Annotated in this window: 45 protein-coding genes, 1 pseudogene and 1 riboswitch; of the genes and pseudogenes, 19 read left to right on the top strand and 27 right to left on the bottom strand. The window is 71.4% G+C overall.

The genetic code is table 11. From position 1 onward, the window contains the following. The 4 genes from AB0C46_RS27425 to AB0C46_RS27410 all read right to left on the bottom strand — a co-directional run. The coding region (locus AB0C46_RS27425; RefSeq protein WP_362830992.1) for a hypothetical protein at positions 1-196 on the bottom strand (196 nt) is incomplete at its 3' end. Between the two features lie 9 nt (positions 197-205). After that, positions 206-1585: an NADP-specific glutamate dehydrogenase gene (gene gdhA / locus AB0C46_RS27420; RefSeq protein ID WP_362830990.1), complete on the bottom strand. Its 1380-nt coding sequence runs from the start codon at positions 1583-1585 to the stop codon at positions 206-208. A 469-nt stretch (positions 1586-2054) separates the two neighbouring features. Beyond that, a complete protein-coding gene (locus AB0C46_RS27415; protein WP_362830989.1) occupies positions 2055-2912 on the bottom strand; it encodes a VC0807 family protein in 858 nt (285 codons plus the stop codon). Between the two features lie 84 nt (positions 2913-2996). After that, complete coding sequence (locus tag AB0C46_RS27410) at positions 2997-3320, bottom strand: hypothetical protein (protein WP_362830987.1); 324 nt, start codon at positions 3318-3320, stop codon at positions 2997-2999. Between the two features lie 87 nt (positions 3321-3407). Here AB0C46_RS27410 and AB0C46_RS27405 point away from each other — a divergent pair, with 87 nt between their 5' ends. The 6 genes from AB0C46_RS27405 (at position 3408) to AB0C46_RS27380 (ending at position 7133) form a co-directional block, all read left to right on the top strand. After that, on the top strand, positions 3408-4223 hold the full coding sequence (locus AB0C46_RS27405) for a helix-turn-helix transcriptional regulator (protein WP_362830986.1): 816 nt from the start codon (positions 3408-3410) through the stop codon (positions 4221-4223). Further along, positions 4220-4474 (top strand): DUF397 domain-containing protein, encoded by a 255-nt coding sequence (locus AB0C46_RS27400; protein WP_362830984.1) that lies wholly within the window; start codon positions 4220-4222, stop codon positions 4472-4474. Before AB0C46_RS27405 ends, AB0C46_RS27400 begins: the two co-directional genes overlap by 4 nt. 304 nt (positions 4475-4778) lie before the next feature. Then, entirely contained in the window at positions 4779-5588 is an 810-nt protein-coding gene (locus AB0C46_RS27395; protein WP_362830983.1) for a hypothetical protein, read from the top strand. Positions 5589-5687: 99 nt separating this feature from the next. Further along, positions 5688-5969 carry a hypothetical protein gene (locus AB0C46_RS27390; RefSeq protein ID WP_362830982.1) on the top strand — a complete coding sequence of 94 codons (282 nt, stop codon included), beginning with the start codon at positions 5688-5690 and terminating at the stop codon, positions 5967-5969. Continuing rightward, positions 5966-6394 (top strand): type II toxin-antitoxin system VapC family toxin, encoded by a 429-nt coding sequence (locus AB0C46_RS27385; protein ID WP_362830981.1) that lies wholly within the window; start codon positions 5966-5968, stop codon positions 6392-6394. Before AB0C46_RS27390 ends, AB0C46_RS27385 begins: the two co-directional genes overlap by 4 nt. Before the next feature lie 202 nt (positions 6395-6596). Further along, a complete protein-coding gene (locus AB0C46_RS27380; protein ID WP_362830980.1) occupies positions 6597-7133 on the top strand; it encodes a Uma2 family endonuclease in 537 nt (178 codons plus the stop codon). 11 nt (positions 7134-7144) lie between these two features. Here AB0C46_RS27380 and mnmA read toward each other — a convergent pair whose 3' ends face one another. Beyond that, the gene (mnmA, locus tag AB0C46_RS27375; protein ID WP_362830979.1) at positions 7145-8275 is read right to left on the bottom strand and encodes a tRNA 2-thiouridine(34) synthase MnmA; all 1131 of its coding nucleotides are present in this window, start codon (positions 8273-8275) and stop codon (positions 7145-7147) included. 54 nt (positions 8276-8329) lie between these two features. On the opposite strand from mnmA, the gene AB0C46_RS27370 reads away from it, so the two are divergent. Then, entirely contained in the window at positions 8330-9037 is a 708-nt protein-coding gene (locus AB0C46_RS27370; protein ID WP_362830978.1) for an N-acetylmuramoyl-L-alanine amidase, read from the top strand. Between the two features lie 32 nt (positions 9038-9069). Here the strand turns inward: AB0C46_RS27370 and AB0C46_RS27365 are convergent, their stop codons facing one another. Beyond that, positions 9070-10239: a cysteine desulfurase family protein gene (locus AB0C46_RS27365; protein WP_362831003.1), complete on the bottom strand. Its 1170-nt coding sequence runs from the start codon at positions 10237-10239 to the stop codon at positions 9070-9072. 278 nt (positions 10240-10517) lie between these two features. Between AB0C46_RS27365 and AB0C46_RS27360 the strand changes: the two genes are divergently transcribed. Continuing rightward, positions 10518-11375 (top strand): alpha/beta hydrolase, encoded by an 858-nt coding sequence (locus AB0C46_RS27360; protein ID WP_362830977.1) that lies wholly within the window; start codon positions 10518-10520, stop codon positions 11373-11375. A gap of 27 nt (positions 11376-11402) precedes the next feature. Here AB0C46_RS27360 and AB0C46_RS27355 read toward each other — a convergent pair whose 3' ends face one another. The 7 genes from AB0C46_RS27355 to AB0C46_RS27325 form a co-directional block, all read right to left on the bottom strand. Beyond that, positions 11403-12740: an MFS transporter gene (locus AB0C46_RS27355; protein ID WP_362830976.1), complete on the bottom strand. Its 1338-nt coding sequence runs from the start codon at positions 12738-12740 to the stop codon at positions 11403-11405. After that, on the bottom strand, positions 12737-13411 hold the full coding sequence (locus AB0C46_RS27350; protein ID WP_362830975.1) for a winged helix-turn-helix domain-containing protein: 675 nt from the start codon (positions 13409-13411) through the stop codon (positions 12737-12739). Before AB0C46_RS27350 ends, AB0C46_RS27355 begins: the two co-directional genes overlap by 4 nt. A 178-nt stretch (positions 13412-13589) precedes the next feature. Next, a complete protein-coding gene (locus AB0C46_RS27345; protein ID WP_362830973.1) occupies positions 13590-18593 on the bottom strand; it encodes an SAV_2336 N-terminal domain-related protein in 5004 nt (1667 codons plus the stop codon). Beyond that, on the bottom strand, positions 18590-19603 hold the full coding sequence (locus AB0C46_RS27340; protein ID WP_362830971.1) for a MoxR family ATPase: 1014 nt from the start codon (positions 19601-19603) through the stop codon (positions 18590-18592). Before AB0C46_RS27340 ends, AB0C46_RS27345 begins: the two co-directional genes overlap by 4 nt. 41 nt (positions 19604-19644) lie before the next feature. Beyond that, positions 19645-21822 carry a trypsin-like peptidase domain-containing protein gene (locus AB0C46_RS27335; protein ID WP_362830969.1) on the bottom strand — a complete coding sequence of 726 codons (2178 nt, stop codon included), beginning with the start codon at positions 21820-21822 and terminating at the stop codon, positions 19645-19647. Continuing rightward, entirely contained in the window at positions 21819-22283 is a 465-nt protein-coding gene (locus tag AB0C46_RS27330; protein WP_362830968.1) for a CU044_2847 family protein, read from the bottom strand. Before AB0C46_RS27330 ends, AB0C46_RS27335 begins: the two co-directional genes overlap by 4 nt. A gap of 117 nt (positions 22284-22400) precedes the next feature. After that, positions 22401-23249, bottom strand: coding sequence for a thioesterase family protein (locus AB0C46_RS27325; RefSeq protein ID WP_362830967.1), 849 nt, complete (start codon positions 23247-23249; stop codon positions 22401-22403). 96 nt (positions 23250-23345) lie between these two features. Here AB0C46_RS27325 and AB0C46_RS27320 point away from each other — a divergent pair, with 96 nt between their 5' ends. After that, complete coding sequence (locus tag AB0C46_RS27320; RefSeq protein WP_362830966.1) at positions 23346-23981, top strand: trimeric intracellular cation channel family protein; 636 nt, start codon at positions 23346-23348, stop codon at positions 23979-23981. A gap of 17 nt (positions 23982-23998) precedes the next feature. On the opposite strand, the gene AB0C46_RS27315 is transcribed toward AB0C46_RS27320, so the two are convergent. From AB0C46_RS27315 to AB0C46_RS27275, 9 genes are all read right to left on the bottom strand, one after another. Then, positions 23999-25408: a M1 family metallopeptidase gene (locus tag AB0C46_RS27315; protein ID WP_362830965.1), complete on the bottom strand. Its 1410-nt coding sequence runs from the start codon at positions 25406-25408 to the stop codon at positions 23999-24001. Between the two features lie 109 nt (positions 25409-25517). Then, positions 25518-26609: a dipeptide ABC transporter ATP-binding protein gene (locus AB0C46_RS27310; RefSeq protein WP_362831001.1), complete on the bottom strand. Its 1092-nt coding sequence runs from the start codon at positions 26607-26609 to the stop codon at positions 25518-25520. A gap of 29 nt (positions 26610-26638) precedes the next feature. Next, a complete protein-coding gene (locus tag AB0C46_RS27305; RefSeq protein ID WP_362830964.1) occupies positions 26639-27757 on the bottom strand; it encodes an ABC transporter ATP-binding protein in 1119 nt (372 codons plus the stop codon). Beyond that, entirely contained in the window at positions 27754-28764 is a 1011-nt protein-coding gene (locus AB0C46_RS27300) for an ABC transporter permease (protein ID WP_362830963.1), read from the bottom strand. The genes AB0C46_RS27305 and AB0C46_RS27300 overlap by 4 nt, the downstream gene beginning before the upstream one ends. A 78-nt stretch (positions 28765-28842) precedes the next feature. Continuing rightward, positions 28843-30597 carry an ABC transporter substrate-binding protein gene (locus AB0C46_RS27295; RefSeq protein WP_362830961.1) on the bottom strand — a complete coding sequence of 585 codons (1755 nt, stop codon included), beginning with the start codon at positions 30595-30597 and terminating at the stop codon, positions 28843-28845. Positions 30598-30708: 111 nt separating this feature from the next. Then, positions 30709-31707, bottom strand: coding sequence for an ABC transporter permease (locus AB0C46_RS27290; RefSeq protein ID WP_362830959.1), 999 nt, complete (start codon positions 31705-31707; stop codon positions 30709-30711). 383 nt (positions 31708-32090) lie between these two features. Beyond that, the gene (locus AB0C46_RS27285; RefSeq protein ID WP_362830957.1) at positions 32091-32882 is read right to left on the bottom strand and encodes an enhanced serine sensitivity protein SseB C-terminal domain-containing protein; all 792 of its coding nucleotides are present in this window, start codon (positions 32880-32882) and stop codon (positions 32091-32093) included. A gap of 62 nt (positions 32883-32944) precedes the next feature. Then, the gene (locus AB0C46_RS27280) at positions 32945-33751 is read right to left on the bottom strand and encodes an enhanced serine sensitivity protein SseB (protein ID WP_362830955.1); all 807 of its coding nucleotides are present in this window, start codon (positions 33749-33751) and stop codon (positions 32945-32947) included. 121 nt (positions 33752-33872) lie between these two features. Further along, a complete protein-coding gene (locus AB0C46_RS27275; protein ID WP_362831000.1) occupies positions 33873-34520 on the bottom strand; it encodes an AAA family ATPase in 648 nt (215 codons plus the stop codon). 298 nt (positions 34521-34818) lie between these two features. Next, positions 34819-34914: riboswitch (glycine riboswitch) on the top strand. A gap of 152 nt (positions 34915-35066) precedes the next feature. On the opposite strand from AB0C46_RS27275, the gene gcvT reads away from it, so the two are divergent. The 5 genes from gcvT to AB0C46_RS27250 all read left to right on the top strand — a co-directional run bounded on the left by gcvT (position 35067) and on the right by AB0C46_RS27250 (position 41511). Continuing rightward, on the top strand, positions 35067-36194 hold the full coding sequence (gcvT, locus tag AB0C46_RS27270; protein WP_362830953.1) for a glycine cleavage system aminomethyltransferase GcvT: 1128 nt from the start codon (positions 35067-35069) through the stop codon (positions 36192-36194). A 129-nt stretch (positions 36195-36323) separates the two neighbouring features. Then, positions 36324-36701 carry a glycine cleavage system protein GcvH gene (gene gcvH / locus AB0C46_RS27265; RefSeq protein WP_362830951.1) on the top strand — a complete coding sequence of 126 codons (378 nt, stop codon included), beginning with the start codon at positions 36324-36326 and terminating at the stop codon, positions 36699-36701. 127 nt (positions 36702-36828) lie between these two features. After that, positions 36829-38088: a serine hydroxymethyltransferase gene (gene glyA, locus AB0C46_RS27260; RefSeq protein ID WP_362830949.1), complete on the top strand. Its 1260-nt coding sequence runs from the start codon at positions 36829-36831 to the stop codon at positions 38086-38088. 238 nt (positions 38089-38326) lie between these two features. After that, positions 38327-40021, top strand: coding sequence for an APC family permease (locus AB0C46_RS27255; RefSeq protein WP_362830947.1), 1695 nt, complete (start codon positions 38327-38329; stop codon positions 40019-40021). A gap of 104 nt (positions 40022-40125) precedes the next feature. After that, positions 40126-41511, top strand: coding sequence for an L-serine ammonia-lyase (locus AB0C46_RS27250; protein WP_362830946.1), 1386 nt, complete (start codon positions 40126-40128; stop codon positions 41509-41511). A gap of 131 nt (positions 41512-41642) precedes the next feature. Here AB0C46_RS27250 and AB0C46_RS27245 read toward each other — a convergent pair whose 3' ends face one another. The 3 genes from AB0C46_RS27245 to AB0C46_RS27235 all read right to left on the bottom strand — a co-directional run bounded on the left by AB0C46_RS27245 (position 41643) and on the right by AB0C46_RS27235 (position 43209). Then, positions 41643-41951, bottom strand: coding sequence for a hypothetical protein (locus AB0C46_RS27245; RefSeq protein WP_362830944.1), 309 nt, complete (start codon positions 41949-41951; stop codon positions 41643-41645). A 188-nt stretch (positions 41952-42139) separates the two neighbouring features. Beyond that, positions 42140-42865, bottom strand: coding sequence for a phosphatase PAP2 family protein (locus AB0C46_RS27240; RefSeq protein ID WP_362830943.1), 726 nt, complete (start codon positions 42863-42865; stop codon positions 42140-42142). Next, positions 42862-43209, bottom strand: coding sequence for a hypothetical protein (locus AB0C46_RS27235; protein WP_362830942.1), 348 nt, complete (start codon positions 43207-43209; stop codon positions 42862-42864). Before AB0C46_RS27235 ends, AB0C46_RS27240 begins: the two co-directional genes overlap by 4 nt. Before the next feature lie 141 nt (positions 43210-43350). Between AB0C46_RS27235 and AB0C46_RS27230 the strand changes: the two are divergent. Next, positions 43351-43728: pseudogene (locus tag AB0C46_RS27230) on the top strand (BlaI/MecI/CopY family transcriptional regulator); the annotation flags it as partial. A 134-nt stretch (positions 43729-43862) separates the two neighbouring features. Further along, positions 43863-44822, top strand: a complete 960-nt coding sequence (locus tag AB0C46_RS27225; RefSeq protein ID WP_362830941.1) for a M56 family metallopeptidase — start codon at positions 43863-43865, stop codon at positions 44820-44822. Positions 44823-45122: 300 nt separating this feature from the next. Here AB0C46_RS27225 and AB0C46_RS27220 read toward each other — a convergent pair whose 3' ends face one another. Together AB0C46_RS27220 and AB0C46_RS27215 are read right to left on the bottom strand one after the other, a co-directional pair. Further along, positions 45123-46598 carry a HAMP domain-containing sensor histidine kinase gene (locus AB0C46_RS27220; protein WP_362830999.1) on the bottom strand — a complete coding sequence of 492 codons (1476 nt, stop codon included), beginning with the start codon at positions 46596-46598 and terminating at the stop codon, positions 45123-45125. A 97-nt stretch (positions 46599-46695) separates the two neighbouring features. Then, the gene (locus tag AB0C46_RS27215) at positions 46696-47472 is read right to left on the bottom strand and encodes a response regulator transcription factor (RefSeq protein WP_362830940.1); all 777 of its coding nucleotides are present in this window, start codon (positions 47470-47472) and stop codon (positions 46696-46698) included. Positions 47473-47706: 234 nt separating this feature from the next. Here AB0C46_RS27215 and AB0C46_RS27210 point away from each other — a divergent pair, with 234 nt between their 5' ends. From AB0C46_RS27210 to nadE, 3 genes are all read left to right on the top strand, one after another. Further along, positions 47707-48927, top strand: coding sequence for a glycosyltransferase family 4 protein (locus tag AB0C46_RS27210; RefSeq protein WP_362830939.1), 1221 nt, complete (start codon positions 47707-47709; stop codon positions 48925-48927). Between the two features lie 283 nt (positions 48928-49210). Beyond that, positions 49211-49765, top strand: coding sequence for a GH25 family lysozyme (locus tag AB0C46_RS27205; protein ID WP_362830937.1), 555 nt, complete (start codon positions 49211-49213; stop codon positions 49763-49765). Positions 49766-49897: 132 nt separating this feature from the next. After that, positions 49898-50728: an ammonia-dependent NAD(+) synthetase gene (gene nadE / locus AB0C46_RS27200; protein WP_362830936.1), complete on the top strand. Its 831-nt coding sequence runs from the start codon at positions 49898-49900 to the stop codon at positions 50726-50728. Positions 50729-50843 lie beyond the last annotated feature (115 nt).

Raw genomic sequence — 50843 nt, 5'->3', positions numbered from 1 at the left:
GCCGTGTGCGTTCTGGAAGAAGAACGGCAGCGAACCCGCCACCACGATCGACAACAAGGTCAAGGTACTCACCCTGCAGAACGAGTGGAGCCACGGCCTCAGGCTCGGCCTCGGGCTCGGCCTCAGGCTCGGCCACGGCCACGGCCACGGGCTCGGGCTCGGGCTCGGGCTCGGGCTCGGCCACGGCCTCGGCCACGGCCTCGGGCTAGATCAACCCCTGGTCCAGCATCGCGTCCGCCACCCGCTCGAAGCCGGCGATGTTGGCGCCCGCGACATAGTCGCCGGGCAGCCCGAACCGCTCCGCGGTCTCGTAGCAGCGGTGGTGGATCCCGCGCATGATCGCCGCGAGCTCGCCCTCCGTGCGCTCGAAGGCCCATGCCTCGCGCGCGGAGTTCTGCCGCATCTCCAGCGCGCTGGTCGCCACCCCGCCCGCATTGGCGGCCTTACCGGGGCCGAAGGCCACACCGGCCGACTTGAGGAGCGTCACCGCCTCCGGCGTGGTCGGCATGTTGGCGCCCTCGGAGACCGCCTTGACGCCGTTGCGGACCAGGATCCGGGCGGCGTCCACGTCCAGCTCGTTCTGGGTCGCCGACGGCAGCGCCACATCGCACGCGACATCCCACACCCGTCCACCGGGCACGTACGTGGCCGACACCCCGCGCCGCACGGCGTACTCGCTGATCCGGCCGCGCTCGACCTCCTTGATCTGCCGCAGCAGATCCAGATCGATGCCCTTCTCGTCGACGACATAGCCGCCGGAGTCCGAGCAGGTCAGCACGTTGGCGCCGAGCGCCTGCGCCTTCTCGATGGTGTAGATCGCGACATTGCCGGACCCGGAGACCACCACCTGCTGCCCGTCCAGCTCCTCGCCGCGCTGCTTGAGCATTTCCTCGGTGAAGAGCACATTGCCGTAACCGGTGGCCTCCGTACGGGCCTTGGAGCCGCCCCAGGACAGCCCCTTGCCGGTGAGCACACCGGCCTCCCAGCGGTTGGTGATCCGCCGGTACTGGCCGAAGAGAAAGCCGATCTCCCGGCCGCCGACGCCGATATCGCCGGCCGGTACGTCCGTGTGCTCACCGAGATGACGATGCAGCTCCGTCATGAACGACTGGCAGAACCGCATGACTTCGGCGTCCGACTTACCGTGCGGATCGAAATCGCTGCCGCCCTTGCCGCCGCCGATACTCAGCCCGGTAAGGGAATTCTTGAAGATTTGTTCGAAGCCGAGGAACTTGACGATCCCCAGATTCACGGACGAGTGGAAACGCAAACCGCCCTTGTACGGACCGAGCGCGCTGTTGAATTCCACCCGGAAACCGCGGTTGACGTGAATCGCCCCGGAATCGTCCTGCCAGGGGACCCGGAACATGATCTGCCGTTCCGGCTCGCAGATCCGCTCCAGGACCTTCGCCTCGGCGAACTCCGGGCGGGCTGCCAGCACGGGCGCCAGCGTCTCCAGCACCTCAAGCGCCGCCTGGTGGAACTCGGGTTCCCCAGGATTCCGCCGGACCAGCTCGGCGTACAGGGCTGCCGCCGGCCCGGCCGTATGAATACCGGGCTTGACCTCAGATTGAACAGTCGACATTGACTTCCGTTCCCTTCGTGGCCGCGGAAAGGCCGCCTGCGGTCCGGGACCCTGACGAGCCCTCACAAGGCCTACCACTCCTTGCGAGTCCTTATCGTCACCACTTCTCGCCCGGCGGCCGCCGCGTTCCTTCGCTTTCCGACCCTATTTGGCGACACCCCGCCGATCGACTGTGGGATATACGACACGTCGTTCCCGTACGCAATCGCCCGACTCCTCCGGGACACCCCTCCCCCGCCCCATGCCCGCAGGTCAACGCACCGGCACCACCTATCGGGCACCCGCCCTCCACACCGCACGCTGTGCGGCACCTCACAGTTGACCAGCGGTCTTTCCGCACCTCAGGCGTCTCACTCGCCCCGGAAGCGAGGAACGCGGATCGTCATTTCCGTCCCGATGGAGAAGGCGGGCACCGGGAAATGGCAGACATCGGGAGCAATTCGCAATCTGTAAGTCCCATCGATCGCGATCACCTTCCCCCTTCCGCCGTGGCCGACACGGCGACTGTGGGAAGCGCCTCCGCTTCGCCGCGGGAGCCGTCGGTGTCCCGTTCCTGTTCGGCCTTGACCATCTTCTCCATCGGGTCCGCGCAGCTTCCCCCCGCGACGACCATCGCCAGCAGGATGGCCACCAGCATCAGCACGGTCCCCAGCCAGACCATCGTGTGCACCGGGATCGTGTACGCGCCGATCACCTTGGCCACGCACTCGACCAGCAGCGCGGTCCCCCATATCAGCGAGAACCTCCGCTCGGCCCTGCGGAACGGTGCGGACCCCGCCATCAAACGGTCCCAGGCGGCGATACCCGCCGCGCTCCCCTTCGTGACGAACGGCTTGAGCCCGGCGGTCATCAGGGGCTTCCCCAGAAACACGGAGACGAGCACCGCCATCCCGATGACGCTGCTCACCGCACCGTCCTTGGCGAGCATCAGCCGCGGATCACCGGTCACCGCGCTGGTGGCCAGGCCCACGGCATTGACGACGAGGATCAGCAGCGCGAGGGCGTTGACTCCGGTGCGCCGCAGCAGGCTCCAGACCGTACGCAGCGCCGGCACCACACTGCTCCAGCCCAGCGCGGCGACATCGCTCAGCCCGAAGCCGGCGCTGAGGAGGTAGTACGAGGCCAGCGGAATGCCCGCGTCCACGACCAGCGGCGTCAGGCTCTGCACCAGGGGGTGGGGGCCCGCCCCGTCGACGGCTTCGGGCCCCCCGTCCCGGCTCTGATGCCGCTTCCGGCGCTGACTCTCGCTCTCGCTGCTGCTCTCACTGCTGCTCTCGCGCTCGCCCTGGATCTGGTTCATGGCGGCCCCCCGGATTGCTCTGTGCACGGCGTCTTCCTTCGACACCTGCAGCCTCGGGCACGGCAGCGCGCTGCAACAGTTTCGACTGTCCTCGCTTCCCCGTGACATTTGTCAGTTGCGGGCCACGCGCAGCGCATCGCCCAGCGCTTCGGCCAGCCGCCGCGAGAGGAAGCGGAACTCGCGGTCCGGCACCTTCGGATCGGCGTGCATCGCCCGTGCGTACCGCAGCAGTTCCTCGCCGATACCGAGCTGCATCTCCTCGATGCTGTCGGCGAGATCGGACACCGGGCCGCCGTCACCATCCGTGATGAGGAAGCAGGGCCGGTCGTCCGGAGTACTCCAGGGCAGCAACCGCATCCGTGGCGCGTCCGGTTCGGACGGCTTGGCCGGTTCGGAGGATGCGGAAAGTTCGGATCGTGGCGGTTCGTTCATCATGGGGACAAGCTTCGCCGTGCGCATCTAGCCTGGCCACAGAACGGCGCCTACTGTGCGCTACCACGCGGCAACTGTGCGAGGTGTGCGATGCCCCACAACAACGAACCCCCTGTCAGCCTCAAGATCTTCGGGAAACAGTCCCGGTTCCTGCGCGAGCAACGGGGCATGACGCGCCGTGAACTGGCCGCGCTCATCCCCTACTCCGAGTCCCAGATCGCGATGGTCGAGCGAGGCGAACGGCCACCGAAGCCCGGATACGTCGACGCGGTGGACGCGGCGCTCGGCGCGCGCGGCGTGCTGCGCGTACTGATCCCGGATGTCGCGGAGAAGCATCACCCGGCATGGGCCGAGGAGTATGTGAAGTTGCAGGCGGAGGCGTTGGCGCTGCATTCCTACTGCACGCACTTTCTCCATGGGTTGTTACAGACGGAGGAGTATGCGGACGCGGTGTTCGGGTCCGTGCGGCCGAGCATGGAGGCCGACGAGATCGAGCGATCCGTGCAGGCCCGTCTGGCGACGCAGGTCCTGCTGACCCGCAAGCCCGCCTGTCGGATGACGTTCGTCCTGGAGGAGCCCGTACTCCGACGGAAAATGGGCGGACAGGCCGTGTGGGAAGGCCAGTTGAGGAACCTGCTCAAGCTCTCCGAGCTGCACAATCTCCAGCTCCAGGTCATGCCGCTCACCCGCGAGACCCATGCGGGCATGGATGGCCCAATGACGCTGCTGGAGACGCCGGAGCACCACACGATCGGATACGTAGAGGGTCACCGGGGCAGCTACTTCCTCACCGAGGCTGATGACGTCAGCGTGATGAGCCACGTGTACGGCACACTGCGATCACAGGCCCTCGACGCCGAGGCGTCGCGAGCCCTCATTCAGCGTCTGCTGACAGGAGAGGCATGAACACCGAACTGGCTTGGTTCAAGAGCAGCTACAGCGGCGGAACGGGCGAAGCCTGCGTCGAAGTAGCCGTCGCCTGGCGGAAGTCCAGCTACAGCGGTGGTGAAGGCGAAGCCTGCATCGAGATAGCCGCTTGCCCCCACACCGTCCACATCCGCGACTCCAAGGACACCTCGCTGCCCTCCCTCGCGGTCTCCCCCACCACCTGGGCTTCCTTCCTCGCATTCGCCCAGGTCGCGCCGGAAGCCGGCTGACCGGATACCGGTGGGGCGGCACCAGGTTCCGCCCCACCGTCCGCCGGTGATCCGGCCGACCAACCAAAGAACCCGGGCAGAGAACCCCCACCCACCTACCGCCGCCCCAACTCCCCAACTCATCACCCCATCGGGTGACTTGGGCGCGAAGGCGTCCGGAATGCGGTTACGCTCACCGCAGTTCCACTGCGACAGCGGCACCACAACCGCTGCAACCGCTACAACCTCAACGCACAGAACGGCCCCCGGCGGGACGGCAATCCCGGTCCGAGGGCCTGATCACAAGGAAGCGAAACCCTTCCCGATGACTTCAGCGCATTCTAACGCGCCCTCCACCGCGCCCTCGCGCGTTTCCGGCGGCGTCATTCACATCCGTACGCGCCAGACCTCCCACTTCACCGTCCTCGCCAACCGCCTTGCGCAGCGCGCCGGCAGCGCGGTCACGGTCGGCGTCGCGGCGTACATCCTGTCCCTCCCCGATGGCGCTCCGGTCACCATCGACGCGCTCTGCACGCACTTCGCCGAGGGCAAGACCGCCATCGCCGGGGCATTACGCGAGCTGGAGGACGAAGGCTGGCTGGAGCGCCGCGTCGAGCGCGGGCCGCAGGGCCGGATCGTCACCCGCACGTTCGCGTACGACCTGCCGGGAGCGGCAGCGGAACCCGCTGGCGGCTCCGCCCCGGAACCCGGGTCCACCGGCGAGCCGGAGCCCACCGTGCCCTCGCAGCCGACGCCGGAACCCGTCCCCGAAGCCGTCGACCTGCTCACCCGGCTCCCCCACCGCGACCGCCGTCTACTCCTCTCCGAGCGCGAGATCACCGCACTGGCCCCGGCCGTCACGGACTGGCTCAACCGTGGCGTGGCCCCTCAGGAGGTCACCACAGCCCTGACCAGTGGCCTCCCCGCCCGCATCAACCGCCGCCCGGCGCGCCTGCTCGCCCATCGGCTGACCGCCCTGCGCCCACCGGCCCGTACGAGCCCGCCCCCACAGCCTGACCGCCCACCCGTCGTCCCCCTCCAGAACTGCGACGACTGCGATCGCGCCTTCCGCGCCGACCGCCCGGGCCGATGCCGCGGCTGCCATGCCTCGTCCGAAGCGCGACCTGCCGCCTGAACGGGCCATACACCGACCATCGTCCGACCACGTCACCACTCAAGGCCGTAGCCTGAAAGGACACAGATGAGTTCCGCACTCGCCGAGAAGGGGTCGCCCATGACGTCTTCACCGCCCCATGACGAGCCGCACTCCACCAGCGCCCGCAAGGACACCCATCCGCTGCGCACCATTCGCGAAATCCGGGAGTCGTTGCCCGAAGACCAACTGCATCACTTCAACGCCGAACTCTCCGAGACCGACATCGACGAACTCCCCGCGATGCTCACCCGCTGGGCCAAGCTGGGGAACGACGGGTTCTTGGACTTCCTGCTCACGACGCCATTCGAGGGACTGGAATTCGGCGAGCGGTCCTACGACGAGCAGGATGACAGCAAGTGATCTATCTCCTCGACACCAATGTCATCTCCGAGATCTCCGTCAGGCCCAAGCCGTCACCGGATGTCGTGGCCTGGGCGAAGTCCCTCCCGGCCAGCAATATGTGCATCAGCGTCATCACCATCGCCGAGATCGAGGCAGGTGTCGCGGCGGCGCAGGTCCCCAGCCGTCGCGCACACTACGCCCAAGCCTTGGAGGAGATGCGCCGGGAGTATCAAGATCGTATCGCCGTGATCGATGAGCCGGCGGCAATCGCGTACGTCAAGCTGCACCGCCAGCTCAAAGCCGCCGGGACGAACATCGACCCGGCAGACGCACTGATCGCCGCAACAGCCCTGGCCAACGACTGGACCGTGGCCACCCGGAACGCCAAGCATTTCGAGCGCACCGGCGCCGCAGTGGTCAACCCCTGGGAACCCGCCGCGTAAGCCCCGGCCTCGGCTATGTCCCCAACCGCACCCGTCGCTCTGTAGTCGCGATCGTCGCGACTACAGAGGTGCAGTGTCTGCCGCCTGAACCCGCTAGCGGACCACAAGCCGACTGTGTGCGGGAGTGCACACGCAGAGCTACGCTGACACGAGCCAGCAGGAGAGGGGAGGGCACACCATGACGGCGCAGATGGAGAGCCCAGTGACGACCGAAGAGATGCGGCGTTTTGAGGAATTCGACGCGGCGTTCCCGGATTACCACGCCGAAATGATCGATGGAGAGGTTTACCTCAGCACCGTGGTTACCAGCGCTCACGGGAACATGGTTCTCACCATTGCTTCCCAGCTCCTGGCCAAGTGGTTCGTCATGACCGAAGTCGACACGGTCTACGACGGGTGGCACGGCAGGACGCTGCTGCGGCCTGATTTCTCTGTCGCGGACTCTTCCTACCGAGGCACACAGCTCAAGCAGTTCCCCGCCGACGAAGTCATCCTCGTCGGCGAGGTCGTCTCCGAATCCAACCCCGAGAACGACACCGACAAGAAGGTCAAGAAGTACGCCCAGGCCGGAATCCCGTACTACCTGATCGTGAATCCCATCGAGGGCAAGTGCCTGCTCTACTCGCTGCCGAGCGGTGAGCGCTACAAGGCGTCGCTGGAGGCCGCATTCGGTGAGCCGGTGCCGATCGGAGCCCCGATCGACGCCGCGCTGGACACCACGGCGCTCTACACCTACTGACCGGCCGCCTCTTACGCCCCCGCGCGTGCCCGTCGCTCCGTAGTGGCGATGGTCGCCGAGCCGACCACCCGGCTGCCGTCGTACAGCACGATCGCCTGGCCGGGCGCCACACCCCGTACCGGCTCCGTGAAGGAGACACGCAGCTCGCCGCCGTCCACCAGTTCCGCCGTGACCTCGGTCTCGCCGCCGTGGGCGCGGAGCTGGGCCGTGTACGTCGCGGGGCCGGCCGTCGGGGGGCGGCCGCACCAGCGGGGGCGGATCGCGGTCAGCGCCGTGACGTCGAGGGCGTCGACGGGGCCGACGGTGACGGTGTTGTCGACCGGGGAGATATCGAGGACATAGCGCGGCTTGCCGTCGGCGGCCGGGTGGCCGATGCGCAGGCCCTTGCGCTGGCCGATGGTGAAGCCGTACGCGCCCTCGTGCGTACCGAGGCGGTTGCCGGACTCGTCGACGATGTCGCCCGGGGCCGTGCCGAGCCGCTTGGCCAGGAAGCCCTGGGTGTCGCCGTCGGCGATGAAGCAGATGTCGTGGCTGTCCGGCTTCTTGGCGACGAACAGACCGCGGCGGGCGGCCTCTTCGCGGATCTCCGGCTTGGTGGTGAGGGTGTCGCCGAGCGGGAACATGGCGTGCGCGAGCTGGCGGTCGTCGAGAACGCCGAGGACGTACGACTGGTCCTTGGCCATGTCGGAGGCGCGGTGCAGCTCGCGGGTGCCGTCCTCGCGCAGCACGACCGTGGCGTAGTGGCCGGTGCAGACGGCGTCGAAGCCCAGCGCCAGGGCCTTGTCCAGGAGCGCGGCGAACTTGATCTTCTCGTTGCAGCGCAGGCAGGGGTTCGGGGTGCGCCCGGCCTCGTACTCCGCGATGAAGTCGTCGACGACGTCCTCACGGAAGCGTTCGGCGAGGTCCCAGACGTAGAAGGGGATGCCGATGACATCGGCGGCGCGGCGGGCGTCGTGGGAGTCCTCGATCGTGCAGCAGCCGCGGGCGCCGGTGCGGAACGACTTCGGGTTCTCGGAGAGCGCGAGATGCACGCCGGTCACGTCATGGCCGGCCTCGGCGGCACGGGCGGCGGCAACGGCGGAGTCGACGCCGCCGGACATGGCAGCGAGTACGCGGAGGCGGCGGGGGGCGTCATCAGTCATAGCCCGTCCAGAGTAGACGGAACCACCGGCAGGGCCGAAAGCGTTGTGCAGCGCATGGGGAAAAGGGACGGGGAGAAGGGCGGTGGCCAGGAGGCCGCGCCCGCAATCACACGGCGACGGGCATTGTGGATCGGGGGTGGTGGGGCGGTGGCCGCCGGGGCCGCGGCGTTCGCGGGGCGCGATGCGCTGGCGCACTGGTGGTGGCGGCTGCCGGGGAACGACAAGCCGCGGACGGCCGGCGCGGTGGACCACCGGGGCGCGCAGTGGGTGGCGGCGTCCCCGGGGAACTACCGGCGGGCGGACCGGCCGGCGGACTACGGGATCGACCGGGTGGTCATCCATGTCGTCCAGGGCAGCTATGCGACCGCGCTGGACGTCTTCCAGGACCCGGATCACGAGGCCGGGGCGCACTACGTCGTCCGCAAGGACGGGCATGTCGCACAGCTGATCCGCGAGCTGGACGTGGCGTTCCACGCGGGCAACCGCGGCTTCAACGAGCGGAGCATCGGGATCGAGCACGAGGGGTTCGTGGACCGGCCGGAGTCGTTCACGGATGCCATGTACGCGTCGTCGGCGCGGCTGACGGCAGGGATCTGCCGGCGGTACGGCTTCCCGGCCGACCGGGAGCACCTCGTGGGGCATGTGGAGGTGCCGGGGGCGGACCACACCGATCCGGGGCCGCACTGGGACTGGGACCGCTATCTGCAGCTCGTACGGGCCGAGCTGCGCAAGCCCGTACGGAAGCCGCCGGGGCCGCACTAGGAGCACCGGCACGAGCCCCCGGCCCGGCCCCCTCAGCTCAGGCCCGCGCTCCGGGCCCGCTCGACGACCGGGCCGATGGCCTCGGCCAGTGCCGCCACGTCCTCCGCGGTGGAGGTGTGTCCCAGGGAGAACCGCAGGGTGCCGCGGGCGAGGTCCGGGGACATGCCGGTGGCCAGCAGGACATGGCTGGGCTGGGCGACGCCGGCGGTGCAGGCGGAGCCCGTGGAGCAGGCGATGCCCTGGGCGTCCAGGAGGAGCAGGAGGGAGTCGCCCTCGCAGCCGGGGAACGAGAAGTGGGCGTTGGCGGGGAGGCGGCCGGCGGGATCCGGGTCGCCGCCGAGGACCGCGTCGGGGGCCGCGGCGCGGACGGCCTTGACCAGGTCGTCGCGGAGCGCGCCGATATCGCGGGCGAAGTCCTCGCGGTGGGCGACGGCGTGGCGGCCCGCGGCGGCGAAGGCGGCGATGGCCGGGGTGTCGAGGGTGCCGGAGCGGACGTGCCGTTCCTGGCCGCCGCCGTGCAGCACCGGCACCGGGGCGTACTCGCGGCCCAGCAGCAGCGCGCCGATGCCGTACGGGCCGCCGATCTTGTGGCCGGAGACCGTCATCGCGGCGAGCCCGGAGTCGGCGAAGTCGACCTCCAGCTGGCCGACGGCCTGCACCGCGTCGGCGTGCAGCGGAATGTCGAACTCCGCGGCGGCCTTGGCCAGTTCACGCACCGGCTGGATGGTGCCGATCTCGTTGTTGGCCCACATGACCGTGGCGAGCGCGACATCGGCGGGGTTGCGGGCGATGGCCGCGCGCAGCCCCTCGGCGTGCACCCGGCCGTAGCTGTCGACCGGCAGCCACTCGACGTGGGCGCCTTCGTGCTCGGCGAGCCACTCCACGGCGTCGAGGACCGCGTGGTGTTCGACGGGGCTGGCGAGGACGCGGGTACGGGCCGGGTCGGCGGCCCGGCGCGCCCAGTACAGGCCCTTGACCGCGAGGTTGTCGGCCTCGGTGCCGCCCGCGGTGAAGACGATCTCGCTCGGGCGCGCGCCGAGCGAGACGGCGAGGGACTCGCGCGCCTCCTCGACGGTACGCCGGGCCCGCCGGCCGTCGGCGTGCAGCGAGGACGCATTGCCGGTGACGGTCAGCTGGGCGGTCATCGCCTGCACCGCCTCCGGGAGCATCGGGGTGGTAGCGGCGTGGTCGAGGTAAACCATGGTGTGCACGATTCTACGAGCTGGCGCGGTGGGCTCCGGGGGCGCATGTGCAGCGCGCGGGAGCGCCGTGGCCGGGCAGCGGGAAGGGGGGGGCCGCCGGCTGTCTCGCCGGGCGGCCCACGGGCCGTCTCCCCGGGCAGCCCACCGGCCGTCTCCCCGGGCAGCCCACGGGACGGCGGGCGGGGAGGGGCGGCACCGCCCGGCCAGGACCCTCGACGCCCGGTTCCTCGACGCCAGGCCCCTCGACACCCCAGTAAGGAGTCACTAGCCTGACGGTCATGACACAGTGGCTTCTGGACCGGACCTTCCGCAGTGCGTCGGGGGACGAGGTGCGGTGGGCCGTGCTCGGTGAAGGGCAGGCGGACGCGCCGGCGGTGGTCCTGCTGCACGGGACGCCCTTCTCGTCGTACGTCTGGCGGGGCGTCGCCCGCGCCCTCGCCGCACGTCACCGGGTGTTCGTCTGGGACATGCCGGGCTACGGCGCCTCGGAGCAGCGGGCCGGACAGGACGTCTCGCTCGGCGCCCAGGCCCGTGTCTTCACCGAGCTGCTCGCGCACTGGGGCCTGGCCACGGAAACGGCCCGGCCGGCCGTGGTCGCGCATGACTTCGGTGGCTGCGTCGCCCTGCGGGCCCATCTGCTGCACGGGGCGCGCTATACCCGGCTGGCACTCGTCGACCCGGTGGCGCTGGCCCCCTGGGGCTCGCCCACGTACCGGCTGCTGGGCGGGCACCCCGAGGTGTTCGGACAGCTGCCGCGGGGCCTCCACCGAGCGCTGGTGCGGGAGTACGTGTCCTCCGCGAGCCACCCCGGCCTGCACCCGGCCGTCCTCGACCGGCTGGTCGAGCCGTGGTGCACGGACGAGGGACAGCCGGCGTTCTACCGGCAGATCGCCCAGAACGACCAGCGCTTCACGGACGAGATCGAAGGACGCTACGGGGAGCTCACCCTGCCGGCACTGATCTGCTGGGGCACCCGGGACACCTGGATCCCCGCCACGAAGGGCCACGAGCTGGCCGCCCGCATCCCCGGCTCCCGTCTCCGGCTGATCGAGGACGCGGGCCATCTGGTCCAGGAGGATGCACCGGCGGAACTCGGGGCGGTGTTGGGGGAGTTCCTGGCGGGGGGGGGTAACTGAGGCCGGGGCCTCCCGCCCGTAGCGGTGTCACTTGGTGAGGTCACCGGCGGCCGCCCGGTCACCTGCTCCGGGGTGCCGTTCCCGGACGCCTGGACGGCGCAGCCGGTCCATCTCACGCCATTCCGGCCGCAGCCCGGCCAGGTTCGTGGTGAGGAAGTACGCCGCCCCGCCGAGCAGCAGCACCGGCACCAGTCCGAAGGAGGTCACCGCCGCGCCGGCGATCAGCCCGCCGAGCGGGATGCCGGCCCAGGCGAGCGCATTGCCCAGCGCATTGACCCGCCCCAGCATCCGGCGGGGCACCCGCTCGAAGGAGAGCGCCGCCAGGATCGGGTTGAGGAAGCCCGCGCCGAACCCCCCGGCGGCGAACACGAGGAACACCGCCCACAGCGGCGCGGGGGATGCCAGGACCAGGAACTTCGGCGCCCCGGCGAGCAGGAACCCGGCGAAGAACACCACCCGGCGCCGCATTCGGTGCCCCATGGCCGCGGCGACCAGGCTCCCGGCGACGGCGGCCGCTCCGCCCACGGCGCTGTTCAGGCCGATCACGGCCGGACCGTTGCCTGACTCTTCGGCCCACACAGGAAGGAGCACCGTGGTGAACGCCGCGTCCAGCAGGTTGGTGACCCCGACCATGACGATGAGGGTGAGGAGCAGCGGCTCACCGCGCAGGAATCCGCAGCCCGCGCCGAACCGCCGCCAGTAACCCGGCTCCAACTCGCCCGGGGGCAGCGGTACTTCCCCGGCCGCCCGCCCCATACCGCGCGGCAGTGTCAGGGCGATGATCACCGATCCCAGCGCGCAGCAGGCCGCGTTGACGGCGAGTCCCGTCAGCGGACCCAGCAGCGCCACCAGGGAGCCGCCGGCCGCGGGACCGAGGGTGGCCGCGAGCCGCTCGGTCACACCGGACAGGCCGGTGGCCCGCTCCAGCGGTACCCGGCCGCGCTCGGCCGCCTCCGGGACCATGACCTGCTTGGCCAGGTCACCGGGGCCGCGCGCCGCGCCGATCAGCGCGACCAGGGGCAGCAGCAGCGGCAGCGAAAGCAGGTCCAGGGCGTGCAGCAGCGGAACGGCACCGACGGCGGCCGCGCTGACCAGGTCGGTGGACCAGGAGATGACCCGCGGGCCGGACCGGTCCACCAGTGGACCGCTGAGCGCCTTGACCACGGCATAGGGGGCCATCTCACAGAAGGCCACCAGCCCGGTCCAGGTGGCACTGTGGGTGGTGACGAGCACGAACCAGGGCAGCGCGACGGCCGAGATCCGGGTGCCGGTCAGCGACACCGCGAGCGCCGCGAGTAACCCGCCCAGCGGCCGTAAGGCCCGTCTGCCGGATATGCCGTCGCCGCCCGGGACTTCCCCCGTCACGAGGTCTTCGCTCCTGTCGCTCCCTCAGGCCCCGAACGACCTGCGGGCGCGGAGGGCTCCCCCGGCTCGGGCAGAAAGTGCGTGATCACGGAGACCCGCTCGGCGCCCTCGGGAGCCTCGGCCGCCTTCTCCGGCGTGTCCCGCCGGTACCGGGAGACGACTTCCCGCAGTTCGTCCTGCAGCGCCGCCGCTTCCGCGGGCGTGAGCCGCAGCGGCCAGTCGCTCATGTCGAAGGTGTCCCGCCAGGCGCGGGGCATGGTCTGGAGCTCGTTGAGCGTGCGCTGGGTACGCAGGGTGTAAGTGGCCGCGACGGACTGCAGATAGGCCAGGGCGGCCTCGGGCTCCCGCTCGGCCAGGTCCGGGTCGTTGAACCAGGTGGACTGGTGCACCGGGCGCCACCAACGCTCCCGTGCGTTCCCGCACTCCGCGTCCTCCTCGACGAAGCCCGCCGCACCCAGCTGGCGCAGGTGGTAGCTGGCCGTGCCCGAATTGACGCCCAGCCGCTCGGCGAGCCGGGTGGCAGTCGACGGGCCGTGCTTCCGCAGCAGCCCGACCAACTGGAGGCGGAGCGGGTGCGCCAGGGCACGCAGCCCCTTCGCATCCAGGACGGCCGCGTTCGTCCCGGATTCCGCGGGTTCCGCACCGTGTGGCTTCTCATGAGGGTCGGTCATATCGCGAGCCTAAATCGCAAACAGTTCTTCGCAAAGACTTCTTTGCGAAGACTTCTTTGCGAAGAGTGTTTGCGGATCGCCGCTCGCCGGCGCCGCTCCATCACCCGCTCAACCAACCCTTCACCCAACCGCTCAACCACCCACCCTGCCAGTCCACTTGGGCGTGCCTCCGGCGTTCCTACGGAGCGATACGCCGCCCGAGTTCGCGGACCGCCGTGACCGCTTCGGCGGTGGCAGCCGACGATGTCGGCAGGGCCTGGGGCGAGGTGAGTGCCTCCAGGGACGTACGGAGGCGGCGGAGGTCGGCGTGTGGGGGGCGGGCCGTGTGGGTGAAGTCGGCCAGGATGTCGGCGAGTTCGGCCTCGATGGTGTCGAGGGTGTGGAGGCGGGCGGTCAGGCCGGGGGGACCCAGCCCGGGTTCCTCATCGGCGGTCTGGAGGCGCAGTTGGTCGGTCAGGGTGCGGACGGCCGCGGTCAGGTCGCGCAGCGCCGTGCCGGTGCGCGCGGTGTCCGCGGTGCGGGAGAGGCCCGGCCGGCGCGGACCGGCCGTCGGCGACGCCGACTTGTCCCGTAGCAGCACGCGCAGTTCGCGGGCCGCCGGAGCGCCGAATGCCTCCTGGACGAGGAGTGCCTCACGCCAGTGCGCCTGGGCGCCCCGCTTACGGCCCAGGGCGGTCTCCGCATGCCCCAGTGCGGTCAGCGCGTCGGCCCGCCACCGCTCGCCGCCCGGCACCAGCAGCCGCTTCGCCGCGTCCTCGGCGGCGGTCACCGCTTCGCCGGGCCGGATCAGCGCGACCATCGCCTCGGCCATCCGGCAGCGGGTGCGCCCCGCCCAGAGCCGCTGCCGGTCCTCCTTGAAGAGGGGCAGCGCCTGCAGGAGTTCGCGGAGCGCCTCGGCGGGCCGTCCGGCCGCCGACAGCGCCTCGGCCAGGGCGTACCGGCCGTGCGCGAGCAGCGGGGAGCCGCGGCCGACGCGGTGGTAGAGGGCTACGCCCCGCTCGGCGAACAGCACGGCTTCGTTGCTGTTGCCGGTCGCCGCCCAGAGCCGGGCCAGTGCGCCGAGTGCGGCAGCCTCGCCGAGTTCGTCGCGCTCGGTGCACTGCTGCCATGCCGTGACCAGATGCCGCTCCGCGGTGTCGTGCTGCCCCTGGTGGAGGGCGATGAGGCCACGCGCATACGGTGCGCGGAACCGCGTCAGGGGGTCGCCGCAGCGGCCGGCCAGCCGCTCCGCGCGCCGCGCCTCGGGTTCGGCCTCGGCGCACTTGCCCAGCGTGAGGTACGCCTCCGCGAGCGCGACCCGGGCCCGGCCTTCCGCCTGGGCGTCGCCGTCCCGGGCCGCCCGCGCCGCCACCGTCCGGGCGGCCGGCTCATAGGCGGCGGAGAGCGCTCCGGAATCCGCCGTCACCTGGGCGAGCAGCAGGAGATCGGCGGCCTGGCGGACGATCCCCGGCGTGCGGATCGCGGCCCGGCGGACGAGCGCGAGCAGTCCAGGGGTCTCCTCGGCCCAGAGGGACAGGGCCTGGGCCCGGTCCTTCGTGGTGGGCAGGGGACCGGCGGAGGGGACCCGGACGAGGTCATGCAGCATCCCGTCGCCCGGACACCGGAGGGCGTGCACCTGCCGGCCCAGGGCCAGATACCAGGTCAGCAGCCGGGTCAGGGCCTCGTCGCGCGTCGCCTCGGGCAGCTCCTGAACGGCGGACCGGCAGGCGAGGCGCCGCAGTTGGCCCGTATAGCGGTAGCGGCCGGTGGCCGCCTTGCGGAGCGCGCCGACGTCCAGCAGCTCGTCCAGCAGGGAGCGGGTCCGCTGTGCCCTGGCACCGAGAAGTGCGGCCGCGGCACCGGACGAGAAGGCGGCGGACGAGGCCTCGGCGGTATCCGTCACGGCGAGCAGGCGGAAGGCCCGCCGCGCCTGCGGGGAGAGCTGCCCGTCGAGCCACCGGAGCGCCGGGGGGCCGGGGTCGGTGAACAGCTCCTGTGCCTCGGCGGGGGTCAGTCCGGCCAGCTCGACGGCTTCGGCGGGCGGGGGAAGCGGCGGGCACTCCCGGCCGGTGAGCAGGACGGCGCCGCCCCGGCCGCCGGGCTTGCCCGTGCGGCCCGGGAGCAGGGGGGCCAGGGCCGCCGCGTCTGACGCGGCGGACACGGCGGACGCGTCTGACATGGCGGACGCGGCGGATTCGGGTGCGTCGGCGTCAGGTGCGTGGGCATCGGACACGTCGGCGTCAGGTGCGTGGGCGCCGGATAGGTCAGCGTCGGGTGCGTGCGCATCGGGTGCGTCGTCCAGCACGATGAGGACGCGGCGTTCGGCCAGCAGTGAGCGGTAGAGGGCCGCCCGGTCGTCGCGCCGCAGGGGGATGCGGTCGGCCGGCACGTCTAGTGCGCGCAGCAGCGCTTCGAGGGCGCCGGTCGCCGTCACCCGCTCCTCGGCCTCGGCGGCGCTGCCGCGCAGATCCAGGAACAGCTGTCCGTCCGGGAAGTGGTCCGCGACCTCGTGCGCGACCCGCAGCGCGAGGGCCGTCTTGCCGGCCCCGGCCGGCCCGTGGACAAAGCGGCAGGGCGGGGCGTCGCTCGTGCCGCCCGTCAGTCCGTCGGCCAGCCGGGAGAGCTGCCCGCTCCGCCCGACGAACGGCTCCGGCGCGGGCGGCAGGGCCACCGCATCGGCCCGGGGCCCGGCCGGGTCCGGCGCGGGCTCTTCGGCGAGGGTGCGGTAGATCCCGTCCATGAGGTCGCTGCGCCAGCGCTCCAGCCGGGTCCGCCAGACCGCGGCGAAGGACCCCGGCAGCCCGGCGAGCGATTCGCCGTCCCACAACGCCAGTGCCTCATTGCGCAGTCGGCGGGCCGCGGCCGGCTCCACGGCGCGGCGGGCCCGGTCGATCAGCTGCTCGGCCCGGTCGAGATCGAGGTCGAGGACGAGCGCACTGCCGTCGGGACGACGCAGGGCATAGCCCCCGTCCTGCTCCCTGACCAGGAGGTCTGCGTCTCTGGCCATCCCGGTGTCGGCGCCGAGCGCCGTGTTCAGGTGGGTGGCGCAGGCGGACAGCGACGCGAATGCGGTACGCGGCGGCCGGTCGTCCCAGATGTCGGGAACCAGCTCGGTCGCACGGGCGCAGTGCCCCGGCCGCAGCAACAGGGCGGCCAGTAGCGCCCGTTCCTCCGGCCCGCCCAGCTCAAGCGGCGTCGCACCGCGCCAGGCGCGCACGGGGCCGAGGACGCCGAAGCGCGGCGACGGCGGGGGCGTGGGCGCGGGGCGGCGCTGCGGTGGCACCGGGTGGTCCGGCTGCTCGGGCACCACACCCCCCATCCGCTCCAGCACCGGACTGGCCAGCACCGCAAAGGCCCGTGCCGACGCCTGCAGCCGCAACTCCCCCTCGTCGTCCCCCATCAGGACCGGGAAGTCCGGCAGCCGTCCCATGTACGGCTCCAGGGACCGGCCGACCGCCTCGACGACCTCCACGGCCTGTTCGGCGCCGAGCCCGCTGAACAGCAGCTCCCGTACACCGGGCCGGAAGTCGTAGACGGGATGGACGAGTTGGCCCGCTGGCGGTGCGCCCAGGGCACGGTCCAGGGTGTGGGCGGCGGCCGCGTCCCGCGCCTGGTCGGTGCGCTCCAGCAGGCCGCCGAGCAGGATCTCCGCGACATGGGTGGGCCCGGCGTCCCGCATCGTGGCGGCGCGGACCAGCTGCATCAGGGGTGTGGTCAGGGGGCGGATGGCGGAGAGGCGGACGGCCAGGCGGTAGGCCTCGGGGGAGAACGCTCCCCGGAAGTGGGCCAGCAACTCCTCGGCCGTGCCGTGTGGTGCGGCAGGCCGCGCTGACGCGGGGGGTGCCTCGTCCAGCAGCACCGTTTCGAGCAGATGCGGCACTCCGGGGCGGGTGAGCAGCCCGGCCCACTGCTCCAGCGCGGAGGCGGTCGGATGCAGCACGGGCAGTGCGAGGAGGCCGTCCGCCTCCGGATCGCGCTCACCGCTCAGCGCATCGCAGACGATGATCCGGCCGAGGGGGTCGAACTCGCCCGGTGCGGCGAGCAGCCGGGGCCGGGCGTCCAGGGCGGTGCCCCGCCACAGCCGCCGGGGCAGCGGGTTCAGTACGGCCAGCGGGCCGCCGCGGCCCCATGCGGCGAGGGCACGGACGGCCTGCGGACTGCGCCATCCCGGGTTCGTACCGTCGGTCAGCAGGAAGGTCACCGCCGCGCCCGTGGTCCGTCGGCGCCCCGCCGGGCCGCTCGGGTCCTGGGGGTCGACCGGAAGGATGCGGACGGAGCGGAAGACCGTGCTCCGGGCGAGGAGCGCGCGCAGCTCGGCCGCGAGCGGCCCCCAGACCTGCATGGACGGCGAGCAGTCCACCAGCAGCACGGCCGACCAGCGCCGCTCCTGCTCCGGGCGGGAGACGACATCGAGGAAACCGGTCTCGGCGGCGAGGCGGACGGTGGCCTCGATATCGGTGACGGTGCGGTGCGGGTGGTCCCGTGACCTGCGCAACGGGCGCAGCGCCCGGCCCAGTTGCTGGGCATCAGGCAGCGCACGCCCGCCGGGGACCCGCGCGGGCCGGGCCCGGCCCGCGCCCGCCTCGCCGCCCTGACTCCCCATGGCGTACAGCGCACGACGGGGCGGGACGGCGGGAGACAACGGATCGCAGGGCCCGGACGGGGACCCGCCGCCAGGTGCGGCGGCGTCGGCGGCGTCGGCGGCGTCACCGGGACGGGCGGTGGTGGTGGGACCAGCGGTGGCGGTGGAACCGGCGGTGGGGTCCGTGAGGTCGGCGGGGTCGGTGTGATCGCCAGGAAGGTGGAAGGGCTCCGCCGCCTCCGAGGACTCGCCGAGGTCGGCGGAAGGGATGACCCCACCGGACGCATCGGACCCACCGGACCCACCAGACCCACCGGACCCACCGGACCCACCGACCGCATCCGACCCCCCGGCCCCGGCACGCCCGTCCGACGGACCGCAGACCCCGCCGCCTACCCCCCGCGCCTCCTCAGACCCCTCAGGCCCCTCAGCCCCGACACCGCTCCCACTCCCCGTCCCACCCACACGCTCCCCCGACTCCCCCGACTCCCCCAAGTCCCCCGGCGCCTCGGCAGCCGTACGCCCCTCCATCGCCCGCGACAGCCACAGCACATCGAGGAGTTCCGTGGCCCCGAGGTCGTAACCGGCGGCCGACATCGCCTGTCGCAGTCGGTCGATCATGGCGACATGGACTCGTCGAGGCGGTGCAGCACGGCGGCGAGGAGCTCTTCCTTGGTGAGGTCGGCGCCGCTGATGCGCAGATGGACCGCGGCCAACAGCTGGTCGGTGGCCAGTGTCTGGGTCTTCGCGCGCTGGTGGAAGACCTCGATGAGATCCTCCGCCGCGGCGACCGCCTGCTCGCCCAGGTTGTGTTCGATGATCTTCCGCAGCCGGTCGCCGGTCGGCTCCGGCAGATCCAGCCGTACGCAGCGGCGCAGGAAGGCGGGCGGGAAGTCCCGTTCGCCGTTGCTGGTCATGATGACGACCGGGAAGTGGGTGCAGCGGACCACCCCGCGGTGGACCGCGACCCGCTCCCGGCTTCCGCTCAGCAGGACCTGGACCTCCTGCTGGTGCTCGGGCAGCCGGGCCAGCTCCGGGATCTCGAACTCGCCCTCCTCCAGCACGACCAGCAGGTCGTTGGGCAGGTCGATATCGGCCTTGTCGAGTTCGTCGACGAGCAGGACGCGGGGGCGGTCGGCCGCCAGGGCGCTGCCGAGCGGGCCGAGGCGCAGATACTGGCCGATGTCGCCGGCCGCGGTGGCGCGCCGGGCCCGGGGGCGGCGCGCGGAGCCGTGCGGGACCTCGCGCTCCCGGCGCAGTGAGGCCTCCCGGAGGCGGCCCACGGCGTCGTAGCGGTAGAGGGCGTCCTGAAGTGTGGAGCGGCTGTTGACCGACCAGCGCAGCACATCACCGAGCCCGAGTTCCTCGGCGACGGCGCGGGCCAGCGAGCTCTTGCCGGCGCCGGGGCGGCCGGTGACCAGCAGCGGACGGTGCAGATGCAGGGCGGCGTTGACGACGGAGATCTCGTTGCGCTCCAGGAGGTACGGCGCGCGGGGCGCCGTGCCGCAGCCGGCGGGCAGGTGTCTCCAGGGCGGCGGGGCAGGCAGCGGTGCGGGGCCGCGGAAGACCCACCAGTCCTCCGGCTCCGCTCCCGGGTCGTCGTGTGCGCCTGCTGCGCTCTGTCCGGTCACCGCACGTTCTCCTCGTTCATTGCTGCTCCACGCTGTGGCACTCAGGGCTGCGTCAGCACCCAGGCGTCCGGGGCGAGTTGTGGGGGACGATGGTCGGGCGCGTCGTAGAGCAGGGACAGCCGGCGGCCGTGATGGGCAACGCTCTCCGGTTCGGCCATCGCCCTGGCCCGCTCCAGGCGTACCACCTCGGGGACCTCGGTGTGGTCGGTGCCGTCGACCAGGGCCAGCAGGTCCTGGGCGATGTGCTCACCGTGTTCGGCGCGGTGCCACAGCACGGTGTGGACGCCGGCCTGGACGCACTGCCGCAACAGCGTTCCGTGGTGGTCCGGTGCGCAGCACACGATGACCGTGCCGGCGTCGCGGTGCACCTCCAGTTGTGCGCGGGCGACCTTGCGGTCGGTGTGCCGGTGGTCGAGGACCAGGCGTTTGGCGTGCGGCAGGGCGGCGGTGCGCTGCTTCCAGCCGGCGTAACTCTCCCGGGAGCGCTCCGTGGTGCGCACCACCACCCGCCGGGTGATGCCGGGCGCGAACGGTCCGTCCTCGTCGCTGTCGGGCGACTCCCAGGAGTCGACGTCCAGACCGAGCCAGGCGGACGGCAGGAAGTACTCCACCAGGGCGGTCTCCGGGTCCTCCCGGACCTCGGTGCGCAGCACCCGGCGGATGTCGTCGACCACCTGCTCACTGCCCGCCTCGGCATCGCGGACCAGCGCGAGCCGGTGCGGCTGGCGGTCGGCGAGGGTCCAGATCTGGTAGGTGAAGCGGCGCCCGGTCGGGGTGGGCAGCAGCTCCACCTGGACGCGGGGGGCGGTCGCCGGTGTGCCCCCGGTGGCCGGCCGGCCGGTCGCCGGGGTGCGGACCGGGGCGGCGGCGGCCGTGACATCGGCGCGGAACTGGCTGACCGCCGCCTCGTCGACCCCCGACCGGACCGCGATGCGCTCGACCCACGCATCGAGGTCCTCGGCCGGGTACGCTCCGGCCGCGCGTTCCTCGACGCTGATCCGCACCACGCCCTGCAGCAGCGGGGGCACGGGCGCCCCGGTGGTGGAGCTGAAGCCTTCCAGGGCGTCCATCGCATCGGCCAGGCCGGCGACGGCGGGCAGCTCCGGGGCGTGCGGCAGGACGCGTTCCAGGAGGGTCCGGGGGTCCGTACGGGTGCAGTGCGCCAACAGGCCGGAGAGGTCACGGCGCTGGCGGGTGGTCAGATATTCGCCGGGGCGGACCGTACGGGCGGCGCGGCGCAGTCGCTCCCAGTCCTCGCGGGCCCCGTAGAGGCCGGACCGGGCGTGCGGGTCATAGGGGTCGGCGACCGGCGGCTCGTGGTCCCGTACCAGGTCGAGGAGTTCGGGGATGCCGCGGCGGACGCTCACCGCCAGACCGACCAGCCGGTCCAGGTCGGCCGCCGGGCCCGCCGAGGACCTGCCGAGCCGGGCGGCGAGCCGCTCCTCGCAGGCCAGGACCGCCTCGCGGCCCTTCAGTACCCGTTCCAGCGCGGTGAGCAGCTGCTGGACCCCGCGCCGGGCGGTGGGCACCGCGGAGGGCGGAAGAGTGGGGAGTTCGGCCTCGATGGCCGGGACGCTGATGGCGTACATCGTCGTCGGCGGGGTCCCGGGGGCGGCCCCCTCCGGGGCGCGGTGCACGGCCGCGACCAGGCCGACCACGGCCTGCCGCGCACGGTCCCACAGCGGCCCGCCGCTGAAGCCCTCGGTGACCTGGGCGCCGCCGAGCACGTCCAGGGCGATCCAGGGCGGTGCCGAGACCCGGGGCACGGCGCGCACCGTGGGCAGCGGATTGCCGCTGGCCCATAAGGCGATGGTCTCGTTGGCGTAGCTGTGCTGGAGGAACGGGGCCGGCTCGGCGCCCTCGGGTGCGGCACCGGTCAGCTCCAGGACGGCGAGATCCCCGTGGTACGGCACCCGTCCGGGCTCGACGGGCGCGCTGCCGGCCGCCGTGGCCCGCGGCGGCACCCACAGCTCCCGTAAGACGCGTGCGGTCAGGTCCCGTCCGGCCGCGACATGGGGCAGCCGCAGGGTGACCGTGTCGCCGGGTCCGGGGGTGTCCTGGGCGAAACGGTCCCTGCCCAGCGCGCTGTTGACCACATGGGCGCAGGTCAGGACGAGTCGTTCGGCGACCAGTACCCCCGCGCCGATGGCGTGGTCGCCATGGCGTACGGAGGCGAAGGACTGCTGGAGCGGGGCGTCCGGGCCGGCGCCTGCGATCACGGGGCCGTCCCGCCGGGTTCCCCCGTGCCGCTGCCGAGATTCCAGGTGGCCGAGACCTTGAAGCTCGCGTCTCCCTTGCCGGAGAACACCCCGAGGCTCAGATCGGAGCCGAGGGTGACACCGAACTCCACGGTGACCGCGTCGGGGCGGTGGCTGCCGCTGGAGATCGAGCGATGGATCTGGCCGAGTACGCCGCCGAGCGGCTGCAGGGCCTCTTCGAGTGCCGCCCCGCCGCGGGTCAGTGCCCGGCTCATCCGGCTGTCCACGCTGACCGGCTCGGCGGAGCCGAACTCGTCGGGCAGCTCCAACTCGCCGTCGGCGTCGGACTGCTGTCGTCCGCCGCCGGACGGCGGCTGTGCGCCGGACTGTTCGTGCACGCCGGGCCGGCCGGTGGCGGCCGGCTCCTCGGCCCGCAGCCACACGACGGTCGCATCATCAATTCTGAGAGCCACGTCCCCCATGCCCTCAGTCTGGCACGAGCCGCCCGGCCACCGCCCGCACTTTCGCCACCCATTTTCCGCTGCCGCACCCGGAGTCACCTGCGAAAAGGAGACGGAAGCGGCATCCGGGGCGCCGCGTTACCCCTGCAGGACCGCGCGCGCCAACTGCCGCGACTGGGCGACGAGTCGGTCCTCGGAGTCCCAGACCTCCGCGTCCTCCTCCAGGAAGCCGCCGGCGAGGTTGCGGGTGGTGATGGCGACCCGCAGCGGGCCGGGGGCCGGGCGGTGGCGGATGTGGGCGGTCAGTTCGACGGTGGGGACCCAGCCGGACAGGCCCATCTCGAAGGCGGTGGGCGGCAGTGCGTCGACGGTCAGCAGGAGGGAGAGCGGGTCGGGTTCGCGGCCGTCGGCGAGGCCGAACCAGGCGCGCATCTCGCCCTTGCCGGAGGGGGCGCCGACGGCCCAGCCCGCGGTCGCCGGGTCCAGGCGGAGGGCGAGCCGCTCGGCGATGGCTGTGCTGCCGGGGATCGCGGGACGGCCGTCGGGGGCGCTGTCCGTGCCCAGGCAGTGCTCGTACGGCGGGATGGCCGGGGGCTTGGCGGTGGTGCGGACGTCGTCGGACAGCGCACCGAGGTCGCCGTACGCGGCCAGCACCCGCAGTCGCTCGACCTCGCTGCCGTCCTCCGCGAACTGGACGAGGGTGGCGGTTCCGGTCGACATCGTGCGGCCGGTGCGGACCACCTCGGTGCGGATGACGGCGGGGCCGGGGACCGAGGCCGTCAGGTAGTGCGCGGTCACCGACATCGGGTCGGCGTGCGGAAGGGCGTCGCCCAGCGCGCGGCCCATCAGGGCGAGGAGGTAGCCGCCGTTGACCGCCCGAATGATCGTCCAGCCGGCGGAGAGATGCGCGTCATAGACGCCGGGGGCGCGGCGGGTGACCGCCGTATCGCGGTCGAACTCGCTGTTGCCGTGGGTCACCAGAGCCATGGGTTGCACGCTACACCCGATAGTTACCGACCGGTAGTGTCAGTTTTGACGGCCTCGACCGGAAGCAGTCCTTCCGGGCCTGCGATGATGAGCGCCATGCTTCACGTCCTCTACCTGGCCGGCGTCGCGGCCTTCGCGGCGAGCGGGGTGCTGGCCGCCTACCGCGCCAACATGGACCCCTTCGGCGGCCTGGTGCTCGCCTTCGCCGCGTCCATCTCCGGCGGCACGCTGCGCGATCTCATCCTCGACCGGCAGCCGCTGTACTGGACACACGACTGGGTACTGCTGACCGTGATCATCTGTGTCGGCCTGGGCACCATGGCCTATCTGCGGTTCTGGCAGCTGCCGCACAAATCGCTGCTGGTGGTCGACGCGATCGGGCTGTCCGTCGTCACGGTGATCGGCGCCCGCGCCGCGATCGATGCCGGCGCCACCCCGCTCGCCGTGATCATCCTGGCGGTGCTGACCGGCGTCACCGGTGAGGTCATCCGCGATGTGCTGTGCGGTGAGTTCCCCCCGCTGCTGCTGCGCGAGGACGTCTATGCGATCGCCGCGCTGGCCGGCGGCTGCTGCTATCTGCTGCTGCACCACCTCGGCACCGGAGCCACCCCCGCCGCGGCGATCTCGGCGGGGGTGGTCTTCGGCCTGCGGATGGGGGCCGTCTACCTCGGGCTGCATCTGCCGCGGCCGGAGCAGCTCCGCGGCCGGCGCGGGGACGAGGAATCCGGCTGACCCGGCGCGGAGGGCCGTTACTGCCCGGGCAGCGGCGGCTTGCTCTCCGTGTTGAGCCAGACGTCGAAGAGATCGTCCAGCTGCTGCCCGGAGATCTTCTCGGCGAGCGCGATGAACTGGGAGGTCTCCGCGTTGCCGTAGCGGTGCTGCGCGGTCCAGACCGGCAGCAGCTTGAAGAACGCCTTGTCGCCGATCCGCTCCCGCAGCGCCTGGAGCGTCATCGCGCCCCGCTGGTAGACCGCGCTGGAGAACATGGTGTCCCGCTGCGGATCGGCGATCTTCTGCTTCCAGAAGCCGTCATCGGCGGGGAGGTCCTGGTAGGCCGCGCGGAAGGCGTCATGGGCGCTCCGGGTGCCACGGTGCTCGGCCCACAGCCACTGCGCGTAGGTCGCGAAGCCCTCGTTGAGCCAGATGTGCTTCCACTGCTTCACGGAGACCGAGTCGCCGAACCACTGGTGCGCCAGCTCATGGACGATGGTCGACTCGCTGCGCACGGCCGAGTAGACCGGCTTGGACTGCACCTCCAGCGAGAAGCCGGCCTGCGGCATGTCGTCGACGATCGCGCCGGTCTCCTCGAAGGGGTACGGACCGAAGACCTTGGACCAGTAGTCGGTGGCCTCCGCGGTGATGCCGTAGACGTCGACCTTGCCGGTGGGCAGCGTGGGGTCGGTGGCGACGTAGATGGGCGTGCCGCCGGGCGTGGTGCCCGTACGGACGTCGAACTTCCCGATGGTGGCGGTGGCCAGGTACGCGGCCATCGGGCGCTTCTCACGCCAGTGGGCGTACGAGCGGCCGTGCGCCTCCCCGGAGCTGATCAGCCGGCCGTTGGAGACACCGGTCAGCCCCTTGGGGGCGTCGATGCGGATGTCGTAGGTCGCCTTGTCGCCGGGGTGGTCACTGGAGGGGAACCACGTCGAGGCGGCGTTCGGCTCGCAGGCGACGAAGACCCCGTCCTTGGTCTTCATCCAGCCGTAGGGGGAACCGAAGATGATCGGCCCGCCCAGTGGCTTGGGGACGCCGTGGTAGGCGAGGGTGACGGTGAACTTCTTGCCGCGGCGCAGCGGGAAGTCCGGGCGTACGGATATCTCGTCGCCGGATCTGGCGAAGTGGGCCCGCCGGCCGTTCACCCGGACCGAGTCGACCTTCAGCTTCTGCAGGTCGAGGTCGAAGGCGGAGAGGTTCTGGGTGGCGCGGGCGGTGAGCTTCGTACGGCCGTCGAGCCGGCCGCTGCCGGGGTGGTAGCTGACACCGAGGTCGTAGTGCAGGGCGTCGAAGCCGCCGTTGCCCAGCTTGGGGAAGTAGGAGTCACCGACGCCCGGGGCACCGGGGCTTGCGCCGGGTGCGGCGGCGATGGTGGCGGCCGAGGCCACCGCGGTGGCCAGGGCGAGCCAGCGGGAGGTGCGGCGCACAGAACGGGAGAGTGCCATGAGCGGTCCCTTCGGACACACGGATCAGGATCGAACCAAGATCGAACAACCGTGCCAACTCTGCACTCTCCCGCTCCACTTCACCCGGGACTTTGCCAATTCCTCGGAGTTACTTACCGGTTGGCGCCTTGCCCACCGGGCCACCGGACGCCTCGGCGGCGGCCGGGGCCTGATCGGGCGCGTTCTCGGGGTGGTGGCAGGCCACCTGGTGGCCGGTCCGCAGCGCCACCAGCGGCGGCTCGGTGGTGGTGCACACCTCGGTCGCCTTCCAGCAGCGGGTACGGAACCGGCAGCCGGACGGCGGGTTGATCGGCGAGGGCACATCGCCCTTGAGCAGGATCCGGTCGCGCTGGGTGCGCCGCTTGGGGTCGGGCACCGGTACGGCGGACATCAGCGCCTTGGTGTACGGGTGCATCGGCGACTCGTAGAGCGCCTTGCGGTCGGCCAACTCCACGATCTTGCCGAGGTACATCACCGCGATCCGGTCCGACACATGCCGGATGACCGAGAGGTCGTGGGCGATGATGACGTACGTCAGGCCCAGCTCCTCCTGCAGGTCGTCCATGAGGTTGACGACCTGGGCCTGGATCGACACGTCCAGCGCGGAGACCGGCTCGTCGGCGACCACCAGCTTGGGCTTGAGCGCCAGCGCACGGGCGATGCCGATGCGCTGCCGCTGACCGCCGGAGAACTCGTGCGGATAGCGGTTGTAGTGCTCCGGGCTCAGGCCCACCAGCTCCAGCAGCCGCTGCACCTCCTTCTTCACCCCGCCCTCGGGCTCGACGCCCTGGAGGCGGAAGGGGGTGGAGACGATCCCGCCGATGGTGTGCCGCGGGTTCAGCGAACCGTACGGGTCCTGGAAGATCATCTGGACGTCACGGCGCATCGGGCGCAGCTTGCCCGTTGACAGATGGGTGATGTCCTGGCCCTGGAACTCGATGGAGCCGCCGGTCGGCTCGTCGAGCCGGGTGATCAGCCGGCCCATCGTCGACTTGCCGCAGCCGGACTCGCCGACGACGCCGAGCGTCTCCCCGGGCCGGACGTCGAAGTCGATGCCGTCGACCGCCTGCACCGCGCCGACCTGCCGCTTGAGCAGGCCCTTGGTGATCGGGAAGTGCCGGACCAGACCGCGGACCTTGAGCAGCGGCTCGGTGCCGGAGGGGGCGTCGGCGGAGGTCTCCGCCCCCTTCTGGAGCGGGATCTTCTTGTTCTGGTCGTCAGTCGTCTCGGTCACAGCTTCGGCGCAATCTCTTCGGTCCAGATACGCTCCCGCTCCTCCTGCGACATATGGCAGGCGGAGGAGTGCCCGCCGCCGGCCTCGCGCAGGTCGGGGCGGACCGTACGGGTGAGGTTGTCCTTCGGCACATCCGCATACGGGCAGCGGGGGTTGAAGGCACAGCCGGACGGGACGTTGATCAGGCTGGGCGGGGAGCCCTTGACCGGGATCAGCCGGTCCGTCTGCTCACGGTCGATGCGCGGCATGGACCCCAGCAGGCCCCAGGTGTAGGGGTGCTGGGGCTCGTAGAAGACCTTCTCGGCCGGTCCGCGCTCCACACAGCGTCCGCCGTACATCACCAGCAGATCGTCGGCGAGCTCGGCGACCACGCCGAGGTCGTGGGTGATGATGATGACCGCCGAGCCGAACTCCTTCTGCAGATCGCGGATCAGGTCCAGGATCTGCGCCTGGACGGTGACGTCCAGTGCGGTGGTCGGCTCGTCCGCGATCAGCAGCTCGGGGTTGTTGACCAGCGCCATCGCGATCATGGCGCGCTGGCGCATACCGCCGGAGAACTGGTGCGGATGGTCGTCGACCCGCTTGTCGGGCTGCGGGATGCCGACCCGGTCGAGCATCTCGATGGCCCGCTTGCGCGCGGTCTTCTTGTCCACGTCGTTGTGGACGCGGTAGGCCTCCATGATCTGGCTGCCGACCGAGTAGAAGGGGTGCAGCGCGGACAGCGGATCCTGGAAGATCATCGCCATCTCGCGCCCGCGCAGCCGGCGGACCTCGTCCGGATCGGCAGAGACCAGCTCCTTGCCGTCCAGCCAGATCTCGCCGGACATGTCCACCTTGCTGCGCTGCTGACGGGAGGCGCGGTGCAGGCCCATCACGGCGAGCGAGGTGACGGACTTGCCGGAGCCGGACTCGCCGACGATGCCGAGCGTCTTGCCCTTCTCCAGGCCGAAGGTCAGGCCGTCGACGGACTTCACCAGCCCGTCGTCGGTGCGGAAGTGGACCTTCAGGTCCCGCACTTGCAGGAAGGGCGCCGGCTTTTCCGGTGCTTCCTTGGGGGTGGCCGCGGCGGGTTCGGCCACCGCGGTCTCGGTCTTGTCCTCGGAGGAGTCGGTCACGAGAGCCTCACCCGCGGGTCGACGGCGGCGTACAGAACGTCCACCACCAGATTGCATATGACGATGAAGAACGCGGCGACCAAGGTGACGCCGAGGATGTTCGGCAGGTCGTTGGCGGTGATCGACTGGACCGCGAAGGCGCCGACTCCCTGGAGGGAGAAGACCTGTTCGGTGATGAGCGCACCACCGAGCAGCAGTCCCAGGTCCATGCCGAAGACCGTCATGATCGGGGTGAGCGCGGCCCGCAGACCGTGCCGGACGACCACCTTCCGCTCGCGCAGGCCCTTGGCGCGGGCCGTACGGATGTAGTCCTCGCTCAGTGTCTCCAGCATGCCCGCCCGGGTGAGCCGGGCGTAGAGCGCGGAGTAGAGGAAGGCCAGGGTGACCCAGGGCAGGACCAGGGTCCGGGCCCACAGGAACGGATCCTCCAGCAGCGGCACATAGTCGCTGCGCTCGAAGATCGGCCACTGGTAGGTGAACAGGGCCAGCGCCAGGGCGCCGGTGAAGAACATCGGGAGGGAGACGCCGGCCAGCGCGACGCCCATCGCCAGCCGGTCGAAGATCGAACCGGGGCGCAGCGCGGAGAGCACGCCGGTGGCGACACCGGAGACGACCCACAGCACGGCCGCACCGGCGGCCAGTGAGAGGGTCACCGGGAGCCGGGACTGGATCTCCGGCCATACCTCGATATGGGTCTTGAAGGAGTAACCGAAGCACGGCACATGGCACTTGGCCGCTTCCGGGCCGAATTTGTAGTCGACGCCGACGAAAATGCCCTTGAGGAAGTCCCAGTACTGCTCGTACACGGGCTTGTCCAGGCCGAGGTTCTTCTTCACCGCGGCGATGTCCGCGGGCGTGGGGGCCTTTCCGATGTACTGCTGGGCAAGCTGGTCGGTGCTCTGCCCGGCCAGTTTCGGCAGCAGGAAGAAGATGCCGAAGGTGACCGCGCTGACGATCAGCAGCAGAATCACTGCGCTGATCAACCTGCGGATGATGTACGAGAACACGGGGATGCGGCGTCGGCGCCGCGGGCCGGCCGGAACCGGCCCGCGGACACCAATGCCTTCACCTGCCTTCCAGGGCTGCTACTTCTTGACGCCGATGTTGAGGTAGTCGTACTGACCGCTGAAGGCCGAGGTGGACACCAGGTTGGTGGCCTTGGGCGAGCGGTACATCAGGACCTTGAAGTAGGTGAGCGGAACGATCGCCGCCTGCTCCATCGCCTTCTTGTCGATCTCGGCGTACGCCTTCTCGCGGGCCGCCTTGTCGGTGTTGGCGATGGCGCTGTCGAGCAGGTTGTTGATCTCCGGGTCGTCCAGCTCCGACAGGTTGGCGTTACCGGACTGGCTGATCGCCTTGCCGTTGAGGATCTGCTGGAGGTAGCCGTAGCCGGTCGGGAAGTCCGAGCCCCACTGCATCATGATCATGCCGACGTTGTTCTTCTTGTTGAACTTCGGCACACCGGCGTAGTCCGAGAAGTACTTGCTGGTCGGGTAGGACTGGATCTTGGCGGTGACACCGATCTTCTTGAGCGAGTCGATGACCGTGGTGGCCGCATCGACCTCGTCCTGGCGGTCGTTGCGGGCCAGGATCGTGGTCGTGGTCTTACCGGCGCCGCACTTGGCCCAGTGCTTCTTGGCCTCGGTCAGATCCAGCTTGTCGCCGGCGTACTTCTGCGGGTACAGGTCGTACTTCTGGTAGCCGTCGATGTCGGTCGGCAGGACCGTGGAGGCCAGCTCACCGCGTATCGGGCCGCCGAGCGAGGTCTGTACGGCCTTCTTGTCGATCGCGTACTCGACGGCCTTACGGCACTCGATGTTGTCGAACGGCTTCACCTTGGTGTTGAGCGCCGTGTAGACCAGCCGCTGACCGAGCGTGTTGTCGGTCTTGGCCTTCTCCTTGGGGTCGGTCAGGAGCTGGGCCTGCGTCTGCCCGTCGACACCCCGGCCGGCCAGGTCCACCAGGGTGTTGCCGGACTTGAGGTCCTTGTCGATCGTCGACTGGGCGACCTTCAGGTTCAGGACGACCTTGTCCGGCAGCTGCTTGCGCAGCGGGTCGGTCTTCGCCGACCAGTGCGGGTTGCGGACGAGGGTGAGCTTCTTGCCCTCCTCGTAGCTCTCGAACTTGTACGAGCCGGTGGAGAGCACGGACTTGGTGTAGTCGGCGCCCTTGTCCTTGGCCTGCGGGACCGGAGCGGTCTGCGGGGCGCTCACCAGGTAGTCGAACTCGGCGAACGGCTTCTTCAGGTGGAAGACGAGCGTCTGGTCGTCCGGGGTCTCGATGGACTTCAGACCAGCCTCGCTCTTGTCCTTGTAGGGACCCTTGTAGCCGCCGCCGTCGTTGTCCTTGAGGAACTGCTGGAAGTAGTTCGGGCCCAGCGAGAGGACGTCACGCGCGAAGTTGCTGCGCTCGACGGCGTACTTGACGTCCTGCGAGGTGACCGTGGAGCCGTCGTCATACTTGACGCCCTTGCGGATCTTGTACGTCCAGGTCTTGCCGCCGTCGGTGGGCTTGCCCATCGACTCGGCGAGGTCCGGGACCAGCTCGTTGCCCTTGGTGCCGGGGCCCGGCTTGAAGGTGGTGAGCGGGCGCGCGTAGAGCCGGCTGAAGTTGTAGATGAAGGCGTAGTACGTGTTGCCCGGGTCGAACGACTCGGGGGCGTCACTGATCGCGTAGGTGACCGTGCCGCCCTTCTCGTCCGAGGCGTTGACGATGCCCTTGGTGGCGGCGTTCGCCTCGCCCGAGCCTTCCGAGGAGCCCTTGCCCCCGCTGCAGCCGGCCAGCAAAAGGCCCGCACTGGTGATGGCCGCGACAGCCGCGACCGGAACTGACCTTCGCATGATGGTCGGTGTCCCCTTCGTTCGTCGAGAAACATCGATATGTCGATGCGTCGAAACTTCAGAACTGCGAAAAACGCTGGTGAGACTTCTGAGCGGGTGCCAGGCACGGCCTCAGCGGCTGCGCGGGTCCAGCGCGTCCCTCAGACCGTCACCGAGCAGGTTGAACGCCAGCACGGTGACGAAGATCGCGAGGCCGGGAACGATCATGTATTGAGGGTCGACCTCGTAGTACTTGACCGCCTGGTTGAGCATGCCGCCCCAGGACGCCTGGGGCGGCTGGATACCGACGCCCAGGAAGCTCAGCGCCGCCTCGAAGAGGATGTTGGAGGGGATCAGCAGCGTCGAGTAGACGATGATCGGACCCACCAGGTTGGGCAGCAGCTCCCGGAAGAGGATGAACGGCCCGCGCGCCCCCATGCCGCGGGCGGCGTCCACGAATTCCCGCTCCCGCAGCGACAGGGTCTGGGCGCGCACGATCCGCCCCATGTACGGCCAGTTGAAGAAGCCGATCACGAAGATCAGCACCGAGATGTGCAGCGGCAGGCCCTCCAGGCCGAAGGCGCCGCCCTGCAGCGAAGCGGAGATCGCGATGGCGAACAGCAGCAGCGGGAAGGCCAGGAAGACATCCATCATCCGGCTGATGAAGGCGTCCACCCGCCCGCGGTAGAAACCGGCGACCACACCGAGGACGGTGCCGATGGCGACCGACAGCAGGGTCGCGCCGAACGCCACGATCAGCGACACCCAGGAGCCCTCCAGGATCCGGGCGAGCAGATCGCGGCCGAACTTCGGGTCCACACCCAGGGGGTGGTCCCCACTCATACCGCCGAAGTCCCCCTTGGGGAGCGTGGTGTTGGGGTCGATCAGCGACTGGTTGGGGCTGTTGGGATCCAGCCCCAGCAGGGACTGGATCGGGCGGGAGAGCGCGGCGACGGCAATGAGCAGGATGACAACGATGGCACCGGCCACCGCGACCTTGTCCCGCCGGAAGCGCAGCCAGGCGATCTGACCGAGCGAGCGCCCCTCGATCCGCTTTCCTTCCACGCCTTTCAGCACCGCTTCCGGCTGCGCCTCAGCAGCTGCTCCGGTGGTCTCGATCGGTGCGGTCACGGTGCCTTTGACCCCTCTCGGCCGACGGTGGCCGGCCCATGCCCGCCGCGGTAGCGGCCCTGGTTCACATCACTGGTGCAAGTCCTGCAGGCATCGCGGAAGTTCGCGTTATGGAAGTTCGAAAGGTGCGCGCGACGCCGTTCCGGGATGACGCTCGTACAAAGGACCGACGTCCTCTGTTGCCGGAGTCTTCATCCGATTCGCGATCAGTCACCAGTCCTGAAGGGGAAAGGATGCGTAACTGTGATGTGATCCGCGGCATTCCGTTATACGGACAAGAGTTCGGTCTGAGCGGAATGCATACCCGTGAGAAAGGGGCTCAACTGCGGGGCGCATGGGGCGAATTCACCCCAAGACCGGCGCCGGAGCGGCGCCGCCGGGCGTCAGTAGGGACGCGGGTATCCGTAGCCGTAGGAGGGCGCGGGGGCCTGCGGCTGGACATAGCCGTCACGGTCGAAGAAGGGGCGCGTGGAGGCCCGCATCCACATGCCGACGGGGTCGTACTCGTCATTCATCGCGACCGTGGAGACGGGCAGACCGTCCGGAACCGCGCCGATCGACTGCTGGATCATCAACCGCACCGAATCCACCGCTTGTTGACCGGTGTCGTACAGATCCAGACCGATCGCCAGATACGGGGCACCCAGCGCGGGCTGCACCCAGGCCCGGCGCAGCGACCGTACGGCGGGTGTCCGATGGGCGTTCTGGGCGAGGAGCGCGTAGAACTGCGGGATGTCGATGACCGGTTCCGAGATCCGCAGCGGCCCGGCGGGCAGCCGGTCGAGACCGCCGGCGATACGGCGCAGGTCCAGCCAGGGGATACCGACGCCACCGCCGGGAGCATGCGGATTCAGCCACAGGCCCCAGCGGTCAGGGAAGAGCGCGGAGGCGATCTCGGTGCCGGTGACCACCTCGTGGTCGCGGTTCCAGCCGGAGGCGGCGAGCTCGGGCGCCGAGGTCACACACGGCGCATAGCCGAGGCCCTCGACCTCCATGTTTCCGTACTGCGCGTCCGGCATACCGGCCCGGCCGTGCCAGAGCAGCATCCAGACCTGGCCCGCGGCGAGCGCGTGCAGCAGTGCTTCATAGGCGTCGTAACGGCCGGGCGAGACCTGCTGCAGCAGCTGCTCCAGCTGTCCGGCCGCCGCCGGCCCCTGATGCGCACCCGCGCTCACGTGGTCCGTCCCTTCTTCTCAGCAGGGCACGTGTGGGTGCGCCCGCCTGTCATCCAACCAGCTTACGAGTGGTCCCGAGAGTAGAAGGGCCGCACCCGCTCCAGCATCCAGTCGGCGACCGGGTCCCCCTGGGCGAGGTCGAGCATGACGAGCTGTACGGGCCAGGGCAGCGGTACCGCGCCGAGCGCACGTCCGAGGGCTGACAGTACCCTCTCGCGGGCGGTGCCGTCGTGCAGTGCGGTGGCGTCCGCCGCGACCTGAACACCGACGAACAGTGCGGGCGTGTCGCCCTCGACGCTTGCCAGGGCACGTCGGGCAGTCAGGACAATTCCGGCGCCGGAGAACTCCAGCCCGGCGGAGGCCAGGAAGTCCACCGGCTCGTCCTGCCAGTCCGGCTCGAAGAGCCGCACCCGGCCGCCGCTCGGCAGCCCGACGGACTCCTGAGGTCCTTGCCGCCGCTCCCGGCACAGTTCGGCCACCGCGGGCGGCGGCAGCGGGACGCCGACCGTGCCGTCGGGGTTGACCGCGATGCCGAGCTGCGGCGGCAGCCCGCGGGCGAACTCCCGGGCCGGGGCGACGGTGAAGGACATGTGCGAGCCGACCACCCGCAGGAACTCCTGCTCGGAGCTGTAGACCGGGACATAGGGCGCGCCGTCCAGCTCGACGGTGGGCAGATCGAGGCCGCGGGCGCCGAAGCCCGCGCTCTCCGGGCCGCCGCCGTTGGGCAGCGGTACCCACAGCCGGCTGCGGCCGAGGATCTCGACGATCCGGCCGCCGGCGCCCGGGTGCCCGACCGAAGCGGACAGCACCTCTTCGAGCTCGTTCGCCGGCCATGCCAGCTGCGGTATCCCCTGCTCCGGAAATGTCATGTGCACCCACCCGTTCCAAACCGCGCCATCTGGCCAAAGACCCTAGACGAGAAGGGGGGCGGTGCGGCGTGCGGGGGCCGCGTGCGGCGACCAGGGCGACGCGCCCCAGGGGTGCCTGTGCCTAGTGGAAGCTGACCGTCTCCAGCGTGCTCGCCGTCCGCCGGTCGAGGAGGACGGCCGAGCAGAAGCCCTCCGGCAGCCGGGCCGACTCCGCGGCGCCGACCAGCCGGCCCACCGCCCTGCGGTGCCGTGCGAAGGCGTACCCCGACACCCCGCGTCCCCGTGACTCCTGGCCGGAAAGCGCCACCTCGGGCGCCACATCGAGCAGCACCAGATGTGCCCCGCGGCCGCCGCGCAGCGCCGACCGCGCGATCCAGCGGCGCACCCACGCCAGCGTCCCGCAGTCGTGCACGACCACACTGTCGCCGGAGCGCAGCGCACGGCCCAGGGTCAGATAGTGGGCGGCCCGGACCAGCGGGCGGTAGAGGCCGTACGGCAGCCGGCGCAGTCTGCCGCGCTCCCAGCGCTCGCGGACGTCCTGGGAATCTATGCGGTGCACCACGGAGCCGTGCCCGTCCAGCGACGGCACGAGACGGTGCATGAGGGTGCTCTTGCCGCTGCCCGGAAGCCCGGAGACCACGACCAGATCGCCGGCCGGAAACCGCAGCTCGGCGGCGTCATCCGGCCGCTCGTCGCCCCGCAGGTCCACGACCTCGGTGCGGCGCCCCGGCCGGATGACGGCCCGCGGCGCACGGCCGGCCCGGGACATGGCGGCGGACGGCGCCGTCCGCACGGCGTCCGGGGGCACGACCCCTGAAGTCGCCCCGAATGCCGCTTCGCTGTGCACCGTGATCGCCCTCCCCGCCCGTTCTGGTCCGGTTCGAGTCCGTCCCTTACCCGCAGAGTGTCAAGAAAAGGTAATGCCCATCAAGGCGATTGTCCGATCTGCCCACGTCATGGGCGGGGCGGTGGACGGGGCTCCTCTATCCGGCATTCCCGTGCAATGATGTGGCCGCCGCGTGCACACCACAGCTCATCTGTGCACCGCCAACTGCATACCGGCCGCTTGAACCCGTGCGGGAGAGTCCCCGGCCGCCATGGCGGGGCGCCGAAGGAGCAAGTCCTCCCTTGAATCTCTCAGGCCCCTATACCGCGCGGGCGAGGCAGATCTGAAAAGCGAGCCACTGCCCGGCTGACAGGGCGGCTCCACCCAAGGTGCAAACCGGGTCCGTTCGCGGGATCCCGGTGAACCTCTCAGGTTCCGATGACAGATGGGGAGAACGTCTTGTTCACCCCTGCCTGGGAGCCCAGAACCATGACTGATGCCCCCCGCCGCACCGCACTGGATGCCACGCATCGCACGCTCGGCGCCACCATGACCGACTTCGCCGGCTGGGACATGCCACTGCGCTACAGCAGCGAGCGCGACGAGCATGTCGCCGTCCGCACCCGCGCCGGCCTCTTCGACCTCTCCCACATGGGCGAGATCACCGTCACCGGCCCGCAGGCCGCCGACCTCCTCGACTACGCGCTGGTCGGCAACATCGGCGGCGTCAAGACGGGCCGCGCCCGCTACACCATGATCTGCGAGGCCGAGGGCGGCATCCTCGACGACCTGATCGTCTACCGCCTGGCCGACCAGGAGTACATGGTCGTCGCCAACGCCTCCAACGCCCAGGTGGTGCTGGACGCGCTGACCGCGCGGGCGGGCGGTTTCGACACCGCGATCCGCGACGACCGGGACGCCTACGCCCTGCTCGCGGTGCAGGGCCCGGAGTCCCCCGGCATCCTCAAGAAGCTGACGGACGCCGATCTGGACGGTCTGAAGTACTACGCCGGGCTGCCCGGCACGGTCGCCGGTGTGCAGGCGCTGATCGCCCGTACCGGATACACCGGTGAGGACGGCTTCGAGCTGTTCGTCCGGCCGGCGGACGCGGTCGCCCTCTGGGCGGCGCTGACCGAGGCCGGCCAGGACGCCGGTCTGGTGCCCTGCGGTCTCTCCTGCCGCGACACCCTGCGCCTGGAGGCGGGCATGCCGCTGTACGGGCATGAGCTGACCACCGCGACCACGCCGTTCGACGCGGGCCTGGGCCGGGTCGTGAAGTTCGAGAAGACCTCCAACGACGGGGACTTCGTGGGCCGCGCCGCGCTGGCGGCGGCCGCCGAGCGCGCCGAGACGCAGCCGCCGCGCAAGCTGGTGGGCCTGATCGCCTCGGGCCGCCGGGTGCCGCGGGCCGGATACCCGGTCGTCACGGCCGACGGCACGGTCATCGGCGAGGTCACTTCCGGGGCCCCGTCCCCCACGCTCGGCAAGCCGATCGCCATCGCCTATGTCGACGCCGCCTACGCCACACCGGGCACCGAGGGTGTCTGCGTGGACATTCGTGGAAGCCATGAGCCGTACGAGGTCACCGCGCTGCCGTTCTACAAGCGGCAGAAGTAGCGGTTCCCCCGCGGCAGACCCGGCGGTGGCGCGCGCCCGCGCGTCTCACTGTGCAAGACACTCCCCCGGACGTCGTCCGGGAGGTGCCCCGATTCACGATCACACCCTCGCGTACAGGAGAATCGAGCCATGAGCAACCCCCAGCAGCTGCGCTACAGCAAGGAGCACGAGTGGCTGTCGGGCGCCGAGGACGGCGCCTCGACGGTCGGCATCACCGAGCACGCGGCCAACGCGCTCGGCGACGTCGTCTACGTACAGCTCCCTGAGGTGGGCTCCACGGTCGCGGCGGGCGAGACCTGCGGCGAGCTGGAGTCGACCAAGTCGGTCAGCGATCTCTACTCGCCCGTCGACGGTGAGATCACCGAGATCAACGAGGATGTCGTCAATGACCCCTCGCTGGTGAACTCCGCCCCGTTCGAGGGTGGTTGGCTGTTCAAGGTGAAGATCAGCGGCGAGCCGGGCGAACTGCTCTCGGCCGACGAGTACGCCGCCTTCATCCAGAGCTGAGCCCCCGGCTCTCCCCCGCTCCCGGCTTCGCCCGGACGGGGGGCCTCCGACCCGCCACCGCCCGCGCGGAAGCTCTCCGGACTCCGTCCGGGGACCTCCTCGCGCCCCTGACTCCCCAGGAAGACTCATGTCGCTTCTGAACAGCTCCCTCCATGAGCTCGACCCCGACGTCGCCGCCGCCGTCGACGCCGAACTCCACCGCCAGCAGTCCACCCTCGAAATGATCGCGTCGGAGAACTTCGCCCCCGTCGCCGTCATGGAGGCCCAGGGCTCCGTCCTCACCAACAAGTACGCCGAGGGCTACCCCGGCCGCCGCTACTACGGCGGCTGCGAGCACGTCGATGTCGTCGAGCAGATCGCCATCGACCGCATCAAGGCGCTCTTCGGCGCCGAGGCCGCCAACGTCCAGCCGCACTCCGGCGCCCAGGCCAACGCCGCCGCCATGTTCGCCCTCATCAAGCCGGGCGACACCATCCTGGGTCTCAACCTCGCCCACGGCGGGCACCTGACCCACGGCATGAAGATCAACTTCAGCGGCAAGCTCTACAACGTCGTGCCCTACCACGTCGACGAGAAGACCAACCTGGTCGACATGGAAGAGGTCGAGCGCCTCGCCAAGGAGCACCGCCCCAAGCTGATCGTCGCCGGCTGGTCCGCCTACCCGCGCCAGCTCGACTTCGCCGCCTTCCGCCGCATCGCGGACGAGGTCGGTGCCTACCTCATGGTCGACATGGCGCACTTCGCCGGCCTGGTGGCGGCGGGTCTGCACCCCTCCCCGGTGCCGCACGCCCACGTGGTCACCACCACCACCCACAAGACCCTCGGCGGCCCCCGCGGCGGTGTGATCCTCTCCACCCAGGAGCTCGCCAAGAAGATCAACTCCGCGGTCTTCCCCGGCCAGCAGGGCGGGCCCCTGGAGCACGTGATCGCCGCCAAGGCCGTCTCCTTCAAGGTCGCCGCCTCCGACGACTTCAAGGAGCGCCAGCAGCGCACCCTGGACGGTGCCCGCATCCTGGCCGAGCGCCTCGTCCAGGACGACGTCCGCGAGCACGGCGTCTCGGTCCTGTCCGGCGGCACCGACGTCCACCTCGTCCTGGTCGACCTGCGCGACTCCGAGCTGGACGGCCAGCAGGCCGAGGACCGTCTCCACGAGGTCGGCATCACCGTCAACCGCAACGCCATCCCGAACGACCCGCGTCCGCCGATGGTCACCTCCGGCCTGCGGATCGGCACCCCGGCCCTGGCCACCCGCGGCTTCCAGGCCGAGGACTTCCGCGAGGTCGCCGACATCATCGCCGAGGCCCTCAAGCCCAGCTACGACACCGACGCCCTCAAGGCCCGGGTCACCGCACTCGCGGACAAGTTCCCGCTCTACCCGTCGCTGTGACGCGTCTCATGCAGTGATCTCCCGGACCGCCGGTGAGCGGCGGTCCGGGAGTGAACAGGCCGTGAGCCCGGGGCCGTTGGCCCCGGGCTCTCGGTCTGCAGGGGCCGGTGCGCGCCGATGCTCCGGCAGCGCAATGGCATTCCCGTCATTTGGCCGAAATAAGGTGTCGGCGGCATACGTCAACGGCCCTTCGGCAGCGAGGGGGCATGCGGCACCATCAGGACGGACGACACTTTCCATGGACATGAGCGCCGGCGGGCGCAAGGGGCTCAGCCTCTTCGCCCTGATCATGATCGGCATAGGCTCGATCTTCGGCTCCGGATGGCTCTTCGGGGCCGGCTCCGCCGCCCAGGTGGCAGGCCCCGCGGCGCTGGTCGCCTGGGTGATCGGCGTCATCTTCATCGGCATGATCGCGATGTCGTACGCCGAGGTCGGCTCGGCCTATCCGATCCCCGGTGGGATGGCCCGCTACGGGCATCTCTCGCACGGCCCGGTCCTCGGCTTCCTCACCGGCTGGGCGGTGTGGATCGCGACCGCCTCGCTGGTCCCGATCGAGTCGATCGCGGCCACCCAGTACATGACGTCCTGGAACTTCGACTGGGCGAAGGGCCTGGTCGATCCGGCCACCCATCAGCTGACCCTCTCCGGCACGGCGATGGCGCTGGTCCTGACCCTCGCGCTCTGGCTGACCTGCTTCTGGTCGGTCCAGCTGCTGGCCCGCGCCAACACCGTGCTCACCCTGGTCAAGTTCGCCATCCCGGTACTGGCGGTGCTCGCCCTGGTCGGGTCCGGCTTCCACACCTCGAACTTCACCGCGCACGGCGGCTTCGCCCCGTACGGCTGGCCGGCCGTGCTCACCGCCGTCACCACCTGCGGTGTGGTCTTCGCCTTCAACGGGTTCCAGGCCGTGGTCAACCTCGGCGGGGCCGCCAAGAACCCGGGCCGGGCCATCCCGCTCGCCCTGATCGGTGCGCTCTCGCTGGGCCTGGTGATCTATCTGGCGCTGCAGGTCGCGTACCTCGGCTCGGTGCCTCCGGAGCTGCTGGAGCGGTCCGGCGGCTGGCAGGGCGTGAACCTCAACTCGCCGTTCGCCGACCTGGCGGGGCTGCTGATGCTGCACTGGGTGGTCACCATGCTGCAGTTCGGCGCGTTCATCTCGCCGGCCGGGTCCAACATCGCCAATGTCGCCTCGGCCGCGTACATGGTCACCAACCTCGCCGAGACCAGGTTCTTCCCCCGCAAGCTGGCGGCCGTGCACCCCCGCTACGGCACCGCCCGCCCCGCGATGTGGCTCAACCTCGGCTTCTCCGTCGTGCTGCTGCTCACCGTCGGCCGCAGCTGGCAGGCGCTGGCCGGCGTGGTGTCGGCGGCCATGGTCATCTCTTATCTGATCGGCCCGGTCGCGGTGGGAGTGCTGCGGCGGACCCGCCCCGACCTGCCCCGTCCCTTCCGGCTGCCGGCCGCCGGGGTGCTCTGCCCGGTCACCTTCGCCTTCGCCGCCTGCGCGCTGTACTGGTCGAAGTGGCCGGAGACCGGCAAGATCACCCTGCTGACGCTGGTGTCCGCACCGGTCGCGGCCCTGGTGCTGTGGCGCCGGGGCGAGCTCGCCAAGGGCCGCGAGGCGTCCGGCGAGGGCGGGCGAGGGGCGAGCCTGCTGCGGCAGTTCGCCCCGGCCTGGTGGATGATCCTCTTCCTGGTGTGGACGGCGACGGTGTCCGCGCTGGGCGGCGAGGAGTTCGGCGGCCGCGGCGTCATCCCCGGCGAGCTGGGCACCGCTGTGATCGCGGTCACCGCCCCGGTCTTCTACTTCTGGGCGGTGCGCTCCGGGATCAGGGCCCACGAACGGGGTCTGACCGGCGACCTGTCCCCCGCCGAAACCACCCCGGCACCCACTGTTACCGCCGACGACGGACACCGGATGGTTTCCGTCTGACGGCACCGCGCCGGGTCCGCGTTACGCTCGGAAAACGGCGCAGAATCTCCCCTTCACCCCCCAGCTCCACCGTCCACCACGAGCAGACAAGGGAGTCCGCCCCCGTGGCCATCTCCGTCTTCGACCTCTTCTCCATCGGCATCGGCCCCTCCAGCTCCCACACCGTCGGCCCGATGCGCGCCGCCCGGATGTTCGTCGGACGCCTCAAGAAGGACGGCCTGCTCTCCGAGACGGTCCGCGTCCGCGCCGAACTCTTCGGCTCGCTCGGCGCCACCGGCCACGGCCACGGCACCCCCAAGGCCGTCCTCCTCGGCCTGGAGGGTCACTCCCCCCGCACCGTCGACGTCGAATCCGCCGACGACGAGGTGGAGCGCATCCGCACCACCAAGCGGCTGCGGCTGCTGGGCGCCGAAATAGGCACCGCCCACGAGATCGACTTCGACGAGTCGAGCGAGCTGATCCTCCACCGCCGCCGCGCGCTGCCGTACCACGCGAACGGCATGACGCTTTTCGCCTACGACGCGGCGGGCGCCCCCCTGCTGGAGAAGACGTACTACTCGGTGGGCGGCGGCTTCGTCGTCGACGAGGACGCCGTCGCCGGCGACAACCCGATCGTGCCCGACGACACCGCCCTGACCCACCCCTTCCGCACCGGCGACGAGCTGCTGCGGCTGGCCCAGGACACCGGTCTGTCCATCTCCGCCCTGATGCTGGAGAACGAGAAGGCCTGGCGCACCGAGGACGAGATCCGCACCGGGCTGCTGGAGATCTGGCAGGTCATGCAGGCCTGTGTGAGCCGCGGGATGAGCCGCGAGGGGATCCTTCCCGGCGGGCTGAAGGTCCGCCGCCGCGCCGCCCACTCCGCCCGCCAGCTGCGCTCCGAAGGCGACCACGCCGCCCGTGCGATGGAGTGGACCACGCTCTACGCGATGTCCGTGAACGAGGAGAACGCAGCCGGCGGCCGGGTGGTGACCGCCCCCACCAACGGCGCGGCCGGCATCATCCCCGCCGTCCTGCACTACTACGTCAACTTCGTGCCCGGCGCCGATGAGGACGGGGTCGTCCGCTTCCTGCTCGCGGCCGGCGCCATCGGCATGCTCTTCAAGGAGAACGCCTCCATCTCCGGCGCCGAGGTCGGCTGCCAGGGTGAGGTCGGCTCCGCCTGCTCCATGGCCGCCGGCGGCCTCGCCGAAGTGCTGGGCGGTAGCCCCGAGCAGGTCGAGAACGCCGCCGAGATCGGCATGGAGCACAACCTCGGCCTGACCTGCGACCCCGTCGGCGGCCTCGTCCAGATCCCGTGCATCGAGCGCAACGGCATGGCCGCGGTCAAGGCCGTCACCGCCGCCCGGATGGCGCTGCGCGGCGACGGCCGCCACCACGTCTCCCTCGACAAGGTCATCAAGACCATGAAGGACACCGGCGCCGACATGAGCGTCAAGTACAAGGAGACGGCCCGCGGCGGGCTGGCCGTCAACATCATCGAGTGCTGAGGGGCTGACGGGCTCAGGCACGGTCGCCAGCGGCCCGCCGGTCCGGGACTCAGGGTCGGGGCGCCGCGCGGAGACGGCGCCCCGACCCTTTTGGCGTGGACGGAAGCGGCTGGCGCGGTGTGTCCGGCGGGCTATCTGCCGATCTCCCAGGCGAAGGGCGGCAATTCACGGGCCCGGGAGTAGACGTCCAGGGCCTGGGGCGCGGGGACGAAGGGGTGGACGCGGGCGCCTTCGAGGCCGGCCAGCAGACGGGCGCAGTGGTGGACACAGCCGGCGGACTCCCGGCCGTGGCGGTCGACGATGGTCGCCGCATCCCGCGGTCCCTCGCACGGCGTGGGGTCCTTGGCGGCGGCGGCCGGGCAGCGGCCGTGGGGTGCGGCGGACGCGGCGCTCGCGTCGGCGGCCCGCCGTGGCGGCGGGGTGTCGAATGGCTGGTTCATCGGTGCGTTCCCCCTGATGGTGCGGTGGTGCCTGCCGTGAGCGGCGCCGGGGCGGGACCGCTTCGCCGTCCCGGCACCCAGGACAGTGCTGCTCGGCGCGGGACACGTCCATGCCGCCTTGGGGAAGACCTGGTCCGATCGTCAGCTATTCATGGGAAGGGGCGCTCCGGGGGCACCTGCGGGCCCGGTCAAGGGCCGTCCGGGCGGCGGAGGGCGAACGGCTCCAGCAGCAGCGCGAGAGCGAGCAGCCCGGCCGCCAGGAACCAGCCGCCGAGGACATCGCCGGGCCAGTGCACGCCCAGGTAGATGCGGGTCAGCCCGACTCCGGCGGCCCAGACGGCGAGCACCACGCACCAGGTACGGGCCACGGCGGGGCGGGCGCGCCGGGCGATGCCCCAGGCCAGGATTCCGGCCGCCAGCGCCGAGGTGGTGGCGTGGCCGGAGGGGAACGCGTATCCGGAGGCGGGCGCGGCCAAGTCGGCGGCCGGCGGGCGGGGGCGGGCGAGCAGCTCCATCAGTCCGTAGCGGATCGCCTGGCCGGCGGTGAGGACGACGACGGCGCAGCTCACCGCGCGCAGTCGGCCGCGCGCCCGCCGCCCGGCCAGCAGCCCGGCGAGCACCGCCATCAGATACGGAACCGGGCCGCTTCCGGTGGCGGTCAGCGCCCGGGCCATGGAGCGCAAAGGCTCCCCGTGGTGCGCGGTGGACCAGCGGACGGCGGCCTGTTCAGCGGCGAGCGGGGTGCCGTTGCGCAGGGACACGATCAGGGCCGTGGCGGCGAAGAGCGCTGCGCAGACCGCGGCGAAGGTGAGCAGCGCGGCGGTCCCGGGGCGCGGGCGCGCCCCGGCACGCGGGACCGGCCCGGGCCGTGGCTCTTCCGCCGCCGGCCCCGGTTCCGGCCCGGACGCCGTCACCGGGTGGCCAGCAGGGGGCGCGGCTGGGTGGCCGCCAAGGGGCGCGGCCGAGTGGCCGCCAGGGGGCGCGGTCCGGCGGCGTGGGGCTGCTCGGCGGTCCGGGGCGCCAGGTGGGTGTGGGAGGCGCACGGCCGGGTGGCGTGGAGCCGCTCGGCGGTTCGAGCCGCACGGTGGGTGAGGGAGGCGCACGACCGGGTGGCGTGGAGCCGCTCGGCGGTCCGGACCGCCCGGCGAGCGAGCGAGGCGCACGGCCGGGCGGCCCGGCCGAAGCCGTCGTCGGTCCGGTGGGTGCGGGGCGGGGAGCCGGCGCCGAGCCCGTTCACGGTCTGCGCAACCTCTGTCACCTGCGAAAATGTCGCGGCCACGGTCATGTCGGCGGCCCCTCCCATAATGGGTTGCGGGCCTGCCTGCGACCGGCCCGACCGACTACAGTTTCGTAGACGGTCTACGAAACTGTAGACGACGAACAAGGTGGAGGGCGTTCCATGTCGGAGGCATCACCCGTGCAGCGGCGCCCGTCCGGCGAGCTGGAGGCGAGCGTGCTCGCGGCGCTCTGGGCGGCCGAGAGTCCGCTGAGCCCCGCCGAGGTACAGAGCGCGCTGGGCGGACGGCTCGCCCGCACCACCGTCACCACGATCCTCACCCGGCTGCACGACAAGGGGGCGGTCTCCCGCTCCCGGGCCGGCCGCGGTTTCGCGTACTCACCCATACAGGACTCCGCGGGGCTGACCGCCCGGCGGATGCGCAGTGAGCTCGACAAGCAGGACGACCGCGGCACCGCGCTCGCCCGCTTCGTCTCCCAACTGACCAGCGAGGACGAGCAGTTGCTGCGAACCCTCCTGGAGGGGGCGGGGGACGACGCCCCCGAAGGACCACAGGGCCTGCAGCCCGAATCCGGGACGGGGACGGGGACCGGGACGGGGACCGGGACGGGGACCGAGACCGGGACCGAGACCGGGACCGAGACGGGGACCGAGACCGGGACCGGGACCGCGCCATGATCCTGGCCGTATGGATTCCGCTGCTGATGCCGCTGCTCGCGGTGCCGGCCGCCCGTCGGGCGGCGCAGTCGCTGCCGCCGCGGGCCGCGGCCTGGCTGCTCACCGGCTGCGCCGTCGCGCTGGCCGTCTGCACGGCCACGGCCCTCGGTCTGCTGCTGGCCGCCGGGGCCCTGCGGCTGCCCCCGGTCGCCGCCCTGGGTCATCTCTCCCTGCCGCTGCTCGGCGGCGATCCCGCCGTGACGGTCCCCGCGGCCTGGGCCGCCGCCGGGCTGCTCACCGGCTGCGCGGCCACCGTCGTCCACCGCGCCCGCCGCCACCGCACCGAACTGCGCACCGCCCGCCGGGCCGCCGACGCCCATCCCCGGTCCGGCGACCTGTGCGTCCTCCCGGACCCCGCGCCCGATGCCTACGCCCTGCCGGGCCGGCCGGGACGGGTGGTGGTCACCGCCGGGATGCTGCGGGCGCTGCCCCCGGCCGAGCGGGAGGCCCTGTTCGCCCATGAACGTGCCCATCTCGCGGGCCGGCACCATCTGTTCCTGCTCACCGCCGCGCTGGCCGCGGCCTGCCATCCACTGCTCGGCTCCCTGCGCGCCCCTCTGGCATACGCACTGGAGCGCTGGGCCGATGAAGCGGCCGCGTCCCGGGTGGGCGACCGCCGGGTCACAGCCCGCGCCATCGGCCGCGCCGCGCTGGCCGCCGGCCCGTCCGCCCCGGGACCGCACCGTCCCGGCACCGTCCTCGCGGCAACGGCCGGCCCGGTCCCCCGCCGGGTCGCCGCCCTGCTGTCCCCCGAGCGGGTGCCCGGCCACCCCCCGATACGCCGCGGCTGCTATGGCCGCCGGCTGCTCGCCGCGGCCCTGCTCGCCTGTGTCACCTTCTCCACAGCGGCCGCCCTGGACGCCGCGGCCGATCTGCACGAGACGGTGGAAGTGGCCCAGGGCGAGGCGGCGCACTGACGGTCCGGGAGGTCGGGACGGCCCGGAAGGTCGGGACGGCCGTCGGGACGGCCGGAAGATCGGGACGGTCGTCGGGACGGGCCGGGAGGTCGGGACGGGCCGACACCCGGTACCGGAGCCCGTCCGGTGGCTCAGGGTGGACGGTCCGCGGCATCCGGCGCGGTACGGCGTCCGGGTGACGCGGTACCGCATCACCGGCGAAGCACCGTGCCACGGCCACAATCCGCCGGGCAGTCCCTGGGGGGGGAGACGCTCCCTAGGCGGCATGTCGCCCGTCACCAACGTCCCGGGACAACACACCTAGTCCCCCGGCCCGGTCTCCGTCTGTGCCCCGCCGGCCCCCGTGCCGCTCCCCCTCCCCGTCCCGGTGCCGACCGTGAAGCCCAGGGTGGCGCCCCCTCCGGGGCGGTGGGTGGCGAAGGCGTGGCCGCCGTGGGCGGTGGCGATCTCGCGGACGATGGCGAGGCCGAGGCCCGAGCCGGGCAGGCCGCGGGCGGCCGCGGCGCGGTAAAAGCGGTCGAAGACCCGGAGGAGATCGGCGTCCGCGATGCCGGGGCCGCGGTCGAGGACCTCGACCCGGGCGCCGGTGACCACGACCTCGATCGGCTCTGTGCCGCCCGCGTCGAACTTGGCGGCGTTCTCCAGCAGATTGGTGAGTGCACGGTGCAGCGCGGCGGGCCGGCCCTCGACCACCGCCGGGCGCACGGTCCGTACGGTGATCTCGCGGCCGGTGCGGCGGCGGGCCGAGGCCGCCGCCTTCTCCGCGACCTCGGCCAGGCTCACCTCGGCGAGCGGGTCGTCATCGCGCTGTCCGGCGGCCAGATCCACCAGCTCGTTGACCAGATCGCTGAGTTCACGGGCCTCGCCCGCCAGATCGGTCAGCAGCTCCTCGCGGGCGTCCGACGGCAGCTCGTCGAACCGCTTGAGCAGGGAGATGTTCGTACGGAGCGAGGTCAGCGGGGTGCGCAGCTCGTGGCCGGCGTCCTGGACGAGGCGCTGCTGGTCCTGGACGGCGCTGGCCAGCCGGCCGAGCATGTCGTCGAAGGCCCGCCCGAGCCGGGCGACCTCGTCGCGCCCGGCCACCGGGACCGGGACGTCCAGCCGCCCGTGCTCCGCCACGCTCTCGGCGACCGCGGTCAGCCGCACCAGCCGGCCGGTGATCCGGCGCGCCAGCCACCAGCCGCCCGCACCGGACAGTGCGATGACCCCGCCGGCCAGCAGGGCGGTGCGCTGCTGGAGCGCGGAGAGCAGATCCTCGGTCTCGCTGAACTTCTGGGCGACCTGGACCGCCCCGCGGCCGCCGCCGAGCGCGACGGTCGCGACGTGGTACTCCTCGTCCCCGATGTCCGCCTCCCGCTCCGCGTGCAGACCCGCCCGGTCGTCGTCGGCGATCCGGCGCTCCGCGGCACCGGCCGGGAGCAGCGGGCGCCCCCGCTCCACGATCCGGCCGCCGGCGCCCAGGATCTGGACCTCGGTCCGGCTGGGCCGGGTGAGGTCGTCGCGCGGCCCGTCGTGGTCGGGGTCGGCGGTCGCGTAGTCGGCGGGCCAGAACGGCTTCTCCTGGACCTGGGTGCGCAGATCCCGTACGACCTGGGAGAACACCGACTTCTCATCGACCCGTACCAGCCGGGCCGCGGCGTCGTAGCTGAGGAATCCGACGAGGACGGTCACCGCCGCGGCCCCGGCGGCGAACGCCACCGCGAAGGCGGTCCGCAGACTGGCGGGCCTGCGGGTGCGCACCCAGGCCGCCGACCCGCCGCGCCGCCAGGAACGCAGCCGGGCGCACAGCCGGACCCACAGCCGGCGGCGGCCGGTGCGGGTACCGCTCCCGGCGCGGGTACCGCTCCCGGTGCGGTCGCGGGGCCGGGACACCTCAGTCCTCCCGCAGCACGTAACCGACGCCACGCACCGTGTGGATCAGCGGACGGCTGCCCGGGACATCGACCTTGCGGCGCAGATAGCCCACGTACACCGCGAGGTTCTTCGAGCCAGGACCGAAGTCGTATCCCCAGATCCGGTCGTAGATCGTCGAGTGGTCCAGCACGATCCCGGCGTTCCGGGCCAGCAGCTCCAGCAGCTCGAACTCGGTCCGGGTCAGCTCCAGCTCCCGCTCGCCGCGCCAGGCACGGCGTGAGGGGCCGTCGATCCGCAGATCCGCGGCCTCGACGACACCGCTGTCCGCCACCCGGGTCTCGTACGCCCCGCCCGCGTCCGCGTCCGCCCCGCCGGGCTCGCCGTCGGGACCGGTCCCCGGCCCGCCGTCCTCCGCCCCGGCCGGGCCGGTCGTCGTCCGCCGCAGCAGCGCCCGCAGCCGGGCGAAGACCTCCTCCACCTCGAACGGCTTGACCACATAGTCGTCCGCCCCGGCGTCCAGACCGGCGATCCGGTCCGCGGTCTCGACCCGGGCGGTCAGCATCAGGATCGGGGTGCGGTCCTGCTCGGCCCGCAGCACCTGGCACACCTGGAGCCCGTCGATCCCCGGCATCATCACGTCCAGCAGGATCACATCCGGCCGCTCGCGGTGCGCGGCGGCCAGCGCCTGGATGCCGTCGGCGACGGCGGTGACCTGGTACCCCTCCAAGGTCAGGGCACGCTCCAGCGCGGTACGGATGGGACGGTCGTCCTCGGCGAGCAGTACGGAATGGGTCACCCGGCAAGTCTGCCAAGGGCCCGGCGGTGCGGTGACGGGCGGCCGGTGGGGCGGCGGCTTTCTTACCCGGCTCTCACCCCTGGTTCTTACCGGGCTCTCACCCGGGCCACATGATCGGCTTACCCCGTGGCGACACGGTGGCCCCGTGCCGGACGGGCCGGTCGCGGCGACCGGCCGCGCAGGTACCGGCCGGTCGGAATCATTCGGCACACCTCGGGGAAGACGCCACACCGCATGAAGATCACCCTCCTGCTGCACAACGCTTATGCCATCGGCGGCACGGTCCGCACCACCCTCAACCTTGCCGCCGCGCTCGCCGACCGGCACGACGTCGAGATCGTCTCGATGCTGCGGCACCGCGAGGTCCCGCGGTTCACCGTGGACCCCCGGGTGCAGCTGGTGCCGCTGGTGGACACCCGGGTCGGCAGCGAGGACATGGCCCATCCGCTGTTCGGTGAGCCCGCGCGGGACTTCCCGCTCGCCGAGAGACGGCACCACCAGTACAGCCGGCTGGTCGACGTCCGCGCCGCGGAGCTGCTGCGCAGCACCGACGCGGACGTGCTGATCGGCACCCGTCCCGGCATCAATGTCTACCTGGCCCGGTTCGGCCCGCGCCGGGCGCTGCGGATCGCCCAGGAGCACCTCCGGCACGAGGCACACAGCAAACGGCTCCGCACCGAACTCGCCCGCCATTACCGGACGTTGGACGCCGTGGTCACCACCACCGAGGCGGACGCCGCCGTCTACCGCGCACGGATGCCACTGCCCGGCGTACGGGTCCTGGCGGTGCCCAACATCGTGCCCGCGCCGGCCGGCCCGCCGTCCGACGGGACCTCGAAGGTGATCGCGGCGGCCGGCCGGCTGGTCCGCGGAAAGCGCTTCGACCTGCTGATAGAGGCGTTCTCCGCGGTCGCCGCCAAGCATCCCGACTGGCAGCTGCGGATCCACGGCGGCGGCACCGAGCGGGCACAGCTCCAGGGGCTGATCGACGGACTCGGGCTGAGCGGACAGGCGGAGCTGACCGGGCCGCGGTCGCCGATCGAAGCGGAGTTCGCCAAGGCGTCGATCGTCGCCTCGGCCTCGGACGCCGAGTCGTTCGGCATGACCCTCGTCGAGGCGATGCGCTGCGGAGTGCCCGTCGTCAGCACCGACTGCCCGCTGGGCCCGGCCGAGATCATTCACGACGGTACGGACGGGCTGCTGGTGCCGCGCGGCGACGGCCGGGCGCTGAGCGGTGCCCTGCTCACCCTCATCGAGGACCCCGAGCGCCGCCGCACGATGGCCGAGCGCGCGCGGGAGAGCTCGCACCGCTACGACCCGGAGCCGATCGCCGAGCGCTATCAAGACCTCTTCGGGGAGCTGCGGTCGACGCGCGGGCGGCGGGCCTGGCAGCGCATTGTGGCGCGGTCCCGCGCCCGCGCACGACGGCTGCTGCGACGCGCCCTGCGGCGCTGAAACGACCGCCCCGGCCGGCCGGGCCGGTCCGGTGCGCGAGCCCGGCCCCGCGTCAACTTGACCGCAGCGCAAGGAACTTCCCGTCCACGATCTGGCGTCTCCGGTAGCGAACATGCTGAACTGCTGGAACGAAACTGAATCGCACGGAACGCGGAAACGCTGGATCACCGCACCGGAACACGAAAACGCCGCATCACCGAACGCCCGGAACCCACTGCAACGCAGTTGACGCTTCGAGCAGTTGACGCTTCGAATCCGCAGGTCCGACGGCAGGAGGCCGCTCATGCTGCACGGTGTCGATGTCAGCTCCTACAACACCTCGTATTCCACCGCGGGGCTGGACTTCGTTTTCGTCAAGGCCACCGAAGGCCGCTCCTACCTCAACCCGCACCAGTCCGCGCAGGCGTCAAAGGCACGTAAAGCAGGCTGTGTGGTCGGTTTCTACCACTTTCTGTGGCCGGGAAATATCGCCGCCCAGGCGAAATACTTCGTCGAGAAGTGCGCCTCCGTCCAGGGCGACCTGCTGGCCTGCGACTGGGAACGCACCGGCGAGGGGACCTATGCGAGCAATGCACAGAAGGACCAGTTCCTCGTCGAGGTGAAGAAGCTGCGCCCCACACACCGGGTGATGCTCTACTGCAACCGCGATTTCTGGCTCAACCACGACACCACGTCCTACGCGGCCGACGGCCTGTGGATCGCCGACTATGTCTCCGCCGGGCATCCGCGGATCAAGGCGAAGTGGCGCATCCATCAGTACACCGACCGGCCGCTGGACAAGGACGTCGCGGACTTCTCCAGCAAGGCCGCCCTCAAGAAGTGGGCGCACCCGGCATAAGGTTTCCTCTCAGCACGCGTGTTCGGGTCGCCGGGCACCGCACGTAGGCAGCGGAGGAACGCTGCGTACGCGGCACAGGAACAGCGCGTCACGACCCCCGCACGACGCAGCACGAGAACCAGAGGAGCAGCCGTGACCGACCCGGCGTCCAAGACCCTGCAGCAGGAGATCGCCCGGGATCTCCAGGTGACCGCGTCCTTCGACGCCGAGCAGGAGATCGAGCGCCGGGTGACCTTCCTCACGGAGCGGCTGACCTCCACGGGCCTGCGCTCGCTGGTCCTGGGGATCAGCGGCGGCGTCGACTCCACGACCACGGGCCGGCTCTGCCAGCTCGCCGTGGAGCGGGCCCGCGCCGCCGGGCACGACGCGACGTTCTACGCGATGCGGCTGCCGTACGGCGTCCAGGCGGACGAGAAGGACGCCCAGCGGGCGCTGGAGTTCATCCGGGCCGACCGGGAGCTGACCGTCGACATCCGCCCGGCGAGCGACGCGGCGCTGCAGGCCGCAGTGGACGGCGGGCTCACCTTCCGCGACGCCCACCACCAGGACTTCGTCCAGGGCAACATCAAGGCCCGGCAGCGCATGATCGCGCAGTACGCGGTCGCGGGGGCCCACGACGGCCTGGTCGTGGGCACCGACCACGCGGCCGAGGCGGTCTCCGGCTTCTTCACCAAGTTCGGCGACGGCGCGGCCGATGTGGTGCCGCTCACCGGGCTGACCAAGCGCCGGGTGCGCGCCGTGTCGGCGGTGCTGGGCGCCCCGGAGGAACTGGTCCACAAGGTTCCGACGGCCGACCTGGAGACCCTCGACCCGGGCAAGCCGGACGAGGACGCGCTCGGCGTGAGCTACGACCAGATCGACGACTTCCTGGAAGGCAAGCCGGTCGACGACGCGGCCGCCCAGGCCATCGTCCGCCGCTACCGCCTCACCGACCACAAGCGGGCGCTGCCGATCGCTCCGTGAGAGGCAGCGCTCCGTGAGGAGCAGCGCTCCGTGAGGAGCAGCGCTCCGTGAGGAGCAGCGCTCCGTGAGGAGCAGCGCTCCGTGAGGAGCAGCGCTCCGTGAGGAGCAGCGCTCC

The sequence above is a fragment of the Streptomyces sp. NPDC048637 genome (assembly GCF_040650675.1).
In the GTDB taxonomy this organism is placed as follows: Bacteria; Actinomycetota; Actinomycetes; order Streptomycetales; family Streptomycetaceae; genus Streptomyces.
This window is presented reverse-complemented; position numbering and strand designations above follow the sequence as displayed.

Excerpts from the sequence above, each read along its gene's own strand:
- AB0C46_RS27400 (WP_362830984.1), top strand. The coding sequence starts at position 4,220 with ATGAACACCGAACTGGCTTGGTTCAAGAGCAGCTACAGCGGCGGAACG.
- AB0C46_RS27325 (WP_362830967.1), bottom strand. The coding sequence starts at position 23,249 with ATGGCTCTGGTGACCCACGGCAACAGCGAGTTCGACCGCGATACGGCG.
- AB0C46_RS27205 (WP_362830937.1), top strand. The coding sequence starts at position 49,211 with ATGCTGCACGGTGTCGATGTCAGCTCCTACAACACCTCGTATTCCACC.
- AB0C46_RS27345 (WP_362830973.1), bottom strand. The coding sequence starts at position 18,593 with ATGATCGACCGACTGCGACAGGCGATGTCGGCCGCCGGTTACGACCTC.
- AB0C46_RS27370 (WP_362830978.1), top strand. The coding sequence starts at position 8,330 with ATGGGGAAAAGGGACGGGGAGAAGGGCGGTGGCCAGGAGGCCGCGCCC.
- AB0C46_RS27280 (WP_362830955.1), bottom strand. The coding sequence starts at position 33,751 with ATGACATTTCCGGAGCAGGGGATACCGCAGCTGGCATGGCCGGCGAAC.
- AB0C46_RS27275 (WP_362831000.1), bottom strand. The coding sequence starts at position 34,520 with ATGTCCCGGGCCGGCCGTGCGCCGCGGGCCGTCATCCGGCCGGGGCGC.
- glyA (WP_362830949.1), top strand. The coding sequence starts at position 36,829 with ATGTCGCTTCTGAACAGCTCCCTCCATGAGCTCGACCCCGACGTCGCC.
- gdhA (WP_362830990.1), bottom strand. The coding sequence starts at position 1,585 with ATGTCGACTGTTCAATCTGAGGTCAAGCCCGGTATTCATACGGCCGGG.
- mnmA (WP_362830979.1), bottom strand. The coding sequence starts at position 8,275 with ATGACTGATGACGCCCCCCGCCGCCTCCGCGTACTCGCTGCCATGTCC.
- AB0C46_RS27255 (WP_362830947.1), top strand. The coding sequence starts at position 38,327 with ATGGACATGAGCGCCGGCGGGCGCAAGGGGCTCAGCCTCTTCGCCCTG.
- AB0C46_RS27330 (WP_362830968.1), bottom strand. The coding sequence starts at position 22,283 with ATGGGGGACGTGGCTCTCAGAATTGATGATGCGACCGTCGTGTGGCTG.
- gcvT (WP_362830953.1), top strand. The coding sequence starts at position 35,067 with ATGACTGATGCCCCCCGCCGCACCGCACTGGATGCCACGCATCGCACG.
- AB0C46_RS27315 (WP_362830965.1), bottom strand. The coding sequence starts at position 25,408 with ATGGCACTCTCCCGTTCTGTGCGCCGCACCTCCCGCTGGCTCGCCCTG.
- AB0C46_RS27360 (WP_362830977.1), top strand. The coding sequence starts at position 10,518 with ATGACACAGTGGCTTCTGGACCGGACCTTCCGCAGTGCGTCGGGGGAC.
- AB0C46_RS27410 (WP_362830987.1), bottom strand. The coding sequence starts at position 3,320 with ATGATGAACGAACCGCCACGATCCGAACTTTCCGCATCCTCCGAACCG.
- gcvH (WP_362830951.1), top strand. The coding sequence starts at position 36,324 with ATGAGCAACCCCCAGCAGCTGCGCTACAGCAAGGAGCACGAGTGGCTG.
- AB0C46_RS27390 (WP_362830982.1), top strand. The coding sequence starts at position 5,688 with ATGACGTCTTCACCGCCCCATGACGAGCCGCACTCCACCAGCGCCCGC.
- AB0C46_RS27320 (WP_362830966.1), top strand. The coding sequence starts at position 23,346 with ATGCTTCACGTCCTCTACCTGGCCGGCGTCGCGGCCTTCGCGGCGAGC.
- AB0C46_RS27295 (WP_362830961.1), bottom strand. The coding sequence starts at position 30,597 with ATGCGAAGGTCAGTTCCGGTCGCGGCTGTCGCGGCCATCACCAGTGCG.
- AB0C46_RS27365 (WP_362831003.1), bottom strand. The coding sequence starts at position 10,239 with ATGGTTTACCTCGACCACGCCGCTACCACCCCGATGCTCCCGGAGGCG.
- AB0C46_RS27210 (WP_362830939.1), top strand. The coding sequence starts at position 47,707 with ATGAAGATCACCCTCCTGCTGCACAACGCTTATGCCATCGGCGGCACG.
- AB0C46_RS27395 (WP_362830983.1), top strand. The coding sequence starts at position 4,779 with ATGACTTCAGCGCATTCTAACGCGCCCTCCACCGCGCCCTCGCGCGTT.
- AB0C46_RS27350 (WP_362830975.1), bottom strand. The coding sequence starts at position 13,411 with ATGACCGACCCTCATGAGAAGCCACACGGTGCGGAACCCGCGGAATCC.
- AB0C46_RS27405 (WP_362830986.1), top strand. The coding sequence starts at position 3,408 with ATGCCCCACAACAACGAACCCCCTGTCAGCCTCAAGATCTTCGGGAAA.
- AB0C46_RS27245 (WP_362830944.1), bottom strand. The coding sequence starts at position 41,951 with ATGAACCAGCCATTCGACACCCCGCCGCCACGGCGGGCCGCCGACGCG.
- AB0C46_RS27225 (WP_362830941.1), top strand. The coding sequence starts at position 43,863 with ATGATCCTGGCCGTATGGATTCCGCTGCTGATGCCGCTGCTCGCGGTG.